Source organism: Pseudomonas sp. FW305-20 (assembly GCF_058788075.1).
The window spans coordinates 1-56,913 of the sequence record NZ_JBYTAJ010000025.1; the positions used below are offsets into that span (position 1 = coordinate 1).

At 60.3% G+C, this 56,913-nt stretch carries 51 protein-coding genes and 2 pseudogenes (1 of these 53 only partly in view); 28 read left to right on the forward strand and 25 right to left on the reverse strand.

The genetic code is table 11. The features are described 5' to 3' along the window. The 3 genes from AC3WP4_RS20170 to vimR all read right to left on the reverse strand — a co-directional run. Positions 1–1,276: MFS transporter (locus tag AC3WP4_RS20170; protein ID WP_102650640.1), on the reverse strand; the 1,276-nt coding region annotated here is incomplete at its 3' end. A 127-nt stretch (positions 1,277–1,403) separates the two neighbouring features. Continuing rightward, entirely contained in the window at positions 1,404–2,138 is a 735-nt protein-coding gene (locus AC3WP4_RS20175) for an ArsR/SmtB family transcription factor (protein WP_074873522.1), read from the reverse strand. A gap of 315 nt (positions 2,139–2,453) precedes the next feature. Next, positions 2,454–3,383, reverse strand: coding sequence for a transcription regulator VimR (vimR, locus tag AC3WP4_RS20180; protein WP_074873520.1), 930 nt, complete (start codon positions 3,381–3,383; stop codon positions 2,454–2,456). A gap of 118 nt (positions 3,384–3,501) precedes the next feature. Between vimR and AC3WP4_RS20185 the strand changes: the two genes are divergently transcribed. The 3 genes from AC3WP4_RS20185 (at position 3,502) to AC3WP4_RS20195 (ending at position 5,162) form a co-directional block, all read left to right on the forward strand. Beyond that, on the forward strand, positions 3,502–3,795 hold the full coding sequence (locus AC3WP4_RS20185; RefSeq protein ID WP_076028755.1) for a putative quinol monooxygenase: 294 nt from the start codon (positions 3,502–3,504) through the stop codon (positions 3,793–3,795). A gap of 32 nt (positions 3,796–3,827) precedes the next feature. Beyond that, a complete protein-coding gene (locus AC3WP4_RS20190) occupies positions 3,828–4,841 on the forward strand; it encodes a zinc-binding alcohol dehydrogenase family protein (RefSeq protein WP_102615716.1) in 1,014 nt (337 codons plus the stop codon). A gap of 150 nt (positions 4,842–4,991) precedes the next feature. After that, positions 4,992–5,162, forward strand: a complete 171-nt coding sequence (locus tag AC3WP4_RS20195) for a hypothetical protein (protein ID WP_173860477.1) — start codon at positions 4,992–4,994, stop codon at positions 5,160–5,162. A gap of 8 nt (positions 5,163–5,170) precedes the next feature. Here AC3WP4_RS20195 and AC3WP4_RS20200 read toward each other — a convergent pair whose 3' ends face one another. Next, complete coding sequence (locus AC3WP4_RS20200; protein ID WP_074873514.1) at positions 5,171–6,367, reverse strand: multidrug effflux MFS transporter; 1,197 nt, start codon at positions 6,365–6,367, stop codon at positions 5,171–5,173. Positions 6,368–6,590: 223 nt separating this feature from the next. Further along, positions 6,591–6,788 (reverse strand): heavy-metal-associated domain-containing protein, encoded by a 198-nt coding sequence (locus tag AC3WP4_RS20205; RefSeq protein ID WP_074873512.1) that lies wholly within the window; start codon positions 6,786–6,788, stop codon positions 6,591–6,593. A gap of 147 nt (positions 6,789–6,935) precedes the next feature. Between AC3WP4_RS20205 and AC3WP4_RS20210 the strand changes: the two genes are divergently transcribed. From AC3WP4_RS20210 to cueR, 3 genes are all read left to right on the forward strand, one after another. Next, the gene (locus AC3WP4_RS20210) at positions 6,936–7,319 is read left to right on the forward strand and encodes a hypothetical protein (RefSeq protein ID WP_102615715.1); all 384 of its coding nucleotides are present in this window, start codon (positions 6,936–6,938) and stop codon (positions 7,317–7,319) included. Between the two features lie 214 nt (positions 7,320–7,533). After that, the gene (locus AC3WP4_RS20215; protein WP_102615714.1) at positions 7,534–9,927 is read left to right on the forward strand and encodes a heavy metal translocating P-type ATPase; all 2,394 of its coding nucleotides are present in this window, start codon (positions 7,534–7,536) and stop codon (positions 9,925–9,927) included. Further along, positions 9,924–10,337: a Cu(I)-responsive transcriptional regulator gene (cueR, locus tag AC3WP4_RS20220; protein WP_102615713.1), complete on the forward strand. Its 414-nt coding sequence runs from the start codon at positions 9,924–9,926 to the stop codon at positions 10,335–10,337. The genes AC3WP4_RS20215 and cueR overlap by 4 nt, the downstream gene beginning before the upstream one ends. Here the strand turns inward: cueR and AC3WP4_RS20225 are convergent. Next, positions 10,291–11,511: an MFS transporter gene (locus AC3WP4_RS20225; protein WP_102615712.1), complete on the reverse strand. Its 1,221-nt coding sequence runs from the start codon at positions 11,509–11,511 to the stop codon at positions 10,291–10,293. The genes cueR and AC3WP4_RS20225 overlap by 47 nt on opposite strands. Before the next feature lie 170 nt (positions 11,512–11,681). Then, positions 11,682–12,575: a PA4780 family RIO1-like protein kinase gene (locus tag AC3WP4_RS20230; protein ID WP_008156543.1), complete on the reverse strand. Its 894-nt coding sequence runs from the start codon at positions 12,573–12,575 to the stop codon at positions 11,682–11,684. A 563-nt stretch (positions 12,576–13,138) separates the two neighbouring features. On the opposite strand from AC3WP4_RS20230, the pseudogene AC3WP4_RS20235 reads away from it, so the two are divergent. Together AC3WP4_RS20235 and AC3WP4_RS20240 are read left to right on the forward strand one after the other, a co-directional pair. Then, positions 13,139–14,071, forward strand: a pseudogene (locus AC3WP4_RS20235) (cache domain-containing protein); the annotation flags it as partial. 129 nt (positions 14,072–14,200) lie between these two features. Beyond that, positions 14,201–14,929: a methyl-accepting chemotaxis protein gene (locus AC3WP4_RS20240; RefSeq protein ID WP_371917828.1), complete on the forward strand. Its 729-nt coding sequence runs from the start codon at positions 14,201–14,203 to the stop codon at positions 14,927–14,929. A 178-nt stretch (positions 14,930–15,107) separates the two neighbouring features. On the opposite strand, the gene AC3WP4_RS20245 is transcribed toward AC3WP4_RS20240, so the two are convergent. After that, positions 15,108–15,899 (reverse strand): AraC family transcriptional regulator, encoded by a 792-nt coding sequence (locus AC3WP4_RS20245; RefSeq protein WP_102615710.1) that lies wholly within the window; start codon positions 15,897–15,899, stop codon positions 15,108–15,110. 9 nt (positions 15,900–15,908) lie between these two features. Here AC3WP4_RS20245 and AC3WP4_RS20250 point away from each other — a divergent pair, with 9 nt between their 5' ends. Next, the gene (locus AC3WP4_RS20250; protein WP_173860478.1) at positions 15,909–17,012 is read left to right on the forward strand and encodes a bile acid:sodium symporter family protein; all 1,104 of its coding nucleotides are present in this window, start codon (positions 15,909–15,911) and stop codon (positions 17,010–17,012) included. Here the strand turns inward: AC3WP4_RS20250 and AC3WP4_RS20255 are convergent. Further along, positions 16,999–18,276, reverse strand: a complete 1,278-nt coding sequence (locus AC3WP4_RS20255) for an acetyl-CoA C-acetyltransferase (RefSeq protein WP_102615709.1) — start codon at positions 18,274–18,276, stop codon at positions 16,999–17,001. The two genes, AC3WP4_RS20250 and AC3WP4_RS20255, sit on opposite strands and share 14 nt — an antisense overlap. Positions 18,277–18,433: 157 nt before the next feature. On the opposite strand from AC3WP4_RS20255, the gene AC3WP4_RS20260 reads away from it, so the two are divergent. Both AC3WP4_RS20260 and AC3WP4_RS20265 read left to right on the forward strand, forming a co-directional pair. Beyond that, on the forward strand, positions 18,434–19,786 hold the full coding sequence (locus AC3WP4_RS20260) for a 3-oxoacyl-ACP reductase (protein ID WP_102615708.1): 1,353 nt from the start codon (positions 18,434–18,436) through the stop codon (positions 19,784–19,786). 2 nt (positions 19,787–19,788) lie between these two features. Beyond that, positions 19,789–20,643, forward strand: a complete 855-nt coding sequence (locus tag AC3WP4_RS20265; protein WP_102615707.1) for a MaoC family dehydratase — start codon at positions 19,789–19,791, stop codon at positions 20,641–20,643. An 87-nt stretch (positions 20,644–20,730) separates the two neighbouring features. Here AC3WP4_RS20265 and AC3WP4_RS20270 read toward each other — a convergent pair whose 3' ends face one another. Together AC3WP4_RS20270 and AC3WP4_RS20275 are read right to left on the reverse strand one after the other, a co-directional pair. Next, entirely contained in the window at positions 20,731–21,144 is a 414-nt protein-coding gene (locus AC3WP4_RS20270) for a response regulator (RefSeq protein ID WP_074873492.1), read from the reverse strand. Between the two features lie 80 nt (positions 21,145–21,224). Beyond that, a complete protein-coding gene (locus tag AC3WP4_RS20275) occupies positions 21,225–21,425 on the reverse strand; it encodes a Flp family type IVb pilin (RefSeq protein ID WP_076028770.1) in 201 nt (66 codons plus the stop codon). Positions 21,426–21,747: 322 nt separating this feature from the next. Here AC3WP4_RS20275 and cpaB point away from each other — a divergent pair, with 322 nt between their 5' ends. The 5 genes from cpaB (at position 21,748) to AC3WP4_RS20300 (ending at position 27,080) form a co-directional block, all read left to right on the forward strand. Further along, complete coding sequence (gene cpaB / locus AC3WP4_RS20280) at positions 21,748–22,695, forward strand: Flp pilus assembly protein CpaB (protein WP_074873488.1); 948 nt, start codon at positions 21,748–21,750, stop codon at positions 22,693–22,695. A 129-nt stretch (positions 22,696–22,824) separates the two neighbouring features. Continuing rightward, positions 22,825–24,021: a CpaE/TadZ family protein gene (locus tag AC3WP4_RS20285; RefSeq protein ID WP_102615706.1), complete on the forward strand. Its 1,197-nt coding sequence runs from the start codon at positions 22,825–22,827 to the stop codon at positions 24,019–24,021. Beyond that, on the forward strand, positions 24,018–25,298 hold the full coding sequence (locus AC3WP4_RS20290) for a TadA family conjugal transfer-associated ATPase (RefSeq protein ID WP_102615705.1): 1,281 nt from the start codon (positions 24,018–24,020) through the stop codon (positions 25,296–25,298). Before AC3WP4_RS20285 ends, AC3WP4_RS20290 begins: the two co-directional genes overlap by 4 nt. A gap of 10 nt (positions 25,299–25,308) precedes the next feature. Continuing rightward, positions 25,309–26,193: a type II secretion system F family protein gene (locus AC3WP4_RS20295; protein WP_074873482.1), complete on the forward strand. Its 885-nt coding sequence runs from the start codon at positions 25,309–25,311 to the stop codon at positions 26,191–26,193. Continuing rightward, positions 26,190–27,080: a type II secretion system F family protein gene (locus AC3WP4_RS20300; protein ID WP_074873480.1), complete on the forward strand. Its 891-nt coding sequence runs from the start codon at positions 26,190–26,192 to the stop codon at positions 27,078–27,080. Before AC3WP4_RS20295 ends, AC3WP4_RS20300 begins: the two co-directional genes overlap by 4 nt. Before the next feature lie 98 nt (positions 27,081–27,178). On the opposite strand, the gene AC3WP4_RS20305 is transcribed toward AC3WP4_RS20300, so the two are convergent. Beyond that, entirely contained in the window at positions 27,179–27,958 is a 780-nt protein-coding gene (locus AC3WP4_RS20305; protein ID WP_102615704.1) for a response regulator transcription factor, read from the reverse strand. A gap of 113 nt (positions 27,959–28,071) precedes the next feature. After that, positions 28,072–28,542, reverse strand: a complete 471-nt coding sequence (locus AC3WP4_RS20310) for a prepilin peptidase (RefSeq protein WP_074873476.1) — start codon at positions 28,540–28,542, stop codon at positions 28,072–28,074. A gap of 75 nt (positions 28,543–28,617) precedes the next feature. On the opposite strand from AC3WP4_RS20310, the gene AC3WP4_RS20315 reads away from it, so the two are divergent. Both AC3WP4_RS20315 and AC3WP4_RS20320 read left to right on the forward strand, forming a co-directional pair. Then, positions 28,618–29,058, forward strand: coding sequence for a TadE/TadG family type IV pilus assembly protein (locus tag AC3WP4_RS20315; protein WP_076028777.1), 441 nt, complete (start codon positions 28,618–28,620; stop codon positions 29,056–29,058). Next, a complete protein-coding gene (locus AC3WP4_RS20320) occupies positions 29,055–31,808 on the forward strand; it encodes a PAS domain-containing sensor histidine kinase (protein ID WP_102615703.1) in 2,754 nt (917 codons plus the stop codon). The genes AC3WP4_RS20315 and AC3WP4_RS20320 overlap by 4 nt, the downstream gene beginning before the upstream one ends. Here AC3WP4_RS20320 and AC3WP4_RS20325 read toward each other — a convergent pair. From AC3WP4_RS20325 to AC3WP4_RS20345, 5 genes are all read right to left on the reverse strand, one after another. Next, positions 31,778–33,760, reverse strand: coding sequence for a pilus assembly protein TadG-related protein (locus AC3WP4_RS20325; protein ID WP_102615702.1), 1,983 nt, complete (start codon positions 33,758–33,760; stop codon positions 31,778–31,780). The two genes, AC3WP4_RS20320 and AC3WP4_RS20325, sit on opposite strands and share 31 nt — an antisense overlap. Before the next feature lie 116 nt (positions 33,761–33,876). Continuing rightward, positions 33,877–34,434 carry a DUF4136 domain-containing protein gene (locus tag AC3WP4_RS20330; RefSeq protein WP_102615701.1) on the reverse strand — a complete coding sequence of 186 codons (558 nt, stop codon included), beginning with the start codon at positions 34,432–34,434 and terminating at the stop codon, positions 33,877–33,879. A 51-nt stretch (positions 34,435–34,485) separates the two neighbouring features. After that, complete coding sequence (locus AC3WP4_RS20335; RefSeq protein ID WP_102615700.1) at positions 34,486–35,100, reverse strand: DUF4136 domain-containing protein; 615 nt, start codon at positions 35,098–35,100, stop codon at positions 34,486–34,488. A 12-nt stretch (positions 35,101–35,112) separates the two neighbouring features. Then, complete coding sequence (locus AC3WP4_RS20340) at positions 35,113–35,862, reverse strand: methyltransferase (protein ID WP_102615699.1); 750 nt, start codon at positions 35,860–35,862, stop codon at positions 35,113–35,115. Then, on the reverse strand, positions 35,862–36,164 hold the full coding sequence (locus AC3WP4_RS20345) for a MazG-like family protein (protein ID WP_008011269.1): 303 nt from the start codon (positions 36,162–36,164) through the stop codon (positions 35,862–35,864). Before AC3WP4_RS20345 ends, AC3WP4_RS20340 begins: the two co-directional genes overlap by 1 nt. A gap of 162 nt (positions 36,165–36,326) precedes the next feature. On the opposite strand from AC3WP4_RS20345, the gene AC3WP4_RS20350 reads away from it, so the two are divergent. Both AC3WP4_RS20350 and AC3WP4_RS20355 read left to right on the forward strand, forming a co-directional pair. Then, positions 36,327–36,620, forward strand: coding sequence for a hypothetical protein (locus tag AC3WP4_RS20350; protein ID WP_074880469.1), 294 nt, complete (start codon positions 36,327–36,329; stop codon positions 36,618–36,620). Positions 36,621–36,780: 160 nt separating this feature from the next. After that, a complete protein-coding gene (locus AC3WP4_RS20355) occupies positions 36,781–38,130 on the forward strand; it encodes an MATE family efflux transporter (RefSeq protein ID WP_102615698.1) in 1,350 nt (449 codons plus the stop codon). 63 nt (positions 38,131–38,193) lie between these two features. Here the strand turns inward: AC3WP4_RS20355 and AC3WP4_RS20360 are convergent, their stop codons facing one another. From AC3WP4_RS20360 to AC3WP4_RS20385, 6 genes are all read right to left on the reverse strand, one after another. Beyond that, positions 38,194–38,976, reverse strand: a complete 783-nt coding sequence (locus AC3WP4_RS20360) for a DUF4123 domain-containing protein (RefSeq protein WP_102615697.1) — start codon at positions 38,974–38,976, stop codon at positions 38,194–38,196. Beyond that, positions 38,973–40,301 carry a type VI secretion system Vgr family protein gene (locus AC3WP4_RS20365; protein WP_102615696.1) on the reverse strand — a complete coding sequence of 443 codons (1,329 nt, stop codon included), beginning with the start codon at positions 40,299–40,301 and terminating at the stop codon, positions 38,973–38,975. The genes AC3WP4_RS20360 and AC3WP4_RS20365 overlap by 4 nt, the downstream gene beginning before the upstream one ends. A gap of 233 nt (positions 40,302–40,534) precedes the next feature. Continuing rightward, a complete protein-coding gene (gene speA, locus AC3WP4_RS20370; RefSeq protein ID WP_076028786.1) occupies positions 40,535–42,448 on the reverse strand; it encodes an arginine decarboxylase in 1,914 nt (637 codons plus the stop codon). A gap of 218 nt (positions 42,449–42,666) precedes the next feature. Continuing rightward, positions 42,667–43,038, reverse strand: coding sequence for a translation initiation factor Sui1 (locus AC3WP4_RS20375; protein WP_074873454.1), 372 nt, complete (start codon positions 43,036–43,038; stop codon positions 42,667–42,669). Positions 43,039–43,216: 178 nt separating this feature from the next. After that, on the reverse strand, positions 43,217–43,774 hold the full coding sequence (locus AC3WP4_RS20380) for an NUDIX hydrolase (RefSeq protein WP_074873452.1): 558 nt from the start codon (positions 43,772–43,774) through the stop codon (positions 43,217–43,219). 3 nt (positions 43,775–43,777) lie between these two features. Beyond that, complete coding sequence (locus AC3WP4_RS20385; protein WP_074873450.1) at positions 43,778–44,845, reverse strand: DUF2333 family protein; 1,068 nt, start codon at positions 44,843–44,845, stop codon at positions 43,778–43,780. 286 nt (positions 44,846–45,131) lie between these two features. On the opposite strand from AC3WP4_RS20385, the gene gcbA reads away from it, so the two are divergent. From gcbA to accC, 8 genes and pseudogenes are all read left to right on the forward strand, one after another. Next, positions 45,132–46,802 carry a diguanylate cyclase GcbA gene (gene gcbA / locus AC3WP4_RS20390; protein ID WP_102615695.1) on the forward strand — a complete coding sequence of 557 codons (1,671 nt, stop codon included), beginning with the start codon at positions 45,132–45,134 and terminating at the stop codon, positions 46,800–46,802. 1,492 nt (positions 46,803–48,294) lie between these two features. Beyond that, positions 48,295–48,801, forward strand: a pseudogene (locus tag AC3WP4_RS20395) (methyl-accepting chemotaxis protein); the annotation flags it as partial. Positions 48,802–48,999: 198 nt separating this feature from the next. After that, the gene (locus AC3WP4_RS20400; RefSeq protein WP_102615693.1) at positions 49,000–49,338 is read left to right on the forward strand and encodes a polymorphic toxin type 44 domain-containing protein; all 339 of its coding nucleotides are present in this window, start codon (positions 49,000–49,002) and stop codon (positions 49,336–49,338) included. 73 nt (positions 49,339–49,411) lie between these two features. Continuing rightward, the gene (locus AC3WP4_RS20405; protein WP_232252215.1) at positions 49,412–49,774 is read left to right on the forward strand and encodes a hypothetical protein; all 363 of its coding nucleotides are present in this window, start codon (positions 49,412–49,414) and stop codon (positions 49,772–49,774) included. Between the two features lie 62 nt (positions 49,775–49,836). After that, positions 49,837–51,576: a protein-disulfide reductase DsbD gene (locus AC3WP4_RS20410; protein ID WP_102615692.1), complete on the forward strand. Its 1,740-nt coding sequence runs from the start codon at positions 49,837–49,839 to the stop codon at positions 51,574–51,576. A 131-nt stretch (positions 51,577–51,707) separates the two neighbouring features. Continuing rightward, positions 51,708–52,160, forward strand: a complete 453-nt coding sequence (gene aroQ / locus AC3WP4_RS20415) for a type II 3-dehydroquinate dehydratase (RefSeq protein ID WP_074873434.1) — start codon at positions 51,708–51,710, stop codon at positions 52,158–52,160. A 48-nt stretch (positions 52,161–52,208) separates the two neighbouring features. Continuing rightward, positions 52,209–52,670: an acetyl-CoA carboxylase biotin carboxyl carrier protein gene (accB, locus tag AC3WP4_RS20420; RefSeq protein WP_008153753.1), complete on the forward strand. Its 462-nt coding sequence runs from the start codon at positions 52,209–52,211 to the stop codon at positions 52,668–52,670. A gap of 17 nt (positions 52,671–52,687) precedes the next feature. Then, the gene (gene accC / locus AC3WP4_RS20425) at positions 52,688–54,043 is read left to right on the forward strand and encodes an acetyl-CoA carboxylase biotin carboxylase subunit (protein ID WP_074873432.1); all 1,356 of its coding nucleotides are present in this window, start codon (positions 52,688–52,690) and stop codon (positions 54,041–54,043) included. A gap of 81 nt (positions 54,044–54,124) precedes the next feature. On the opposite strand, the gene AC3WP4_RS20430 is transcribed toward accC, so the two are convergent. After that, a protein-coding gene (locus tag AC3WP4_RS20430) for a dermonecrotic toxin domain-containing protein (RefSeq protein ID WP_074873431.1) crosses the window boundary here: on the reverse strand, positions 54,125–56,913 show its 3' portion. The gene runs 1,186 nt beyond the window's last position; only the last 2,789 of its 3,975 coding nucleotides appear in the window; the start codon falls outside the window, past its right edge — the gene reads right to left on this strand; the stop codon is at positions 54,125–54,127.

Consider the following 56,913-nt stretch of genomic DNA (forward strand, 5'->3'; position numbering starts at 1 on the left):
GCGCAAACACCCCGCCCTGCCCGGTCATCGGGAACACCAGCCCGGTCACCATTGGTCCGAGCAACGAGCCCACGCGACCAATTGCCGACGCAAACCCCGAGCCTGTGGCCCGCGCCGATGTCGGGTACAACTCCGGTGTGTAGGTGTAAAGCACCGCCCACATGCCGAACAGGAAAAACTGCATCAGTAGCCCGGAGGTGATCAACAGGCTGACGTTGCCGCCAAACACCGCGCTCTGACCATACAGAAACGCCATCACCCCGCCGCCGAGTAACGTCACCACGCACACCGGTTTACGTCCCCAACGTTCCACCAGCCAGGCGGCCATCAGGAAACCGGGAATCCCGCCAAGGGAAATCAGCACCGTGTAATACACCGACTGGGTCACGGCAAAACCTGACTGCTGCAGCAAGGCACTGAGCCAGGACGTCAGGCCATAGAACCCCAGCAAAGCGAAGAACCAGACGCTCCAGATCATCATCGTGCGCTGGCGGTACAGCGGCGACCAGATCTGCCGCAACGCGGAAAAGAAATGGCCCGGCGTACTCGCTGCTCTCGGCAGGCGGATCGGCTCAGGCAGCTGCGAACACCCCAGCGAGGCCCGGACCCGATCTTCGATGCGCAGCAAAACCTTGTCCGCCACGTCATGATGCCCGGCCTGTTCCAGCCAGCGCGGTGATTCGGGAATGAAAAAGCGAATCGCCAGGACAAACACCGCCGGCACCGCCAACACCAGGAAGATGTCCCGCCAGCCAATTATCGGCAGCAGGAAGTACGACAGTACGCCGGCGGCGACGAAGCCCAGCGGCCAGAAACCGTCCATCAACGCGATGTAGCGCCCACGTCGTTTGGCAGGAATCAGCTCCGAGAGCATCGACTGAGCGATGGGAAACTCCATGCCCATGCCGATCCCCAGCAGGATTCGGAACAACGTCAGCGTCTCGACGTTCTGCGCCGTGGAGCACAGGTAGCTGGCGATCCCCCACAGCACGATGCTCCACTGAAACACCGGTTTGCGCCCGAAACGGTCGGCCAGCATGCCGGACAGTGACGCCCCCACGACCATGCCGAAAAAGCTCGAACTGGCCAGCAACCCGGCCTGTGCCGTGCTCAGGCCAAACTCGGTTTTGATCGAGCCGAGCAGGAAGGTCATCATCGCCAGGTCCATGGAGTCGAAGAAAAACGCCAAGGCAATGATGATGAAAATGATCCGGTGATAACCGCTGATGGGCAGCCGTTCCAGTCGTTCTGCTGCGCTGAAGCCTTGTGTTTCCATGCCACACCCCCTCAATCCGAAAGTCCCCGGACGAGTGTGCGCGATAGCTGCTGGGGGTTACTGCTGGATGCGACCTGTTCGCAGCTCTGAGCGACGCCCGCAGCTTCGGGCGTCGATCTCGATGCGTCTACAAGGCCATTTCCAGCTCGGTTTCCTTGGCGAACCGATGGATTTCACGCTGCCCCGCGGCGGTGATCTGCAAGGCTCGCGAATCGTTGGGCAGGCTCAGCCAGCCTGACTGCATGAACAATTGCAGCAACGCAGCCCCCAGTGATCCGCCCATGTGCGGGCGTCTTTCGCTCCAGTCCGGACAAGCGCAGGCGACCCGGCTGTTGCGATGAGCCAGCGCCTGGATGAACACACCGCGCGTCGCCAATTGCGTGGCGCCTTTGTGAGTGATCATGACCCGCTGATCGAACTGTTCGATCCAGCCTGCATCCAGCAGACGCTGGTAAAGATCGGCGGCAAGGGTGCCGCCCAAATGGTCGTCGCAAAGCCTGGCGCGCAAGAGTGACGAAGGCGCTGCCTGAGGTTTGGCGATCGGTGAGGTGCGTTTGAAAACATCCGGGATTTCCCGAGGCTTGCTGGCCAGGGTGGCGCTGGCCAGAGCTTCTATTGCAGCCCCCACTTCAGGCGCGGCAAGGCGGAAGAACCGCTTGCGGCCGCGGAATTCGACTTTCAACAGACCTCCAGCGGACAAGCGCCCCAGATGCGCACTGGCCGAAGACGGTGACAGGCCAGCCAACAAGGCCAGCTCCTCGGTTTGCCGCGCCGAGCCGTCCATCAAGGCCCACATCATTGCGCTGCGCTTTGGGTCAGCCAGCAATGTGGCGATCTGGCTGATGCAAGGTGCATGTTCCATGTATTCACTCCCTGTTGAATCGTTTCGTCTACTGCTCAGAGACATCTTGACCAGTAATGTGTCGTCGGCCAAGCCGAGGAAACCGCCATAAACCGGGCAAAGCCGATCAATCGCAGAGGCCATTGCTCGCAGGTTTCGCAAAGCCGCGGCGATTGACCACGGGGCCTGGCTGACTCGGACGTGACTCGCCATTGCGAGATCGACGGTGCGTACATGAGGCGAGCGCTAGTATATGCGGGTTGACCGCCGGTTCCTGCCCTTGAGAAACCATTGGTGGTGATAGTTCCTGAGTGAAATTTCGCTATTTGCCTGCGACTAATGATCGATGCCCGATAACGTGGGAAATCGGCTACTCAAGCTGGCGCAACGACTGGCAAGCATTTCCCGTAAAAGGTTCACCGGCTTACTCAATTGTGCGCGATGGGCGCACAACAAATTCAGCGGTGCGCGCTCACACAGCAGTTCCGGCATGAGCACTTGCAACCGACCGGCCAGCACATCAGCGGCGACATCGAGCCAGGATTTGTAGGCGATCCCGGCACCTGCCACGGCCCACAGACGCACGACATCGGCATCATCGCTGAAACGATCGCCGCTGACGGTCAGGCTGATCTCGCGTTTGCCGTCGTGGAAACTCCAATGATCGTGGACCCGGCTGCCGAGCATGAACAGCAGGCAGTTGTGCTGAGCCAGTTGCTCCAGTTGCCGTGGCTCGCCGTGCCGGGCCAGGTAACTCGGGGCGGCACAAAGGACGCGGCGGTTCTGCGGGGCGATGGGCAGCGCCACCAGGCTTGAGTCTTCCGGCTCGCCGTAACGCAGGGCAATATCCACCGGTTGGCGGAACAGGTCGGCGATGCGATCGCCCAGCAGCAAACGCACCGTAAGCTTGGGATGCTCTCGCTGGAACTCGTCCAGCCAGGGCAGCAGCAGGTTGCGGCCAAAGTCCGAAGGCGCCGACAGCTGCAAAATCCCACTGACCTGGTCCTGACCGCTGGCCAATAAGCGACGCCCCTCATCCAGATTGCTCAAGGCTGCCCGAGCGTATTCGAGAAATCCCTCGCCTTCGGCGGTCAGCCGCAGGCTGCGGGTAGAACGGGCGAGCAACCGGGCGCCGAGTTGCTGTTCGATGCGTTTCAAAGCCGCACTGGCTACCGCCGCCGACATGTCCATCCCGCGCGCCGCCGCTGACAGACTGCCCAGGTCCGCCGCCCGGACAAATAACTGCAGGTCATCGAAACGCAGCATTGTTTAGCCTCGATTATCAAAAAATTATTGAAAGAGACTGCTCTTTTAGCGGGTTTTATCTTGCAGAGAAATAGCTAATCATCCCACCCATCCATTCATCCCGTTCCCGGAGTCGAACATGTCCCAACCTTTTACCGCCATCGCCACCCTCATCGCCAAACCCGGCCAGCAGGACGCCCTCGAACAGCACCTGCGGGCGCTGCTGGAACCGACCCGCGCCGAGGCCGGTTGCGGTCAATACGACTTGCACCAGGACCTCGCCAATCCTCTTGCCTTCTACATGATCGAAAAATGGAGCAGTGACGAAGCCCTGCAAGCCCATGACGACAGCGCGCACATCCAGAACTTCCGCGCCAAGGCTGGCGACTTTCTCGAACACTTCGACCTCAAGCGCCTGCGCTCCATCGTCTGACCCGACTTCTTTATGACTTCTCAGGAGCCAGTATGAAAGCCATTGCCTACTACGCCTCGTTGCCCATCAGCGACTCAAACTCTCTGCAAGACATCGACCTGCCAGAACCGGTTGCCGGCCCGCGTGACCTGTTGGTGGAAGTCAAAGCCATCTCGGTGAACCCGGTGGACACCAAGGTCCGCCAGAACGTACAGCCCGAAGCGGGCACGGCGAAAGTGCTGGGCTGGGACGTGGCCGGTGTGGTCAAGGCCGTCGGCAGTGAAGTGACGCTGTTCAAGGCCGGCGACAAAGTTTTCTACGCCGGCTCCATCGCCCGCGCGGGCGGCAACAGCGAACTGCACGTGGTCGATGAGCGGATCGTCGGCCGTATGCCGAAAACCCTCGGTTTCGCCGAAGCTGCCGCGCTGCCGCTGACGGCTATCACCGCGTGGGAATTGCTCTTCGAACGCCTGCAGGTGCGTGAAGGCAAAACCGATGAAGGCCAGAGCCTTTTGATCGTCGGTGCCGCTGGCGGTGTGGGGTCGATTCTTACGCAACTGGCCAGCCAGCTGACCGGGCTGAAAGTCATCGGCACCGCTTCCCGCCCACAAACCCAGAGCTGGGTTCGTGAGCTGGGTGCCGACCTGGTGATCGATCACAGCCAGCCGTTGAGCGAAGAGCTCAAACGCGCGGATGTCGATCAGGTGACCCACGTCGCCAGCCTGACCCAGACCGATCACCACCTGGACCAGTTGGTCGAGGCGCTGGCGCCGCAAGGCAAACTGGCCTTGATCGATGATCCGAAGGCGCTGGATGTGACCAAACTCAAGCGCAAGAGCCTGTCCCTGCACTGGGAGTTCATGTACACCCGCTCGCTGTTTGAAACCGCGGACATGATCGAGCAGCACAAATTACTCAACCGCGTGGCAGAGCTGATCGACGCCGGGACGCTGAAAACCACGGTCGGCGAGCATTTCGGAACCATCAACGCGGCGAACCTGCGTCGCGCCCACGAGCTGCTGGAAAGCGGCAAATCCAAGGGCAAGATTGTGCTCGAAGGGTTCTGAAACAAACTGACACAGTTGTCGCCCAGATGGGCGACACCGTCAGTCAGAGAGTTGACCGTTGTCACAATTGCGATCGTATTCGGGTCTACAATCGAAGCCTCTGCGGCACAATCTTTTACGTAACGTGTTTTACGAGAGGAGAGATCAGCAATGAAGATCCTGATAAAAGAATTGGCAAAATCCCAGTGGCAAGTCCGTCTTGACCAACACTCCGTGACGTTCCGCAGCGAAGCCGAAGCCCGCGCCTTCACTCGTACCCTCGAAGCGCGACTACAAGCGCCTCATCAAATTATTGACCACCAGCAGCGTGCCGCTGGCTGAGTCCGCCCTCAGGCCTGGGCTTGCGCCAGCGCCCGGGTATTTTGCAAACGCCGGGTGAGCATTGCCACGCTCACCACCAGAACTCCGCACAGGCTGATGACCATGGCCATCGGCACGGCACTGCCATCGTGTAAAACGCCCACCAATGCTGCCGCCCCGGCGGCGACACTGAATTGCAGGCAACCGAGCATCGCCGACGCACTGCCGGCCCTTGCGCCCTGCCCGTTCATGGCGCAGGCCGAGGCGTTGGGGAGGATGCAACCCAGGCTGGCAATGCAGACAAACAGCGGAATCAGCAACGGCCATAGCTGCGCGGTGTGCAACGAACTGACGGCCAGCAGCGCCAGCCCGGCGCCGACGTAGATCCACACGGTGCGCGCCAGCAGAAACGCCGGACCACGCTTGGCCAGCAATCGCGCGTTGAGCTGCGCCACCAGAATGAAGCCCGCCGCGTTGGTACCGAACAGCCAGCCGAAATGCTCGGGTGGCACGCCATACAGTTTGATGAAGACGAACGGCGAACCGGCGATGTAGGCAAACATCCCGGCGATGGCGATGCCACCGGTCAGGGCGTGGCCGAGGAACACCCGGTCCGACAACAGTCGACCGTACTGACGCAACGCCCCGGACAACGGTTGACGCGGCACATGGGCCGGTAGGCTTTCCGGCAGCCCGAGGGCAACGGCCAACCCTGCCAGCGCACTGAAACCGCTCAGCACCAGAAAGATCGACTGCCAGCCCGTGGTGTTGACCAACAGCCCGCCCAGCATCGGCGCAAGAATCGGCGCCAGGCCCATCACCAGCATCAACTGCGAAAAGACCTTGGCCGAACCCACCGCATCGCATTTATCGCTGACAACCGCCCGCGCAATCACCATCCCCGCGCAGCCGCCCAACGCCTGGATGAAACGTGCGCCCATCAACCATTCGAGGCTCGGCGCATAAGCGCAGGCCAGGGAGGCGGCGGTGAACAAGCCGACGCCGGTCAGCAAGGGAATACGTCGCCCAAATCGATCCGCTACCGGGCCATATGCCAGTTGACCGATGGACAGGCCAAGGAAATAGGCGGCCAAGGTCAGCTGAACGTGTTTTTCATCGGTGCCGAAGGCGAGCGCCATCGCCGGGAAGGCCGGCAGATAGAAATCGATCGCCAGCGGACCGAAGGCGCTCAAGGCGCCAAGAATCAAAATGGTACGGAGGTTCATCAGGCATCCAGTCGGGCATGGGTCGGCAGGCCGACAGTCTAGCCCCGCAGGGACGCCTTGAACATTCCGTTAGGTCGCTAACTATTAAAAACCACTGAATGAATGCAATCCCCTGTGGGAGCGAGCCTGCTCGCGAAAACGGAGTGTCAGTCGACATCACTGCTGAATGACACACCGCTTTCGCGAGCAGGCTCGCTCACACAGGGAGGATTGCGCTTTGTTCTCAGGCAACCTTGGCGGCGTAGCCCTCTTCGGTTATCACCGCGATCACCTGATCCGCCGACAAAGCACTCTCGACGCCGACTTCTTTCGCGGCCAGATCGACACGCACGCTGGCCGCAGGATCCTTGGCTTGCAGCGCCTGGGTGATGGCTTTGACGCAGTGACCACAGGACATGCCTTGAACGTTGAACACTTGCATGGGATGACTCCTTGAGTGAGGTTGCGTGCAGTCTCGAGCTTGCCATCATGGCAAGGTCAAGTTCTGCAGTGAGCTGCCGGGCTGGCAATCAACGCTGCGCTCGGCCAAGCTGCGTCCATCAATGACTCGACATCAGGAGATTCAGCCATGCGCTGGTCAGCTCTCAGCCTGTTTGGCTTTCTCAGCCTTTTTGCCGCGACACCTTCGGTTCAAGCCGCCGGGGAGGACTATGGCGTACTGATCATTTCCCGCGAGCGCCTGGAAGTCGCGACCTCCTGCGAGATCGGCGTGTACATCCAGGATCAGTTGTCGGCGCGGCTGTTCCAGGAGCAAAGCACCTCGTTCAACCTGCCACCGGGCAATGTGTCCTTGCGCCTGAAGCTGCTGCCGGGCCAGGCACCGGGCTGCAATCCGGGCATGCTCGCCCCGGGTTCGCAGAACATCACGCTCAAGGCCGGCGACGTGCTGAAGTTCCGGATTGCGATGACGCAGGAAGGGATGTACCTGAAACCCGCTGCCCTGGACTATTGATCGCCAGACCGATCGTTCCCACGCTCTGGGTGGGAATGCCTCAACGGACGCTCTGCGTTCGGCTTTTAAAGGGGACGCAGAGCGTCCCGGGCTGCATTCCCACGCAGAGCGTGGGAACGATCAGGTGCCAGTCTTTTGATCTGAGACATGGCGCTTGACCTTGCCAGCATGGCAAGGTTGATCCTGTGGGTATCTTCTACAGGGGGCGTGACCGATGTCCGAATCCACCACTTTCAATCTGCCGATTGCCGGCATGACCTGCGCCAGTTGCGCCGGGCGTGTCGAGCGTGCCTTGAGCAAAGTCATCGGCGCCTCTGCCGTCAGCGTCAACCTGGCCACCGAACAGGCCCGCGTCCAGGCGCCCAGCGACAGCCTGCCAGCGTTGATGGAGGCGGTGCAGCAGGCGGGTTACAGCGTGCCGCAACAGAGCCTGGAATTGAGCATCGACGGCATGACCTGCGCCTCCTGCGTCGGTCGGGTCGAGCGAGCGCTGGCCAAAGTGCCCGGAGTCAAAAGCGTCAGCGTCAACTTGGCCAATGAACGCGCCCACCTTGAGCTGCTCGGCCAGATCGATCCGCAAACCCTGATCGCTGCCGTGACCAAGGCGGGCTACAGCGCCAGCGTCTGGGAAGTCGAACACCCGCAAACCGATAATCAGCAACAACGCCTGCACCGCGAGCGTTGGGCCTTGATCATGGCGATCATCCTCGCCGCGCCGTTGGTGCTACCGATGTTGCTGCAACCGTTCGGCGTGCACTGGATGCTCCCGGCCTGGGTGCAATTCGCGTTGGCCACGCCAGTGCAATTCATCTTCGGTGCACGCTTTTACGTCGCGGCCTGGAAAGCCGTGCGCGCCGGTGCCGGCAACATGGATTTACTGGTCGCGTTGGGTACCAGCGCCGGTTATGGCCTGAGCCTTTATGAATGGGCCACCGCCGCCGGGCGCATGCCGCACCTGTATTTCGAAGCCTCGGCGGTGGTGATCGCCCTGGTGCTGCTGGGCAAATACCTGGAAAGCCGCGCCAAGCGCCAGACTGCCAGCGCCATTCGCGCACTCGAAGCCTTGCGCCCGGAGCGGGCGATTCAGGTGATCGACGGCCGCGAGCAGGACGTCGCGATCAGCGCCTTGCGCCTCAATGATCTGGTGATGGTCAAACCCGGCGAACGCTTCCCGGTAGACGGTGAAGTGGTCGAAGGCCAGAGCCACGCCGACGAAGCGCTGATCAGCGGCGAAAGCCTGCCGGTGCCCAAACAACCCGGCGACAAGGTCACCGGCGGCGCGATCAATGGCGAAGGCCGGTTGCTCGTTCGCACCCTGGCCTTGGGTGCGGAAACCGTGCTCGCCCGCATCATCCGCCTGGTCGAAGACGCTCAGGCCGCGAAGGCTCCGATCCAGAAACTGGTGGATAAAGTCAGCCAGGTGTTCGTGCCAACGGTTCTGCTGATTGCATTGGCAACCTTGATCGGTTGGTGGTTGTACGGCGCACCGATGGAAACCGCGCTGATCAATGCCGTGGCGGTATTGGTGATCGCTTGCCCGTGCGCCTTGGGGTTGGCCACACCAACGGCAATCATGGCCGGGACCGGCGTGGCGGCGCGCTACGGGATTCTGATCAAGGACGCCGAGGCGTTGGAGCGTGCCCATGAAGTCAGTGCGGTGGTCTTCGACAAGACCGGCACGCTGACTTCGGGGACTCCGCGCATCGCTCATCTGAGCGCAATCAACCATGACGAAGCGGCCCTGCTGCAAATGGCCGGCGCCCTGCAACGCGGCAGTGAACACCCACTGGCCAAGGCAGTTCTGGACGCTTGCGCCGAACGCGGCTTGACGGTGGCCGATGTCACCGACAGCCAATCCCTGACCGGCCGTGGCATCGCGGGCACTCTGGGCGGTCGTCGATTGGCGCTGGGCAACCGTCGTCTCTTGGAAGAAAGCGGCTTGAACGCCGGTGAATGGGCTGAGTCTGCTGCCGCGTGGGAAACCGAAGGCCGGACCCTGTCCTGGCTGATCGAGCAAAGTCCCGAACTTCGGGTGCTGGGCCTCTTCGCTTTCGGCGACACCCTCAAACCCGGCGCGCTGCAAGCCGTGCAACAACTCAATGCACGCAACATCAGCAGCCACCTGCTGACCGGCGACAATCGCGGCAGCGCCAAAGTGGTTGCCGAAGCGCTGGGCATCACGGATGTCCACGCCGAAGTACTGCCGGCGGACAAAGCGGCCACCGTCGCCACACTCAAGAAAAACGGTGTGGTAGCGATGGTCGGCGACGGCATCAACGACGCACCCGCCCTGGCCGCCGCCGACATCGGTATCGCCATGGGCGGCGGCACCGACGTTGCGATGCACGCGGCCGGGATCACCCTGATGCGCGGCGACCCACGCTTGGTGCCGGCGGCGCTGGAGATCAGCCGCAAGACCTACGCGAAGATCCGTCAGAACCTGTTCTGGGCTTTCGTGTACAACCTGATCGGCATTCCGCTGGCAGCCTTCGGCTTCCTCAACCCGGTGCTGGCCGGTGCGGCCATGGCGTTGTCGAGCGTCAGTGTGGTGAGCAATGCGCTACTGTTGAAAACCTGGAAACCCAAGGATCTGGAGGACAACCGATGAACATCGGCCAAGCGGCCCGCCAAAGCGGCCTGAGTGCGAAGATGATCCGTTATTACGAATCCATCGGTTTGCTCAAGGCCGCCCATCGTACCGACAGCGGCTATCGGGTGTACGGCGACGACGACCTGCATACCCTGGCGTTCATCAAGCGCTCCCGGGACCTGGGGTTCTCACTGGATGAGGTCGGCAAACTGCTGACCCTCTGGCAGGACCGCCAAAGGGCCAGCGCCGACGTGAAGGCCCTGGCCCGTCAGCACATCGACGAGCTGAACCAGAAAATCCGCGAACTCGGCCAACTGCGCGACACCCTGCAGGACCTGGTCGAACACTGCCACGGCGATCACCGTCCCGACTGCCCGATCCTCAAGAGCCTGGAGTCGGGCTGTTGCGCACCACCCGCTCGCCCCTGATCGCCAGCACCTTCATCACCAACAAGGTGGTGAGGGGAATGCCGTGGAACAACAGCACCACGGCACCCGGCGTCCACCATGAATAGAACGGCGCGGCGATCAGCATGCCGACGCCGAACCCGGTCATTTGCAGCAGCGTCAGGAAGCTGAAGATCGGCAGGCGCAGGTTGTCCGGTTCGCGCTGCAGACGCGACATCAGGCCGACTTCCGAGAAACCGTCGCCCAACCCCGCCGGCAACGAGAACAACAGCAAACCGTAGAGCGTTTGCTGCTGAAACATCAGGATGAAGCCGCAGGACATCAGCAACACACCAAAGAAGAATCGCCGCTCCAGGTTCACGTTATCCGAGCGTTTCAGCCGGCTGGCGATGCGTGCACCGATGAGTTTTCCGCTGGCCCAGACCGCCAGCATCAGTCCCAGCGTGGTGCTGGCCGAGTCGGGCGTCAGCAGTCTGGAAATGATCGGAAACCCCACGTTGTGCGCGGCACTGCCAAGGGTGTCAGCCATCGCCACCGCGAGCATCGCCGCCACCACCGGTGCACTGCGCAGCCCCTGGACCAGGGCCGCCCATTCACCACGTTCGTGAATCGGTTGGTCACTGGGCGCTGGGAGTGAAAAACGCAGCGGCCAGATGAACAACGCGGCCAGCAGATAGGTGACCACGTTCAATGCAAACACTGTTTCAAAGCCGAATGCCGCCACCAATAGCCCTGACACCAGACTTCCGCCGACCATGGCGGCCGACGACGCCGAGGTGATCCAGGCGTTGGCCTTGAGCAACTGATCGGCCTCGATCAAGTGCGGCAATTGACTGTTGAGGCCGATGGCGAACATCGAATTGCCAAATCCCAGACCGAAAGCGATTACCGGCAACAGCAGCATTTGCTGGGCGACAGGCAGCACCAGCAGCAAGCCCAGCAGCCCGGCGCGTAACAGGTCGAAGGCAATCAGCGGCAGGCGCCCGGCCCAGCGGCGATAAAACGTCGTGCCGATGAGGCTGGCGAATATTCCACCGGCCACGCGGCTGGCGAGGAAAATGCCGACGCTCATGGCGCTGTTGCTGAGCAGGTAGACGTAGGTGGCCAGGGCGACCATGTTGAGGAAGGCGCCGAAGTCCGAGATCAGACGGGCGGCGATGATCAGTTGGGCATTGCGGGGGGATGCGGTGTTCACATTCAATCCTTGAGTGTGGGGAGCAGCAGGGAGAACATAAAACTCTGTTACACCAAAATTCCAATGTGGGAGCGGGCTTGCTCGCTCCCACATTGGTTCTTCAGCGTTTGGGGATGAGGTGACAGGCATCTACAAAAAACCCGGCCGAAGCCGGGTTTTTCGTTAACCGATCACTGCATCCAGGGCGGAGGCGGTTCTTCGGCTTTGCTCGGTGGCGCGTCATCTGCCGCGCGGATCGCTTGCTTGCGCTCTTCATCAAGGCGTGCGGCCTCGATTTCGCGCATGATCCCGCCAACATCGGCCAACTCTTCCGGCTCATCGAACTCGCCGGTCAAGATGCTGGCCGGGTGCAAGGTGCCGGCTTCGAACAGGGCCCACATTTCCTTGGCGTACTTGGTCTTTTTCAACTCCGGCGCAAACCGCCCGAAATAAGACGCCATGTTGCCCACATCCCGCTCCAGCATGCTGAACGCGTGGTTGTTGCCCGCCGCATCGACCGCTTGCGGCAGGTCGATGATCACCGGGCCGGTCGGGGTCAGCAGTACGTTGAACTCCGACAGGTCACCGTGCACCAGACCGGTACACAACATCAGCACGATCTGCGAAATCAGGAACGCGTGATACTCGCGCGCCTGATCCGGTTCCAGCACCACGTCGTTCAGACGCGGCGCGGCATCACCGTACTCATCGGCCACCAGCTCCATCAACAGCACGCCTTCAAGGAAGTCGTACGGCTGCGGAACCCGCACGCCAGCACCGGCCAGACGGAACAACGCCGCCACTTCGGCATTCTGCCAGGCATCTTCGGTTTCTTTCTTGCCGAACTTGGAGCCCTTGGCCATCGCTCGAGCCTGACGGCTGTTGCGCACCTTGCGGCCTTCCTGATACTCGGCCGCCTGACGGAAACTGCGTTTATTCGCCTCCTTGTAGACCTTCGCGCAACGTAACTCGTTGCCGCAGCGCACCACATAAACAGCTGCTTCTTTACCACTCATGAGTGGGCGCAGCACCTCGTCGACCAGACCGTCCTCGATCAGGGGTTCAATGCGTTTTGGAGTCTTCATCAGCTTTTATTGGGGGTCCTTTATTACCAAACACGCGAAAGTCATTCGTTATACGGCAATCCACTCGTTCGGGGGAGGGGTTGCCGACCTATGAACGCTCCAATAACCGTCAACAAGCACACAACGTGCCGGATTAATCGGTCAACAACCGCCAGTCATCATCGGCCGCCACAGATCATAGCTGACCCTGCGTCACTTGTTGCTGAAGGGCCAAACGGGTATTTACGACAAAAGCTGACATCTGGATTCATACCCTTCGTAGGATTTTTCTAAACAGGCCTCAATTTCCGCCTCGGCCAGCCGAAGTCATCTGAGACAAAGTGATTTGTCCGACAATCGTTTACGGCTGCCAATAATCCGCGAGTCATCTGCACTGCGTGGGCCTACAAGAAAAATCTGGAGCGCGGATGAACATCAAACAGAAGTTGACCTGGGCGTTTGCAATCATCGCCTGCTTGCCGGTGGTGCTGGTCGCTACCCTGGTTGTGCTGAACTTGCGCAGCGATGCCAAGGACAGTTTCGTCGACGGCAGTGGCCGCGAGATTCGTCAGGTCAGCAACGCCATGCAACTGTTCTTCGACGGCATCAGCCAGAACGTGGATTACCTGGCCACCCAACCGCTGATCAAGAACTCCGATGACAGCCTCAAGACCTACATAAGCGCCAACGCCGAGAGCATTCCCCAAGGCGAGATGGACAAGAAGGTCTTCGCTCTCCTTCAGGACCTGGGTAACAGTCACCCGTCCTACGCCTATGCCATTCTCGGCACCGCGGCGGGCGGTTATGTGTCCTGGCCCGACGATGCCAAGCTGAACAATTACGACCCGCGCCAGCGCCCCTGGTACAAGGCGGCCCAGGCCAAACCCGGTAAACCGTTCCGCACTGAGGCCTATTACTGGGCCCAGGACGACGCGACGTACGTCAGTACCGTGCGCACCATCGATAACAAATTGGGCACTAATGGCGGCGTGGTCAGCATCGACGTGACGCTCAAGCAGCTCACCGAAATCGTCAAACAGATCAAGCTCGGTGAAACCGGCTACCTGATGCTGCTGGAAAACACCGGCACCGTGCTGGTCGATCCAAAGAAACCTGAACACAACTTCAAAGCGCTGAGCAGCCTCGGCGACGGCTACGCGCAACTGGCCAAGGCCGGCAAAGGGCTGGTGGAAGTCGAGCTGAACGGCGAACGCTACATGGCCAACGTCTGGCCGTCAGAGCAGCTGGGCTGGACCTTTATCGGCCTGATCAAGCAGACCGACGTGATGAGTTCGGCCACCCAACTGACCTGGTTGATCGCGATCATCGCCGCCGTGCTGGCGGTGCTCTTCGCCATCGTCGGCGCCAGTTTCGCCAGTCTGATCGTGCGGCCGATCCGCAGTGTGGCCAGCGGTCTGGAAGGCATCGCCCAAGGCGAAGGCGACCTGACCAAGAACCTGCAAATCCGTGGCAGCGACGAAACCGCGCAACTGGCCAACTGGTTCAACCAGTTTTTGGCGGCGATTCGCAACTTGATCCAGAGCATTGGCGGTGCCGCGACCAAGATCCTCGCCACCTCCAAGAGTTCGACCCAGGTCTCCAGCGACATGGCCGAAGCCGCCGGACGTCAGCGTGAAGCGGTGGACATGGTGTCCACGGCGTTCCACGAAATGGTCGCCACCGCCAACGAAGTCGCCCGCTCTTGCAGCCAGGCGGCGGAATCGGCCGACAGCGGCCAGCGCCAGGCGCGTGAAGGTCAGCAGCAGATTGATGCGGCCGTGACCAGCGTTGATCGCTTGAGCCAGGAAATCGAACAATCGGCCCAGTCGATGCAGCAACTTGAGCGCGACAGCAACGACATTCAGTCAATCCTGGGGACCATTCGCTCGATTGCCGAACAGACCAACCTGCTGGCACTGAACGCGGCCATTGAAGCGGCACGGGCCGGCGAACAGGGTCGTGGGTTTGCGGTGGTCGCCGATGAAGTTCGGGCGTTGGCCAAACGCACGGCGGATTCCACGGCGGAAATCGACGGTTTACTGGGCAACCTCGCCAAACGTACCAGTCAGGTGACCCAGCAAATGCATGCGAGCCTGGAAGTGTCCCAGCAATCGGTGACGCGAATCGGTGAAGCACGCAGCAGCTTCGGGCTGATCAGGGAGTCGGTCGACGTGATCCGCGACATGAACACCCAGATCGCTACGGCGGCGGAAGAACAGCATCAGGTGGCTGAAGACATCAATCGGCACATCAGCCAGATTCATGGTGATGCGCAATTAGTGGCGGAACTGGCCAACTCGGCGCGGCTGGATTCGCAGAGCCTGGCCGGGTTGTCGAATGAGCTGGATGGGTTGGTGCGCCGCTTCAGAACCTGATCCAGAATCCCGCTGGCCGCTGCGCGGCCAATCGCGAGCAGGCTCGCTCCCACAGGGTTTTGTTGATCGTTCCCACGCTCTGCGTGGGAATGCAGCCCGGGACGCTCCGCGTCCCATTCGAAAGCTGGAACGCGGAGCGTCCCTTGAGGCATTCCCACGCGGAGCATGGGAACGATCATCACTGCCGAAACAACTCTCCGGGGGTAAACCCGAACAGGCTTTTGAACGCCGCAATAAACGCCGACGTCGAGTCATACCCGCAAGACAGCGCGGCATTCGTCACGCTGTCCCCCTCCTCCAGCAAACTCAACGACGACAGCAGCCGCATCCGCTGCCGCCACCCTCGAAAGCTCAAGCCGGTTTCCCGCTGGAATAACCGCATCAAGGTCTTCTCCGAGGTCCCCAACCGCTCGGCCCACGCCTGCAAGGTCACATTGCGCTCAGGGCTTTCGATCAGCTCGTTGCACAGCCCCAGCAACCGTTCATGACGCGGTAACGGTAGCGAGAAGCCAACCTCCGGCAGATGCGCCAACTGGTCCAGCAGCACACTCACCAGCCGCGCGTCCTGACTGTCGCCCTGTGGATATTCAACCGGCAGCAAACAAAAACTCTTGATCAGCTCCCGGGCCAACGGCGTCACTTCCAGCACCCGGCAACGCTCCTCCGCCCAATCACAATCCTCGCGGCGCACATAGAGGCTGCGCATCTCGGCGCGCATTGAAGTCACCACCTGGTGTTCGAGATTCGCCGGAATCCAGATACCCCACTGCGGCGGCGCAAAGAAACTGCCTTCGGCAGTGTGCACGCCGAGAACGCCGCTGATCGCGTAGGAAAACTGTACCCAATCGTGCCGATGGGGCGAGGTCCATGAACCGGCGGTGAGACTTTCCGCTCGGGCATACAGCGCACGCGGCAATGCCGTCAGCGTCGGAATCGTCCGTTCAAGGGAAAGTTGTCCGTTAGTCGGCATTGATTGGCCTTGTGTCGCAAGACGGCTGTTGGAGCCGACGTTAGGCTAAGTCACCAATTCTTACAAATGTATTCGGTGCCTGTTATGCATGCCTTCAAACACCTCAAACGCGTGGTCACTGACTGGTTCTTGTGTGGCATGTTGATTGCCACGCTGCTGGCGTATGTCTTCCCGACCTTCGGGGCCACCGGCGGCGGCATGCACGCTGAATACGTGATCAACATCGGCGTGTTCCTGGTGTTCTTCCTGCACGGAGTCAACCTGTCCAGCGAGCAAATCACTCACGGTCTGAAAAACTGGAAGCTGCACGTGATGGTCCAGGGTTTCACCTTCGCAGTGTTTCCGCTGATCTGGCTGCTGAGCGACAAGCTGTTGGGTTCGCACATTCCGTCGTTATTGATGCTGGGCTTTTTGTACCTCTGTGCCCTGCCCTCGACCATCTCCTCATCTGTGGCCCTGACCGGCAGCGCGGGCGGCAACGTACCGGCGGCGATTCTCAACGCGAGCCTGTCCAGCGTGCTGGGGATTTTCCTGACGCCGTTGCTGGTGAGTTTTGTGGTCGGCAGCGGCGCTGGCGGCATCGATCTGGGCGCAACCCTGCTCGACCTCTGCGCCATGTTGCTGTTGCCACTGGTACTCGGCCAATTGCTGCGACCATGGCTAGGCAAGTTCTTCGCCCGCCACAAGCGCTACACCAACATCGCCGACAAACTGGTGATTCTGTTGCTGGTCTACGCGGCGTTCTGCAATTCGATGGTCTCGGGGATGTGGCAAAAGCAGGGCAACAGCGTGATCCTCACGGCACTGATCGGCAGTGCAATCCTGCTGGCGATCATCCTGTGGATGACCACCCGCACCGCTCGCGCATTGCAATTCAGCCCCGCCGATGAAATCGCCGCGGTGTTCTGCGCCAGCAAGAAATCCCTGGCCGCCGGAGCGCCGATGGCAGCGCTGATCTTCGGCGCCAACCCGGGGCTTGGGCTGATCCTGCTGCCGATCATGATCTACCACCCGCTGCAGCTGATCGTCTGCTCGGTGATGGCCGAGGGTTACGCCAACCGCAATCGGCAGCTGGCGCAACAGCAAAACGCCCCAACCCTCAGCGCTCGATAATCGCCGTCACGCCCTGACCACCGGCGGCGCAAATCGAGATCAACCCTCGGCCCTTGCCCGCCGCATCCAGCAATTTCGCGAGGTTGGCAACGATGCGCGCCCCGGTGGCGGCAAAGGGATGCCCCGCCGCCAGTGAACTGCCTTTGACGTTGAGACGGCTGCGGTCGATGGAGCCCAGTGGCGCATCGAGACCGAGGCGGGTTTTGCAATACTCCGGATCTTCCCAGGCCTTCAATGTGCAGAGCACCTGCGCGGCGAAGGCTTCGTGGATTTCGTAGTAATCGAAGTCCTGCAAGGTCAGGCCGTTGCGCGCCAGCAAACGCGGCACCGCGTACACCGGCGCCATCAACAGCCCTTCCGCACCATTGACGAAATCCACCGCCGCCGTCTCGCCGTCACGCCAATAGGCGAGGATCGGCAAGCCGCGCTCTTTCGCCCATTCCTCACTGCCCAGCAACACCACCGATGCACCATCGGTGAGCGGCGTCGAATTGCCCGCAGTCAGGGTGCCCTTGGCGCTTTTCTCGAAGGCCGGTTTCAGTGAGGCGAGTTTTTCCAGAGTCAGATCCGGGCGCAGGTTGTTGTCCCGGGTCAGGCCGAGGAACGGTGTGATCAAATCGTTGTGCCAGCCTTCGGCGTAGGACGCGGCCAGTTTCTGATGACTTTCCTGGGTCAGCTGATCCTGTTCGTCACGCGGGATGCTCCAGGTCTGGGCCATCATTTCACAGTGCTCGCCCATCGTCCGGCCGGTGCGCGGCTCGCCGATGCTTGGAAAGTAGGGCATCAAATGACGAGGACGCAGTTGCAGGAAGGTTTTAAGTTTGTCGGCGGTGCTGCGGGCGCGATTGGCCCGCAGAAGGATCTTGCGCAGGCTTTCGTTTACACCGATCGGCACGTCCGAAGCTGTGTCGACGCCACCGGCAATGCCGCATTCGATCTGACCCACTGCGATTTTGTTCGCCACCAGCAATGTCGCCTCCAGCCCCGTGCCGCAGGCTTGCTGGATGTCGTAGGCCGGCGTCATCGGCGACAACCGCGAGCCCAGCACGCATTCGCGGGTCAGGCCGGAATCGCGCAAATACTTGACCAGCGCACCCGCAGCCACTTCGCCCATGCGCACACCGTGCAGGTTATAGCGCTCGATCAGGCCTTCCAGCGCTGCGGTGAACATCGCCTGGTTACTGGCAGTGGCGTACGGCCCGTTGGACCGGGCAAAGGGGATACGGTTACCACCAATAATCGCAACGCGGCGCAGTTGAGTCATGAAAAGCTCCTGATGAAATTTCCAAATTGAAAACCAACCCCCTGTAGGAGCCTAGCTAGCTCCTACAATAGCCAAGCGTAGGCCTAATCTCGTGGATCGAACGACTGATTGCCATTCATGGTCCACACTTTGAATCCCAGCCGCTGGAGCGCGTTCCATGTCCGACCGTTATATCGACTTCGCTAATTCGTCCATCGGCCATCGTTTGGTCGGGGCCCTGGGTCTGCCGTCGCCGGTTCGGCTGGAGCGCTGGCAAGCCGGCCGGCTGCGGCCTGTCGAAGGGGCGCTGTTGATCGGCGGTGGCCCGTTGACGGAGAAAATCGGCACCTTTGCCAACCGCCTGACCGACGCGATTTACAGCTACGGCACCGAGCCTTCGCTGGCCACCGCGTGGATTCCCGGCCACGGCCCAAAACTCAAAGCCGTGGTGTTCGACGCCAGTGACCTGGTGCAGACCGATCAACTCAAACAGCTGCGCGAGTTCTTCCAGCCGTTGATCAAAAACCTCGATCACAGCGCGCACCTGGTGATTCTGGGGCGCGATCCGGAGAACTTGAGCGATCCCTTCGCCGCCAGTGCCCAGCGAGCGCTGGAAGGCTTCAGCCGTTCACTGGCCAAGGAATTGCGCAGCGGTGGCACCTTGCAGCTGATTTATGTCGGCGAAGGGGCTGAGGATCAACTGGAAGGCCCACTGAGGTTTTTCCTCTCACCCAAAAGTGCATTCGTTTCCGGGCAAGTGATTCGCTTGAATGCCTGCGACACGCAGGTGACGGACTGGACTCGCCCATTGGCCGGCCGCAAGGCGCTGGTCACTGGCGCGGCACGCGGCATCGGCGCCTCCATCGCCGAAACCCTGGCCCGCGACGGGGCGGACGTGATCCTGCTCGACGTAGCACCGGCCAAGACCGACCTCGAAGCCCTCGCCGCACGCCTCGGCGGGCGCAGCATCACCCTGGACATTTGCGCCGACGATGCCGCCGCGCAGTTGGTCGAGCATCTGCCCGACGGCATCGACATCGTGGTCCACAACGCCGGCATCACCCGGGATAAAACCCTGGCCAACATGACCCCGGAGTTCTGGGATGCGGTGCTGGCGGTCAACCTCAACGCGCCGCAAGTGCTGACCAAGGCACTGCTCGACAGCGGCACCCTGCACGACAACGGGCGGGTGATCCTGCTGGCGTCCATCAGCGGCATCGCCGGCAATCGCGGGCAAACCAATTACGCCACGAGCAAGGCCGGGCTGATTGGCCTGGCCCAAGCCTGGGCGCCCTTGTTGAATGAACGCGGCATCAGCATCAACGCGGTAGCCCCCGGTTTCATCGAAACCCAGATGACCGCGCACCTGCCGTTCGCCGTGCGTGAGGCCGGGCGGCGCATGAGTTCGCTGGGCCAGGGCGGCCTGCCGCAAGACGTCGCCGAAGCGGTGGCTTGGCTGGCTCAACCGGGCACCGGCGCGTTCACCGGGCAGGCGCTGCGGGTGTGCGGGCAAAGTGTATTGGGGGCTTAGGCATGAGCATCGATTGGCACACACTCAACTGCGAACCCAGCCTGTCGGGACTGTACGTGCGGGCCGCGACGCGACGCAGAATCACCGGCACCACCCTGCCCGATTCGGGTTTACGCTGCTGGATCAATGTCGATCCGACGCGCCTGGCGGACTATCGCAAGGTCTGCGGTTTTGCCGAGAACGGTTTGTTGCCGCCAACCTACCCCCACATCCTCGGCTTCGCTTTGCAGATGCAATTGTTGACGGCCAGGGAGTTTCCGTTCCCGTTGCTGGGGTTGATTCACCTGAGCAACCGCATTCGTGTCTTTCGCCCCATGGGCGGCGTGAATCGTGTGCGGGTCAGCGTTCAGGTGCAAAACCTTCAACCCCATGAAAAAGGCGCAACGTTCGACCTGGTGACGACGCTCGACGATCAGTTGGGGGCGTTGTGGGAAGCTGAAAGCCAGATGTTGTGCCGTGGGGTCAAACTGGCAGGCGAGCCCGTCGAAGAAGTGTTGGCCTCGACGCTGGAAATGCCGGAAGTGGCCCGCTGGAAAGCGCCCGCGGACATTGGGCGGCAGTATGCCAAAGTGTCCGGTGACTACAACCCGATTCACCTGAGTGCCGTCAGCGCCAAACTCTTCGGTTTCCCGACGGCCATCGCCCATGGGTTGTGGAACAAGGCCCGAACGCTAGCGGCGCTTGCCGATCATTTGCCGGCGGCGAATGTCGAGATTGCGGTGCAGTTCAGGAAACCGGTGCGGTTGCCCAGTGAGGTGACATTGCTGGCCAGCGCGGCGGGGTCGAGCGGGGATTTGCTGTTGGTGGGTGCGGGGGATTTGGAGCATATGGCGGGGCATTGGCGGCCGGTTGCCTGACCTTGATCGTTCCTGTGCCCGGTGTTCGGCTCTTGGGACGCGGAGCGTCCCTGGCTGCATTCCCACGCAGAGCGTGGGAACGATCAATCACTGACTCACTAAACCCATGCGAGGCTGCGGAAACAGATTGTTCAACGTCTCCAACAATCGCACGTGATAAATCGGCTTGCGAAACAGGTCGAGCACCTGCAACCGCAACATGTCGCTGACATCCTCCATGTCGGCATGCCCCGACGTCACGATCACCGGCAAATGCTGGCGGGACGTATGTTCGCGCAACCGTTTGATCAACGACATGCCGCTCTCCTCCGGCATCCGCAGGTCCGTGATCACCAACGCAATATCAGGGTGACGTGTCAGGTGGTTCAGCGCGAGCTTGACCGAGGTGGCGGTAAAGCAATTGAAGCCCTCGCCCTCCAGCAACTCCGCCAATTCGAGCAACGCATCCTCCTCATCATCGACCAGAAGAAGCTGTTGGCGCGGAAGTGAGGGAGCGTTCATGGGCAACACCTGCAATGGACTAAGCGTTGACGTTAGAAGCCCTTTGGAGCATTAGCAAGTTGCCACTGCGTCTTCTCGCGTCAATCGATGGCGGCCTTGATGGTGCCGAACAGGGTTGTTATCGAGGTTCCCATCCCTGCACTGAGGCCGGCAATCACCACCGCGATCATGGCGGCAACAATTGCGTACTCAATACCCGAAGCCCCCTCGGTATCTTTAGCCAGGCCTTTGTAAAAAGCGATTTCGGATTTGATCTTCTGAGCAATCTTGGAAAAGGACATGGCAGTTCTCCTGAAAGACGCGGGTGTTGCACGATCGCAACATGATTCCCCTTTGCCATCCTCAGCATTGTCGGCATTCCACCTACCTACAACTGTAAGAACGAATTATCACTAAAGTATTAGTTGCTTCGTTGACGCCAGAAAAGTCTTGTTTTCGCCCTAGCTGCTTACTTTCGTTAGTTATTTTCAGGTCCGTAATGGCTTTTTGCTCTAGCTGAGCTACCGTCAAATAGCGAAATAGTTCATGTTCATAGCTGCCTGATTGCGAAGTTGTCTCGTTGGGCGCGACGAGGTCTCAAGCAGCAGGAAAGGGAGAGCCGTCATGAACAGTCGAATCACTCTGGGGCTGGCCGGCTTGTTTTTGGTGGGCGCCATTATTGCCGGTTACTGGGGTCTCACGCTGAGCAGCCAAACCGTTCCCGACCCTGTCGTGCAACCCGGAATTGTCACGCCTGCACCCACCGCCCAGACATCTGCTCCTATGGACGACCCCACCCGCCAACCGGTGGTGGTGCTGCTGCATGATGTGCCCCCGTTCGTACCGATCAGCGCCGCCGACGTGACCCTGGAAAAACTCCGTACCGCCCCGGCCGGCAGCCTGAGCCGCCTCGATCAAGCCATTGGCCGAACGCCCTGGCGTGCCCTCAGTGCCGGCACCTGGCTCAGTGATGAAAGCTTCGAAGCCGGCGGCAGACTCGCGCGGATGATTCGTCCCGATGAACGCGCCCTCGCCGTCGCCGTGGATGAAGTAATCAGTGCCGGGGGGCAACTGACACCGGGGGACTATGTCGATGTGCTGCTGTTTCTGCGCATGGACAACAACAACCCTCAACCGTCGGCGCAACTGGTGGTGCCGGCCTTGCGGGTGCTCGGCGTAGGCGAACAGATGGGGTTGACCAACGACGGTCAACCCGCAAGCCCGGCCCGCAGTAACGAAGAAAAACTCAAGCAGGAACAATTGCGTGCCAACGCCCGCAGCGTCTTGCTTGCCGTCCCCGAACAATTACTGAGTCGGTTGATGCTCGCGGCCCAGGCCGGCGTGTTGCGCCTGGCCGTACGCAGCGCCGATGAAAAACGCCTGGCTCGTTACTGGGCCGGCGAAAGAGTTTCATCGGCCAGTCTTGCCAGCACCAACCGCGAGTTGATGCAGTTCAGCCAACTGGCCATGACGCCCCCACCCAAACCTGCCGCTATCCCCAGCGGCACAGCACCGCGCAAGCCAAGCGTGGAAGTTATTCGCGGCAACGAAATTACCCAACAAACTCCCTGAATCGAGCAAGGACGCATCTAAATGCCCAGTCGTTCCATGCCGCTGTTTCAAGCACAACAAAGATCCGAACGGGTATCGCTTGTACTTCTTCGAAAACTGCAACTTCGATAAACGCAGCGGATTATCGCAATGAGCCAGAGCCAGAACCTGAGCCAGACCTTCCTCGCGATCACGCGCAACAGCACCGACCTTGAGTGGCTGCAAGGCGCCCTCGCCCCGTTGGGCCAAGTGGTCAGCGCCGGTGGTGGCAGCCTCGACGAATTGCTGGCGCTGGTGGATGTGACCTTCGCCAGCCTGGTGTTCATCGGCCTGGACCGTGAACACGTGGTGGCCCAAAGCGCACTGATCGAAGGTGCCCTGGAAGCTAAACCGATGCTGGCGATCGTCGCGCTGGGCGATGGCATGGACAACCAACTCGTGCTCAATGCCATGCGCGCCGGTGCGCGGGATTTCGTGGCTTATGGCTCGCGTTCCAGTGAAGTCGCGGGGTTGGTGCGACGGCTGGGCAAACGCCTGCCGCCCGTGGCCCCGAACACCCAACTGGGCAGCCTGACGGTGCTCTACGGTGTGCAGATCAACGCCGACGGCGCGCTGCTCGCCACGCACCTGGCGCAAGTGGTGCAAAAGAGCGGGCAGCAAACGCTGTTGCTGGACCTGGGCCTGCCACGCGGTGACAGCCTGGCCTTGCTCGGGCTGGAGAGTTCGTTCCACTTCGGCGATGCACTCCGGCACTTGCGGCGCCTCGACGCGACGCTGATCGACAGCGCGTTCACCACCTGCGCCGCCGGGTTGCGGATCCTCGCCTACGCCAGCCACGATATGCCGCTGGAACACACCAGCACCGCCGAGTTGTACATGCTGCTCAGCGCCCTGCGCCAACACTTCCAGCACATCGTGGTGAACCTGACTGGCCAGCCGGACAGCGAAGCGCTACGCACCTTCGTCACCCATTGCGACAAGTTGCTGTGGTACACCGATCAGAATGTCCTCGACTGCCGTCGCAACCTGGCAGTACTCGGCTTGTGGCGTGAAAAAGGCATGAAGCTCGATCACGCCAGACTGCTGGTGGACCGCTACCTGCGCAACGTCGCACCGGACGCCGACACCTTGAGCAAAAGCTTCGGCATGGAGATCATCGCGACCCTCGTCTACAGCCCGGAAGTGCGGCTCAACGCCAAGAACCAAGGGGTGACGCTGTTTGAACTGGCCCCCCGCGAAAGCCTGACTCAAAGCCTGCGCGCCCTCGGCGATCAGTTGGCCAAGCGTTCCGAGGGCCTGGCCAAGCCCAGGCCTGGCTGGTTCAACCGGTTGAGGGGTGCGCAATGAGCGATGAAAAACTTTTCGGTGCACCTGTACGCACCACCAGCGGCAACACCGACCACGAAGGTCTGAAACTGGTGCTGCACCGCTACATCATCGACGCCATCGAGGAATCCGGCCAAAACCTGCTGGAGGGTTCGCGGCAGCTGCTCTCACAGTTCGTCATCGACAAGGTTGCCGAGTACATCGCCCGGCTGCACCTGGCGATTTCCCGCTATGAAATGGAGCGTCTGGCCGAAGAAATCGTCGATGAACTCACCGGTTTCGGCCCCTTGGAAGTGTTGCTGCGGGACCCGGCGGTGACGGAGATTCTGGTCAACGGCCCGCACCGGGTGTTCATTGAACGCGACGGCATCCTGCATCTAAGCGACCTGCGCTTCATCGATGCGCATCACGTCGAACGGGTCATGCAACGGATCCTCGCGCCCCTGGGCCGACGGCTCGATGAGTCCTCGCCAATGGTCGACGCACGACTGCCCGACGGTAGTCGGGTCAACGCGATCATTCCGCCGATTGCGCTCGATGGTCCCTGCCTGTCGATCCGCAAATTTCGCAAGGACATGCTCAAAAGCTCAGATCTGGTGGCGATGCAAACCATCGATCAGGCGATCTTCGACTTCATTCAGGAGGCCGTGGGCCAACGCTGCAACATCCTGATCAGCGGCGGCACCGGCACCGGCAAGACAACCCTGCTGAACATTCTCAGCCAGTTGATCAACCCTCACGAGCGAATCGTCACCATCGAAGACGTCGCCGAACTGCAACTGGGCCACCCTCACGTGGTACGCCTGGAAACCCGACCGCCGAATGCCGAAGGCCACGGCGAAGTGAAGGCCAGCGACCTGATTCGCAACGCCCTGCGGATGCGCCCGGACCGAATCATCCTCGGCGAAATTCGTGGCGTCGAAGTGCTGGATGTACTCACCGCAATGAACACCGGCCACGACGGTTCCATGAGTACCGTGCACGCCAACAATGCCCAGGATGCGTTGTTGCGCCTGGAGACCCTGGTGGGCCTGACGGGCCGCACCATCGCCGAACGGACCTTGCGGCAAATGATCTGCGCCGCACTGGATGTCGTGATCCAGCTGACGCGCCTGCCCGACGGCCGCCGCTGCGTCAGCGAAGTGGTGGAGGTGATCGGTTTGCGTGATGACGTGTATGTCACCAACACGTTGTTCCGGTTCGACCGGCGCACCGGCTTCGGATTCATCCGTGAGGCGGTCAACCCCGCCGGCGACAAACTGCGCCGTGAGTCGGCGCTCTCTCCCTCTGTGTACTGAAGGCCACGGCATGCTCAAACCGGTGCTGCTCATCCTCCTTTGCCTGGTTTTGCTCGGACTGTCGATCCGCCTGTTTTATCGCGGTTTGCGCCAGTCCGGCACCGAGCGGGTGCTGGGTCGCCTGATCCAGGGGCAACCGCAGCCGGTGCCGACGAAAGCCTCTTGGGTGGGCCTGGACCGGGCGTTTCTGCGGGCCGGCCTCAGGCGTCCTTCCGAGCGTCTGGGCGGGTGGCTGCTGCTCTGGGCCTTTGGCATCTTGCTCGGATTTGCTACCGGTGGCTGGGTCGGCTTGCTGGTTCTGTTACTGCTGCCGCCGCTGATGCTGCGTCTGTACGTCAATTGGCGTTATCAGCGCCGACTCCAGCGCATGATCGAACAACTGCCACAAATGCTCGATCACACGGTGCGCAGCCTGAAGTCCGGGCGCACCCTGGCCGATGCGGTGCTGGGCGCCATCGACACCGCTGAAGACCCGCTGAAAAACGCCATGGGGCGGATTCAGCGCAACGTGGTGTTGGGGGTCAGCCTGCCGGATGCCGCGGCGGACTTTGCCGAGCTGTATGAGAAAGACGAACTTCGCCTGTTCGCGCTGGGGTTGAAGGTCAATCACCGCTATGGCGGCAATGCCAGCGAATTGCTGGAAAACCTGATCAAGATGATCCGCGAGCGCGAGCAGGCTGCACGCCAGCTCAGGGCCATGACCGGTGAAACCCGGGTGACCGCGTGGGTCCTGGGATGTTTGCCGATTGGCCTGGCGGGCTATTTCCTCGCGACCAACCCTCAATACTTGCTTGCCATGTGGCACGACGGCTCGGGGCAAATCATGCTCGCGTCCGCGTTCGGCTTGCAGGTGATCGGCAGCCTGGCGCTCTGGCATATGTTGCGCAGCGTATGAAAGTGCCTTTGCTGATCTGCGCGTTGCTGTTGCTGGGGGCCACCCTGTTGCTGCTCAGCGGTTTGCTGGAACACCGTCGACGGGCTCGCCAGGTGGCACAACGACTCGACGGCAAACTGGCGAGCGACAACCGGGTAAATCAGTGGCTTGAGCTGCTGGGCAGCAGCCGGATCGGTCAGCGTTCGGTCAACCTGGATAACGAAACCCAGGCCTTGCTTAACCGTCTGGGCTGGCGCAGCGCCCGGCGACGTTCACTGTTCGCGGCATTCCAGGTAGGCGCTCCGGTGCTGGCGCTGGCCCTGGCCTTGCTGATCCAGGGCGTGTTCTTCCCTCACGCAGACAATCAATGGATGGCCCCGGTACTCGCCACCTGCATCGGCTATCTATTGCCCAAACGGTTGCTGGCCGCTGCCGCGCAGCGTCGGCAAAAACAACTGGCGCTGGAGATTTCCACCTTCATTCCGCTGCTGCGCATCCTGTTCGAATCGGGCATGGCGGTGGAGCAGTCGCTGCGAGTGTTGAGCAATGAAGGCAAACAATTATTACCGGCCCTGACCCATGAATTGCGCTTGGTATTGGCCCGGGTCGATTCCGGCCTGGAACTGGGCGAAGAACTGCACAAAGTCACCCAACTGCTGGCCGTCGACGAGTTCACCGACACCTGCGTCATCCTTGAGCAGTTGATCCATCAGGGGGGCGGTGCGATGAAATCCCTGCTGACCCTCAAGCAATTGCTCGACGACCGGCGCCTGACGCGCCTGCAGGAGTACATCTCCAAGCTGTCCGCCAAAATGTCCATCGTGATGATGCTGTTTCTCTTCCCGGCGTTATTGATCGTACTGGCCGGCCCGGGCTTCACCGCCCTGTCCCGTGCCTTTGGTTCTTAGAGGGATCGTAATGAAAGCAATGACTGGCCGGCTTGTGTCGGCTGTTGTCAGGCGGTTGCGCGAGTAACGGTGTGGGCACTCGTAAAAAAGACAACAACCTAATGCGCTGTCATCCCCTGACGCAATCCATGACCGGGCGCCAAAGCCAGCGCCAACTGCGTCCGGTTATGCATATGCGTCAACCGCAAAACCTGCGACACATACAGCTTCACCGTGTTCTCGGTAATGCCCAGCTCGCAGGCAATCTGATAATTGGTCTGCCCCTTCCCCACCAACCGCGCCACCTCCAACTGCCTTGGCGACAGGTGACTGAAAACCGCCGGAATCTCTACCCGATCCACAGCAATGTCAGCCTCATCGGTGGAAACCGATAACCGCGGCCCACGACGGACCTTATCCAGATCCTGATACAGATCATCGATCGACTCGGCAAGGTATTGAAGCTTCTGATCCAGATGCTTGAGCTGCAGGCTCTTCTGCCGTTCCTGCAACACCACTGCCTGACGGGCAATCCCTTCAAGCAACTCAGCCGGATTGACCGGCTTCTGGTAGTAATCGGCAAACCCGGCCCGCAAAGCCTTGATCACATCCTGCTTGTCCGCACGCCCAGTGAGCATGATTGCTTCAAATACCCGGTGCTTGCCGGATAACCGTTGCAGCTCCTGAACCAGTTGAATCCCGTCCAGACCGGGCATGTGCAAATCGCAAAGCACCAGGCCAATGGCTTCGTCTTCATTGAAACGCTCGACGGCCTGACTGCCCGTCTCGCTGCAAACGCAACGGTAACCGCTGCCTTCAAGAAGCTCACAGAGCTCTGCGGCAATCAACGGCTGGTCATCGACCACAAGGATTTTTACTGCCGAAGGAAGTTTGATCACATGCGACTCCCTGCAAGGTCAAAGTTGACCGTTCCTCTACAAACAGCCACAGACAGTACAACTGCTGAATTGAAAGTAGACGTACATTCCGACTCTGTACATACAACGGGCCCCTAGTGAAACCAGGCGAGTGTAAGCAACAGGCCGACCAGCACGAAGGGTGCGAAGGGCTGTTTCTTTGACATTCCAGGCTCCAGGTATCGAAGATGATTTCTAAGCCCTTGGCCCATATGAAGCCAGACTCTTGGCGCCAGCAGCAGCCACAAGACACTGGCCAATCCGGCACCGATGAACACGCCCAGCAGGTGCATGCCGTCAGTCGCCAGCCCCAGGCCGGTCATCAGTTTCACATCGCCTGCGCCCAGGCGTCTCAGCGCATAACCGGGCAAGGTAAAGGCCAGCGCCAGCAAAAAAGCCCAGCCGCCCTGCACCGCCTCGGCCCCCAGCCAGGTAGTGCCTGTCCACAGCAGATACGCCAGCGCCAACACCGCTGCGCCAAGGGTCAGGCCATTGGCGATGTGCCGTTCTCGAGCATCCTGTGCTGCGCAAAGCGTCAGCCAGATCAGTAATACAAAGCTCTGCATCCGGTAAAAAACGTCCGTTTTGGCTGAATGATTCTATGCTGATATCACGTGATGAATATCAGGGTAGACGCAGTCATGAAAACAGGCCTCCCCCGTAAGCAAAAAGGCGCTGTAGCGATTGAATTCGCGTTGGTATTTCTCATCTTTTTCGCCGTGTTCTATGGAATCGTCACTTACAGCTTGCCGCTGTTGCTGATGCAATCGTTCACCCAGTCGACCGCCGAAGCGGTGCGCCGAAGCGTGGCGCTGGATCCGAGCACCCCCGGCTACGACACCGCGGTAAAAACCGTTGCTACCACTGAACTGAGCCGACAATTGGCCTGGATTCCTGCCGCACTGAATTTCAATGTCGCCACCGACGCCAGCGCCACCTACGTGGGCGGGGTGTTGACAGTCAGCATCAACTACCCCACCAGCAAATTGCAGCAGGTCATCCCGTTTCTGAACGTGCCGGGAATTGGCCAAGTGCCCAATCTGCCGGCAAACCTTTCCGCCCGATCGAGCCTGCAATTTTGAGTTCCGCAGACAAACTCTTCGGGCGCCTGCTCAACCGCCATCCGCCTGCGCCAGTGGACATGCCAGCTCCCCAGAGCATGCAAAGTGTCGGTTTGCAGATGCACCTCGATGCCGAAGGTCGAGTGATTCACCTGACCGGCCCGCTGCGGCATGTGCTGGCCCAACAGACACCCACGGCGCAAGCACCGCACCTGCTCGATTTCCTCATGCCTCACAGCGGCCTCACCGTTGAAGGCTCGCCCGCCGACTGGCTGGGACAGAGTCTGGACCTGGACTTCTACAGCCTTAACGGCCAACCCCTGCACTTGCGTGGCTGGGTCCAGCCATTGGCCGATGCCTGGCTGTTGCAGTTGCTGGACATCGGCGACTTGTTGCTCGATCGCCAGCAATCACGCAGCCGCGAGCAATGCCAATTACTCGCCGCGCAGATCGGCGAACAGTTGCGCCGCTGCAACCTGACGCGCCTGCCCGAGGTGCTGGTGGAACAGCTGCAAGGCCTGGCCCAGCGTTTCCACATGCCCTGCATTGCGGTGGCATTACTCGATGAACAGGAAGAAGGCTGGCAGATACACCAGCATTACACGGCCTTCGATGCGCCCCAGCTGTGGCAAAACGCTCAACGCCTGGGCACCGGGCTCGACAGTTTGAATGGCTCTGTGCCGCAACGCCTGACGCCCGCCGAACATCCCCGTTTGCAAAGCATCTTCGGCAATGCCGAAGGGTTCGCGGTGCCCTATCACGATGCCCAGGGGGTGGTCGCCTGGTTGCTGTGTGGCCTTTATCCGGTGCAGCAACAGGCACCTGACTTGAATGACCGCGACTGGTTACAACTGACCTCCGCGCTGGCAGGCCCGTTGCTTGAGCGCTTGCGCGAGCACCGGCACCAACTGCAACTGGAACGGCTGGAGTCGCTGCAAGCCTTGCTCGGCACCGGATGGTGGGAAATGTTCAGCGACAGTCGCGAGGTGCAACTGGCGCCGTCGCTGGCCAGCAACCTGAACCTTACAGTCGACCGTTTGCCGCTGCACGACTGGCTGGATCGGGTACACCCCGCCGACCGCGAAGAGTTGAGCAGTCGTTTGCAAGCCTTGCAAGACGACGGCACCCCGTTGCTGCTGTGCGTGCGTTTGGCCCAAACGCCGAACTGGTATCGCCTGCAAGGACAAGTCCTGGGCATCGGTAAAAACCGACGGTTAGTGGGTTTCATGCTCGACATCAGCGACATCAAGAACCAGGAGCAAAGCGCCGCGGCGGCCCACGCCCGACTGGACAATCTGATCGCCAGTTCACCGGCGGTGATCTACGTGCAGCGCTATGACGAAGGTGCGCTGCAACCAACGTTTTTCAGTGACAGCCTGCTGCCGTTGCTCGGCTGGACACTGGCTGATTGCGCCACGGGGACCTTGGTTGAAAGGGTCCACCCGGAGGACCGCGATCGGTATTTCGAACGTACCCGACATTTGCTGCGTGAAGGTTCGGTGCGCGCCCGCTATCGGCTGCGCGACAGTCGCGGCGAATACCATTGGCTACTCGATGAAGCCAAGCTCTTGCGCGACGACCTTGGCTTGCCGGTGGAAGCCGTCGGCCTGTGGCTGGACGTCACCGAAGCAACCCTGGCCGCCGAACAGGTGAAACAGAGTGAAGAACGCTACCGGATCCTGGTGGAAGACTCTCCGGCGATGATCTGCCGCTACCGCCCGGACCTGACCCTGAGCTTCGGCAACCGCCCGCTGGCGACTTACCTGGAGTGCCAGCCCGAGCAACTGCCCGGAGTGAACCTGGGCAGCTGGATGTCGCAGGAACAGCGCGAAGCGTTTCTCCTGCGGCTCAGCCGACTCAGCCCGGAATTCCCGGTCAGCACCGCGGAAATCAACCTGCAACTGCCGGGACGGGAACATGCCTGGTGGGTGTGGTCGGATCGCGGGGTGTTCGATGAGCACGGCCATTTGCTGGAGATTCAGGCCGTGGGGCGCGACAACACCGAGGTCCGCCGCGCCCAGCAGCAACTCACCCAAAGCGCAAAAATGGCCACCCTCGGTGAAATGGCCACAGGCTTGGCCCATGAAATCAATCAGCCGTTGAATGTGATGCGCATGGCCATCGTCAACGTGCTCAAGCGTCTGAGCAATGGCGATGCGCAGATCGACTACCTGACCGACAAGCTCAACCGCATCGATGCCCAGGTCCAGCGCGCCGCGCGGGTGGTGGATCACATGCGGGTGTTTGGCCGCCGTTCGGAGATCGAGCAGCAGCCGTTCAATCCGGCGCAAGCCATTGAAGGCACGTTGTCGCTGCTGGCCGAAGGGATGCGCGGCAAAGGGGTCGATCTGCGGGTCAACGAGATCGGGTTTGAAGTGCAAGTGCGCGGTTACGTCGATCAGCTCGAACAGGTGTTGATCAATCTGATGGTCAACGCTCGGGATGCGTTGCTCGGCAAACGCGAGGCCGACCGCGAGTTCAAACCTTGGATTTCGGTGTACGCCGAACGTGATGCGTATTCGGTGCGGCTGTGGGTCGAGGACAACGGCGGCGGTATCGATCCGCGGTTGCTGGAACGGATTTTCGAGCCATTCTTCACCACCAAACCCGTGGGTGTCGGCACCGGGCTCGGGTTGTCGGTGAGTTACGGCATCGTCGAGAACATGGGCGGAAAACTGAGCGTCAGAAACTCGGTCGAGGGCGCCCGGTTTTGTATCGAACTACCGATTATTGCCGACGATCAGATCACCAGCGTCGCTCGTCCTGAGTGACAGCTGAGGTTGGCGCCGACTTCGACCTTGTTCAGATCGATCCCCAGACTGAGCAGCAGTGTGTTGATCAAGGTGTCGAGTAACGGGCTGAGCACGCTGTTGATCACGTTGACCAGCAATGTCGTGACAGTGCTGAGGATCGCCCCCAGACCACCGACCAGACTGCCCGTCGGCCCGTGCATGTTGACCGTTATATTGGTGAGCGTGTCGGTAAGGCTGCTGACGATATTGCTGGTGGAATAGGAATAGTAGAACGGTGGCTGGCTCATCTCCGGCAGGCTGGTGGCCGGCGGTGCGGAATAGACGTGCGGCATGTTGGCGCTCTGTGCCACGGTGGTGTCGGCCATGATGTCGATACCGCCGCCGACGCCTGGAATCCGCGGGTCGCAACTGACAGGAAGGATCAGGAACCGGCGACAGGTTTTCACCCCGATATCGATCACCTTCAACGGTTGCACCACCACGGCGGGCGGCGAGGTGTTGCTGCCGAACACCGTGTTCGGATCGATCTTGCCGATTTTCAAGGTCACCAGTGAAGTGCTGGTATTGGTGGTCAGGGATTTGTTGGTGGCACTGATGCAACTGTAGGCGGTGACGTAACTGTTGGCACTCGCAACGTCCAGGGCGACATCGAGCCTTAAGGTATCGGAAAGCGGCACGATCGAGGGTGTTTCGCAGGCCGCGCCGAGCGCGCAGGTCAGTGAGTCAATGACTTCGACCAGATTGAGATTCAGCAAGGCGTTCAAGATATTGGTCAACGGTCCGGCAAGATCAGCCGCCGCCTCGAGCAAGGGTTGAATCGCACTCAGAATAGGCAAGTCGACCGACAGCAAGGTACGCACCTGAGCGGTTTTCACGTAGATCCGGTTGGGCCCCAACGGCGCAAGCGCGGCGTTTTTCGGATTGCCGATGGCCGAGAGTTGTGGCGGCTCCAGTATCTGCACCCGAGCGGTGATTTGCGCCAGCCCCGCGAGGTTGATCGGCACGGTCGCCACCAAACCGTTTTTCTTGTTGGCCAGTTGCACGACGGCTTCGATCAGGTCAAACACTTTCAGGTTGGTCCCCAGCGCCGTCACAGTGCTGCCCGCCTCGACGTGCAACACATTGCCGAGTACGACGGTGGTTGCACCTGCCGCGGCCTTCAGCGCTTGAAGACTTGCAATGGTTGCGGTCGCGCCGAATGTGCCGCCGGGGTCCAGTACATTGACGGCGGTCTGGATCAGTTGGCTGACGGCAATCGTATTGCCCAATACCTGGTCATACCCCGCAGCGCTGAGGTTAAGGTCGACCTTCAATCGATTGAGGTAGCCGAGCAGGCTGATGTTGGTGTTCACCAGTCCGTTCCAGCCCGCCGCGTCGATGTTCAAATTGCCCCCGAGCAAACCACCGAACAACGCGTTGAGCGTGGCCGATTTGCTGGTGTCGACGCTCAACATCGTGCTGCGCAGGGTCAGCGAAGCCTGCGGTGGCGGTAAGGCAGCAACAGCGCTGGCCGTCAGGTTGATGGTCGCTGCGCGTGGAGCGCCGCCGAACAGCGCGCCGACACCGCCAGCGACACTCTGCGGGACCGAGTGGCTGGCGATCACCCGAATGGCTTCGCTCTTGCTCGGGTCGGCACCAAATACTCGAAGGTTATCGGCATCCAGGGTCAAGGCACCGCAAGCGACCAATAGATTGCGACTGGGGTCAGGAAGGGTAAAGTCGTTACGGTTTGCGCTGGCGGTGGCATAGACAGTGGCGGTGTTGCCAGCGGCGCAATCACCATTTCGGGTGGAGGCTTCAAGTGCGGCCATGTCCGCCACACGCTGCAAGTCACGCTTTTCCAGGTACAAACGACCGCTGTCGACCACGACCAGCAAGAACACCAGGGCCAAGCCCAATGTCAGCGCCGCCATCAAACCGATCGCCCCCCGTTGCCGGGATGGCCTGCGAAACTGCAAACGCGGAGACATCGCGCACTCCTTTGCCGGTGCACAGCCGAGGGCTACCTCCATGGGTGAACAGCAGTGTAGTCAAGACTTGGCTGGACCGCTGGCAACATGCCAGCTCCTACAGGGGTTCGTGGTGTTTATCTGGGTGGGTAGTTGGCGAGAATTCGCCCGACCGTTTCCTGGATGGCAGTGCTGCGATCCGACGGGTTCGGTGTGCGGCTAAGTATCTGCTCGTCACTGCCGCGCCATACCAGTTTGCCGTCCTTGCCGTCGAGCAGGTCGATCTGGATGATCGCCACGTTGTAGCTGACGTTACGGGTTTCGGTGTACATCGGCCCGCCCCAGTAGCCGTTCCATGGATTACCCCAAGCGCCGCCGTAGTTGGTGGTCACTTGTTGCTGGCGCTGTTCGACGATCAGATAGGTCTGCACGTTCAAATCGCCCTTTTGGCCACCGGCAGCCGGACGCAGGCCACGTTGATCCAACTGATCGGCTACCGACTGGCGAATGCGTTGTTCAGTCAGGTCGCTCTTGATCCGTGGGTCGTCAGGGCGATATTGCAGGGCGGGTTCTTTCCAGTTCCAGCTGCGATAGGCGGCAAAGTCGCGGCTGGCATCGAAGTCATGATTGACCTGGCTGCCGGCGCAGGCACTGAGCAGCACGACCATAGCCAGTAAAGCGAGACGGCGGAACATGATGATTCTCCGGTTGAAGACATGAACCTGCGGAATGTTTCCTTACGGAAGCTAATTGGGAGGATACGCCGACATCGCCTTTTCTACAGCCTTGCGTATCGCATCGGCACGCTCGCTCTCGCTGCCGCGATTGCTGGTTTCGGCGCTGGCACTCCATACCGGCTGACCGCTCTGAGCGTCAAACAGATCAACCCGCACCACCACGACCTGTTCCTGATAAGTCCGCACGATCGGCACGGTGTTGTATAGGCCGTAACCGCTGCCGTAGCGGTTGTAACCGCCATAGCCGCCACCGTAATAACCATAGTCGTCGCGAACCTGACGCAGGCGGGTTTCCAGGTGCAGCTCGGCGCTGACAAACAGGTCGGCCGGGCGGTTATCCTGCAGCGGGCGCAAGCCACGTTGATCGAGCGCATTGCTGACGGCTTCGGCGACCTGCGCCGAATCCGCCCAGGCGGTGCCCGGCGGCAACTGTCCGTTGAGCCAGGCCCAGCTGCGGTAACGCCCGTAGTCACGCGGCGGTGCCGGGTAGGCGCTGCGGTCGAAGGTGTTGGCCGCCTGAGGCGGCGCGGGTGGCAAGGGGTTGGATGACGCCACATAAGGGTTGCTGCCCTGACAGGCCGCCAAGCCGAGACAGACCAACAATAACCCCGAACGACTGTTCATTTCGCGCTCCGATCAGACCGGCCGACAGATCCAGTGCAAGTAGCGCCCAAGCCCGGCAAAGCTTGGGTGACGACGGTGGGCCAGTTCCATTTCCAGCAAGTCCGCCAGTTCGACCCGAGCCTGGAATTCCACCGGCATGTAATCGTGAAAAACCCGCACCCCGCTCTGGCTTTCGACCTGCCACAGGCCTTCAAGTTGCGCCGCCAGTTCACGCGGATCAAGCGGCTGCTGCGGGGTCAGGCTTTGCTTTTCGCCGGCCATGTCGTTCTTGCGCATCTTGCGGAAGTGGCCTTTGAGCAGGTTGCGATAGATCAACGCATCGCGGTTGTAGAAGGCCAGGGATAACCAGCCATCTGGTTTGGTCAATTGATGCAGCACCGGCAGGATCGCATGGGGTTCGGCCAGCCATTCCAGCACGGCGTGGCACAGCACCAGGTCGTAGGGTTCGGTGAGTTGGCCGAGCAGATCCTGCCACGGCGCCTGGATGAACGTCGCTGTTTGCCCTGCATCGGCAAAGCGTTGGCGGGCGCCTTCGAGCATCGGCTCGGCGGGTTCGGCCAGCGTGACTTCATGACCGCGCTGGGCCAGCCACAATGACATGTGGCCCAGGCCGGCACCGATATCCAGTACGCGCAAAGGTCGGTCCGGCAAGGCTTCGGCCAGGTCGGCCTGAAGCACCGCCAGACGGATCGCGCCTTTGGCACCGCCGTAGATCTTTTCGGCGAAACGGGTCGCCAGTTGATCGAAATGACGGTCGCTCATCAGCTGAACCTCCGTTCGCTGTCCGCGAGTTTGCTGCGCACCACTTCATTCATATCCAATCCCAACTCGCTGCACAACAGCAGCAGATAGAGCACGATGTCACCGATTTCCTGCCCGGCATGGGCGAGCTTGTCCGCCGGTAACTGGCGCGACTGGTCTTCGGTCAGCCACTGGAAAATTTCCACCAGCTCGGACATTTCCACGCTCGCGGCCATGGCCAGGTTTTTCGGGCTGTGAAATTGCCGCCAGTCATTGCGGTCACGGATGGCGTGCAGGCGTTCGGTCAGTTCAACAAGGTTCATCGGGCTCTCCTGAAGGCGTATAGCTTCGGGGGGATAAGGAATGAAGGCAAGCGGCAAGCGTTGCAAAAACACTATGCTTGGAGGGAACTCGGCACCCGGCTCGACAGCCCAAGGCTCAAGTCCGGCAACCACGCCACCACTTTCATCAAGGACGCTCACGACATGCAGGTAGAAAGTTTTTTCGAATGGCTCGGCCAGGCTCTCGGTTCGGTTATCCGTTTCATCGTCGATGGCCTCAGTGGCTTGTTCAACCTGTTGAGCAACGCCGGCAGCAACTTTGTCGAAGGGCTGTCCAGTGCACTGGGCATGGATGCGTCGATCATCAGCATCATTGCGCTGATCGTGGGGTTGATGCTGTTGTGGTCGGCCATTCGGGCGTTCATGAATGCGTCGATCATCATGGGGATTATCTGGTTGCTGCTGGGGCTTTGGTTGCTGAGCTGGATAATCCATTGATCCCGATTGATCGTTCCCACGCTCTGCGTGGGAATGCAGCCCGGGACGCTCCGCGTCCCTGACGGCGTGACGCAGAGCGTCACAGGAGTCATTCCCACGCAGAGCATGGGAACGATCACCACAAACTGTCGCTACAATGCCGCTCCCCCAAGGAGCCTGCATGTCCAACCTGATCGCCGACTGGCGCGACCGCCCTACCCATCGTCGAGTCTGGGCGCTCGCCGCGCCGATGATTCTCTCGAATATTTCCGTACCGCTGGTGGCGCTGGTCGACAGCGCTGTCGTCGGTCACTTGCCCCACGCCCATCAGTTGGGCGCGGTCGCGGTCGGGGCCAGCCTGTATACCTTTCTCGCCTGGGCCATGGGTTTTCTGCGCATGGGCACCACCGGGTTCGCCGCACAGGCCGCCGGGCGGGAGGACGGTGCGGCTTTGCGGCAGATCTTGCTGCAGGGTCTGTTGCTGGCAATGGGTCTGGCCATAGTGCTGGGGACACTCGGCGTGCCGTTGAGCGGGGTCGCGCTGCATTTCATGCAGCCGTCGGCGGAGCTGGATCAGTTGACCCGCGAGTTTTTCCACACGCGCCTGTTCGGTCTGCCGGCGGCGCTGGCCAGTTATGCGCTGGTCGGCTGGTTCCTCGGCACGCAGAACGCCCGAGCGCCGCTGGCCATTTTGCTGAGCACCAACCTGGTGAATATCGCGCTGAACCTGTGGTTCGTTCTCGGGCTGGAGTGGGGCGTGGTCGGTGCGGCCCGTGCGTCGGTAATCGCCGAATGGACTGGCGCGCTGATCGGCCTGCTGATGACGCGCAACGCCTTGCGCGCCTATCCCGGCCACATCGTCTGGGCAGCACTGGCGCTGTGGCGGAGCTGGCGGCCGCTATTGGCGGTCAACCGCGACATTTTCATCCGCAGCCTGGCGCTGCAATCGGTGTTTTTCCTGATCACCGTGCAAGGCGCGCGACTGGGTGATGCCACCGTCGCCGCCAACGCTCTGCTGCTCAACGGTTTGCTGCTGACCGCCCATGCGCTGGACGGCCTGGCCCACGCGGTGGAAGCCCTTTGCGGGCATGCCATTGGTGCTCGCGATCGAGAAGCCCTGCGCCGTTCATTGGTGGTGGCCTGCGGTTGGTCATTGGTGGCGAGCCTGGGTTTTGCCGTGCTGTTCCTGTTCGCCGGGCATTTGTTTATCGAGATGCAGACCGACATTCAGAGCGTGCGCGACACGGCATTCATTTACTTGCCCTACCTTGCCGCGCTGCCGCTGATTGCGGTCGGGAGTTACCTGCTCGACGGATTGTTTATCGGCGCCACCCGTGCCCGGGAAATGCGCAACGGCATGTTGCTGACGGTAATTCTGCTGCTGCCGTTTGCCTGGGCGCTGCAAGGTTTGGGCAACCATGGACTGTGGATAACCTTTCTGCTGTTCATGGTGCTGCGCAGCCTGACCCTCGGCGCGTTTGCCTGGTACCTGCACAAAAACGACGGCTGGTTCGCAGGCAAAGCTCACTGACTCGGCATGGCTGGTGTGCGGGAAATGCAGGTCCTGCAACGGCACGCCAGAGCACCGGTGCGTTCAGGATTGATCGTTCTGCCACCGGTTGCGCAGGCTATCGAGACGCTCCTGCTGGGTGAGTCCCGGCAACGCATGCCCAGGCAAAGCGCCGGGGTACTGCAATCGTAGCCATAACCAGTCATCAAGTACCGGGCGCTCGGTAAACCCCAGCGCCAACCCTTCCTGTAGGTGGACCCACAGCGTGCTGTAGTCAGTCCCGGTGGATCGACTCCAGTGCCAGGCATGTTGCTCCAGCAGGCAGGTTTGCAGTTTTTCCTGCTGACGCGGACTGAGGCTTTCTTCAACCGCCAAAGGGCTGACGGCAAGCCCCGGATTGACCAGTTGCTGCCAGCCTTGACTGCCGATCGCGCGGTCGGCCCAGGTCCCGCCGAACCAGCGTAAATGGCTGACAGGACCCAGCCAGCGACTCAGCTCCTGCGCATCGCAGGCATCGAACAAGTAACTGGCCGTTTGCGGGTTGTAGTAACTCAACAAGGCTCGGTGATGCAGACCGACTGTGACCGTGAGCATGCGGCGCAAATGCTCCAGCAATTGCGAGGACGACACCTCGCTGGCCATCAGCAAGCCGCGCCAGAGGGGCACTTCGCTGTGGCACAACCCGGCCAGCGCCGGGCATGTCCGAAGGTCGATCAGGGCCGGGCCGTGTTCATGTAGCGCATGCCACTCAGTGCCTTCGAACAACCAGAACCACCGGGCATGCGCAAATTGCTGTTGCAGCGCCACCCCCGCCTGCGGCGAACCCGGCACATCCAGCAATAGCCATTGCGGGGGCGCGACGATCATGCCGCACCGCTCTGGCCAAACCGCTTCGCGGCCCGGCAGGTGCAGAGGACCTGCGTGCAATGGTTGAAACTGCCGCCACCGGGCAGAAGGCATAGCAACATCAATGGTTCGCTCGATTGCAGTAGCGCCAGCAAGCCCCCGATTTTCTCGACCTCAGATGTGTGCAGCGGGTCGTCGTTATCAATGTCGTCAACGGACGAAGGAACGTGAAGAACCCCGGTAATCAGCGGCTGATCCGGATCCCCCTCGATAAAGCTCACAACCACTTCTGCACCCTCATTCAACTGCTCGACCGCCGCGTCGCCCAGTTCAGCGGCCACCGGCAGCCAACTGTGGCTGGGCACGGCGCCCTCGCCCTGATAAAGCCAGTCAAATTGCACGGCAACCGGTCTGGACGGATCGGGGCATGACTCATCGATGTTGACCACCCAGGCCCGTTGCAGGCTGTGCATCCTGGGTTTCACTGCGCAATGAAGCGCGACAAAAGGCACCTGCCAGTGAATCGCATGGATCTGGTTGCTGTAGGACTGCGTTAAATCCTGGCTGCCCTGATGCTCCACCCGGGTCAGCAGCCAGAGATGATTGCAGTCGGCGATCGGATGCCCGGACAGCGGCATCAACTGACCGCTGCGCAGCGCCGCCAGGTCCGTTCGACCTTCGGCAATCGGCGCGGCTGGCTGCCCAGCGCGCCCCAGAAGCTTGAACTGCCGCACGGCCGATTGTTCGCTCTCGACCTGGAAAACCGCGCTCTCGCTGAAACGAAAGTGCCCCTGACCATCACCGAAAACCACGCAATGCCCGCGCGCGTCGTGTTCGAAATGGTAGTGAAGCCGTTCCTGGACACACAAACGCTGGATAAATTGCAGGTCTGATTCCCGGTACTGCGTACAGAATTCACGGGGCGGGTAATCGCCACTCAGCTCAAAGCGCCGACTCTTGCCGACGATACCGTGCTCCTTGAGCACCTGACTGAGGATTTGCGGCACCGAGCGCGCGCTGAAAATTCGCTGACTGAAGCGCAGGGAAAGGCATGCCAGCTTCGGCCCCAGACGCACGCGACAGAGCCTGACAACCAGGTCATGGTCACACTGGACGAGTTCATGCAATTGTCCGTGGAAGCCATTTCCCGCTGGCCCGACATGCAAAAAGGCCGGACGGTACAGCAGGCTTGCAAGGTCGAGTGTGGGGTCATCGATCAGCAGATCCACGTCGAACACAAAAGGCTCGCTGATGGCTTCTCTACCGGTAAAGGCCAAGACCTCAAAGGGGTCGGGCAGACCCTCTACATCCAGACGAAATGACGGCTCGTTGACTGGATCGAACATCGGCGATTCTCTACAGGAGGGGCGGCCGGGGATTCTCTCCGAGAGAGTTGGCCGAGTAGAGTGCCGAAGTACAACTTAGGAAATGACCTACGCGAAAAGAAGACCACATCACTTGGATGGCCAGGAATGTAAGTCATTTCGCGTGAAATCCGAGAAGCATCTCACCAGGTCATCTGAAATTTCCGATACGTGCGGAACATTTTCAGACAACCTGGTGAGCGCAGTGCCTTACCTCAAGAAGACAGGTAAGAAGAACGGGTCAGCCCCAGACGCAATGCGTCGAGGAACTGGGTACGCTCGGCGGCGGTGATGCGGGCGCTGGCGCATTTGTCGCGGTAGTGGGTCATCAACTCTTCCGGCGACAAGTGCACGTAACGCAGCATGTCTTCGATAGTGTCGTGGGTTTCGATACCCGCGTGGTACACGCTGCCGTCAGCGTTCTGATAGATGTTCACCGAGTCGGTGTCACCGAACAGGTTGTGCATGTCGCCGAGAATTTCCTGGTAGGCGCCGACCAGGAAGATACCCAGCAGGTAGTCTTCACCTTCGTTCAGGCCATGCACCGGCAAGCTGGTCTCGATGCTCTGCTCGTCGACGTATTGCTTGATCTTGCCGTCGGAGTCGCAGGTCAGGTCTTGCAGCACCGCACGACGCAGCGGCTCTTCGTCGAGACGGTGCAGCGGCAGGATCGGCAGGACCTGGCCGATGGCCCAGGTGTCCGGCAGGCTCTGGAATACCGAGAAGTTGCAGATGTACTTGTCGGCCAGCTTGTCGTTGAGTTCGTCGAGCACCTGACGGTGCGAACGCTGACGCGCCTTCAACGAGTTGTGCAAGCGACGGCACACGGCGAAGTAGCATTGCTCGGCCAGGGCTTTCTCGGCCAGGGTCAACTTGCCATCGGCGTACTGGGTCGCAACATCGCTCATGTAGTGAGTGGCGCGCCAGTAGGTTTCAGTGACCATCTCGATGTCGGTCGGGCCCAGCAGGTCAACCAGCCACTGCACGGTTTCCGGCAGTTCTTCCTTATTGTCGATTTTCGGCACGTCGTCGTTGTGTTTCTCGACGTCGGTGACCTGAACCACCAGCATGGCGTGGTGAGCGGTCAGGGAACGGCCGCTTTCGGAGAAGATGTTCGGGTGCGGCAGGTTCTGCGCGTCGCAGAATTCCTTGAGCATCCCGACCACGACACCGGCGTAATCGTCCATGTCGTAGTTGATCGAACTGGCGTTACGCGAGTGCGTACCGTCGTAGTCCACGCCCAAACCGCCACCGACGTCGATGTGATCCACCGGCAGGCCGAGGTTGCGCAGTTCGCCGTAGTAACGAATCGCTTCCTTGAAGCCGTGCTGGTAGTCCGCCAGGTTGGCGATCTGCGAGCCCATGTGGAAGTGCAACAGGCGAATGCCCTGATCCAGGCCAGCGGCGCGGAAACGCTCGACCACCGACAGCAATTGCGCCGCCGACAGACCGAACTTGGATTTTTCGCCACCGGTGTCAGCCCACTTGCTCGACGCCAGGGACGACAGACGCACGCGCAGGCCAACCTGAGGCTTGACCTTGAGCGAGGCGGCTTCTTCGATCACCAGACCGACTTCGGATTCTTTCTCGATCACGATGAACACGTTGTGGCCGAGCTTCTGGCCCATCAGCGCCAGACGAATGAATTCGCGATCCTTATAGCCGTTGCAGACGATGGTGCCGCCCTTCGGCGCCAGGGCCAGCACGGCCAGCAGCTCAGGCTTGGAGCCGGCTTCAAGACCAATGGACACGTCCTGGGTGGCAATGATGTTCTCGATCACCGCTTCTTGCTGGTTAACCTTGATCGGGTACAGCGCGGTGTACTTGCTCTGGTATTCCAGACGCTCGATGTTCGCGTCGAACGCGCCGGTCAACTGACGCACGCGGTCTTGCAGAATGTCAGGGAAACGCACCAGCAACGGCAAGGACAAACCGCTTTTACGCAGCTGGTCGACTTGCTCGAACAGGTCGATAGGCGAACTGGTCGGACCGTTCGGACGAACTTCGACGCGACCGGCGTCATTGATCGCGAAGTACCCGGCCCCCCAATGGCGAATCCCGTAAACACTGCGGCTGTCCGCAACTGTCCATTGGCTGCCATCGTCTTTGCGTGTGCGTCGTACGGACATTGAAGTCCCCTATAAAGAAGTCATAGAGCGTCGCCTGGGTTCAGGCCGGCGCAGTCTAAAGAATGAAAATGACGGTTCGTCAACGAGGGGATAGACCTCGCTGACCGCAGTGAGTTTAGAAACCGGTCAGAACAGGCTCTGTGAAAACCATGTAGACGACGCCAAACCTGAATCGGATCAGGACTGGATCAAGCCGAGGGTGGTTTTCACAGAGGCTGCTAGCCGCCGGACTTCTTCGCTTTGAAACCGTGTTTGATCAGCTCGGCCAAGAGTAGCTCGACATGATCGCCCTGGATTTCGATGATTCCGTCTTTCAACGCCCCACCGGTTCCGCAACGTTTTTTCAACGTCGTGGCCAGGTCCTTGAGCGCCTCTTCGGCCAACGGCACACCAGTGATGGTGGTCACCGTCTTGCCGCCACGGCCCTTGCTTTCGCGACGCACGCGGGCAATGCCGTCGCCGGCCGGGATAACGGTCTGTTTGCAGATGCAGGCATCCACCGGTTTACTGCAATCCGGGCAATGACGACCTGCGTCGGTGGAAAACACCAGCCCACCAAGGGCGGCGAAGGATGCGGCTTTTTTGGCCACCGGCAATCCTCTTGGGAGGACAAAGACTGGTCGCGGCAACCCGGGAGGGAGCCATCGACCGCGAAGCCCCACTCAGGCAGGGGCAGCGCTACTGAGCCAGCCAATGCCGGTTCAGCTTGAAAAGGTCGCGCAGTGTAACGGCAAAAAGCCGACTTGCTAAGAGCCAATCGGCGCCAATTCATGCCTCTTTTGCGACGTCCGCCCCACGGGCCTGAAGATAGCGCTTCAAGGCGGCCAGAGAGTCCGGGCAATAAGGCTTTTGCTGGATTTCCAGCAGGACTTGATCAACAGGGATGAAGCGCGCTTCAAGGACTTCTTCCGGTTGCAGGATCAACGGACCATCCCACACCGCTGAAAACGCCGAACACCAGAGCCGATTACCGGTGTCTTCGAAGTAAAAGTGATCATGGGCGGTCAGTTCCACGCCGCTCACGCCCAGCTCTTCTTCCAGCTCGCGGGCAGCTGATTCGGCGTAGGTTTCGGTCGCCAGCACCATGCCCCCCGCCGCCACGTCCCAGAAACCTGGATAAATGGCTTTGCTCAGCGTGCGTCGATGCACGCAGAGTTCACCGGCGGAATTGAACAGCATGATGTAAGTGCCGCGTCCGATCAGCCCGCGTTCACGCAGGTCGGAGCGGACCAGGGCGCCGAGCAGGTTGTCCTGCTCGTCCACCCAGGCGATCTGTTCGGCATCCGAGGCCGCGCGGTGCGCGACCTCTCTGGCGCTATCGACCATGACTCAGCCCTGATTGAGCAATTGACGCAAATCGATCACTGCGGCGTTGGCCCGGGAAATGTAGTTGGCCATCACCAGCGAGTGGTTGGCCAGCACCCCGAAGCCGCTGCCATTGAGGATCATAGGACTCCAGACCGGTTCCTGCGAGGCTTCAAGTTCACGAATGATCTGGCGCACGCTGACCGTGGCGTTCTTCTTGGCCAACACATCGGCGAAGTCGACTTCGATGGCTCGCAGCAGATGGGACAAGGCCCAGGCCTGACCGCGTGCTTCATAGAACACGTTGTCGATCTGCATCCACGGGGTTTCGACGATTTCTTCGTCAACCTGCGGCACCTGACCCGGCGCGACGACTTCGGTTTTCAGCGCGGTGTTGAGCTTGACCCGGCCAACGCTGGCCGACAGCCGTTGCGACAGCGAACCCAGGCGGGTGCCGACATCGCCCAGCCAGTTGTTCAGGTTGTCGGCGCGGGCATAGAACAGCGCGTTTTTCTGCGACGGATCGGACAGGCGTGCCTGATAACGGCTCAGGGAATTCATGCCTTCCTGGTACTCGGACTCACTGGATGGCAGTACCCAGCTTTTGTTGTCGAAGTTGAAACGCGGCTCGGCCTTGGCCAGATCGGAGTCTTCGGCAGATTGCGATTGCGAGCGGGCGAAGTCTTTACGCAAGGCTCGCGTCAGGTCGCGGACCTGGACCAGCACGCCATACTCCCAGCTCGGCGTGTTATCCATCCACAGGCCCGGCGGGAAACGGTCGTTGGAAATATAGCCACCCGGTTTGGTCAGCAAAGTACCGGCGACGGTCTTGAGGGTTTCGACCGTGGTGTAGCCGATGACCATTTGCTTGCCTTCTTTCTCGGCGGCCATCTGGGCATTCTGCTGAACCGGAAACAGCGCAGGTTCCTGGCTCCAGTACCAGCCCAGCGCAATAGCCACCAGCAAGTACAGGCCAATCAGAGTGGCCAGCGCCCGACTGAACAACAGGCCACCCAGGTAACTACGGGTGGCCGACTTCGGTTCAGCGGCACGTTCAGGCGCGCTGCCCGCGCGGTTCTTCCAGTCCAGCATGGCGATATCCTTTCAATCACTTGAGTTCATCGGTTCGACCACAACCCTATCTCATCGTGCCTCGTTTGCCGCGCATTAAATCCTGCGTCAACACTACCCGCACAATTGCCACGATCGACGGCCACTATAAATGAAGCACAGCTTCGATCCTATGCGACCAGTCGGTCATTAACTGAATCAGGTCGCTTTACAGTTAATTGACGTACGACACTCATGCGATGGAAAAGAGGTGCTAGCATAGAGCCACCAGTCAACCTCAGCATGCCCCCTAACTAGTTGTCAGGATATGACCGAGCCAGAAGACCCCAGCCGTGAGCGCCTCAAGCACCACTTTGCCCAGCGGGTAATTCATCAGGCACGTCAAATTCTTGAGATATGGCAGCGCCTGCAACGCAGCGAGTGGTCCACCACCGACCTATCGGAACTGAGCGAGGCCAACCTGCGCCTGCTGCGTTTCGCCGAGCGCTTCGAACAACCTGAACACACCCAGCTGGCGCGCCACATCGGTCAGTCGCTGGAGGCTGTCGATGCCAATCGCGGACGCCTGAGCAGCGGATTGATCACTGACCTCAATCGCTTGATGCAACGCTTGTCACGCACTGGCCTGCGCCATGGCGATCAGCTGGACCAGACCTTTCTGCCACCCCTGCGCAAGCCGGTTTACGTGATGCTGCAGGATCATGACCGTGGCGAGCGCCTGGCCAAACAACTGGAATTCTTCGGACTCAGCGCGCAAGCCCTCGACAGCGTTGCGGCGTTCCGCTCTTCGATGATCGAGCGCTTGCCCGCGGCGATCGTCATGGACGTGGACTTCAGTGGCACCGGCATCGGTCTGAAACTGGCTGCCGAAGCCCAGGAAGGCCTCGATCATCAATTGCCGCTGTTATTCTTCAGCCTGCACGAAACCGATACCCCTACTCGTCTCGCCGCCGTGCGGGCCGGAGGCCAGGAATTCCTGACCGGCACCCTCGAAGCCTCGAGCCTGCTGGAGAAAATCGAAGTCCTGACCTGCGTCGCCCAGTACGAACCTTATAAAGTGCTGATCATCGATGACTCCCGCGCCCAGGCCTTGCACACCGAGCGCCTGCTCAACAGCGCCGGGATCGTCACGCGAACCTTGATCGAACCGATCCAGGCCATGGCCGAGCTCGCAGACTTCCAGCCAGACCTGATCATCCTCGACATGTACATGCCAGCCTGCACCGGTACTGAACTGGCCAAAGTGATCCGGCATAACGACCGTTACGTCAGCGTGCCGATCATTTACCTGTCGGCCGAAGACGATCTGGACAAACAGCTCGACGCCATGAGCGAGGGCGGCGACGACTTCCTGACCAAACCAATCAAGCCCCGGCACCTGATCACCACCGTGCGCAACCGCGCGGCACGGGCGCGCAATCTAAAAGCGCGAATGGTCCGCGACAGCCTCACCGGGCTGTACAACCACACGCACATTCTGCAATTGCTCGAAGACTGCAGCTTCCGCGCCCGCCGCGAAAACAAGCCGCTGAGCTTTGCGATGCTCGACATCGATCACTTCAAACGAGTCAACGACAGCCACGGCCACCCCATGGGCGACCGGGTGATCAAGAGCCTGGCGCTGTTTCTCAAGCAACGCTTGCGCAAGACCGATTTCATCGGCCGTTACGGCGGTGAAGAGTTCGCGATTGTCATGCCGGACACCGATCTCGAATCGGCCCACAAAGTGCTCGACGAAATCCGTCGGCGCTTTGCCGAGATTCACTACCCGGCTCAACCGCAAGACCTCTGGTGCACGTTCAGCGCCGGCGTGGTGGAACTGTGTGAACACTCCGACAGCCTGATGATGGCCAGCCAGGCCGACGAAGCGCTGTATCGCGCAAAAGACGCCGGACGCAATCGCGTGCAGGCTGCGCGAACATCAAAGCAAAGTGCCACCTTTTCATCGGAATCGACCCATTCGGTCATAACCCTGTAATACAAACGCAATAAATTCAGGCGCTTAACATTCTGCCGTTGGTAGACCCGCGATGCGCCTGAAGCTGCTGACCAATCTCAATACCCTCCTTTTAGTCGCCGTGTGCGTGGCCCTCGGCGCCACACTGTGGTGGTCGCAAAAGGCCCTGGAGCGCCCCTATCTTTTGATGGAGCGTTACCTGGGCTTGTCCCAGCAATTTCAAAATGAAGTCGCGCGCAATATCGGCGACTACCTCGCCAGCGGCGATGCCCTGCGCCTGAGCGGTGCCAGTCAGGCCATCGACGCCGTGCAAAAGGAGCTCGGCGAGTTGCCGCCGGCCTTGGCCGACACCTTGCGCCCGAGCCTGTCGAACCTCGAAGAATTCAGCAAAACCGACCTGCTGGCCGCTGGCAAACTCGCCGGCGATCCGCAAGCGCTGCTGCTGCAGGCCGAACGCGAACTCGGTGCCAGCCTCGATCAGCTCAGCCGGTACGCCAGCGCTGACGCGGCGTATCTGACGCCGTTGCTCGCCGCCGCCCAGCACTTGGGCAAGTTGTCTCTGGCCCGGGACAAACTGGTCAGCAGCGGCCGCAGCGAATTGGCCGCCGATGTCGAGCGTGAACTCGCCAACATCCGCACTCAGGCTGAATTGTTGAGTGCTTTGCCGCTGCTGGGTGTAGCCAGCAGCAGCGAATCCGGCACCGATGATTTCGCCGCGATGATGGGCCTGGAGAACACCGAAAAAACTGTTGCCGAGGATGCTGGCGTTGGCCTCAAACGCGAACTCAACAGCCTGCTGACGCGCTATCCCGCCGAACTCTCGCGCACGCGTGATCAGATCCAGAAACGCACCGATCTCAGCGCCGCCACTCACCTGAAAATCGCCGCCGTGCAGCAGGCCATTGCCGGGCTGGAGCCGGTGGTTCGCGCCCAGCACGGACAGATCCAGGGCGAAGTGCGGCTGATGCAAGGTGTGATGATCGGCTTGATCCTGCTGATTGCTTTGTTGATCGACACCTTGCAACGGAAACTGGCCCGGACCCTGACCAACCTCGCCCCGGCGCTTTCGACCTGGGCCGAGGGCGACTTCAGCCGAGACATTCAATTGGGTAAAACCAACCGTGAATTGCACGACATCGAAGCATCGCTCAATCGCTTGCGCGCATACCTCGTGGACCTGGTCGGGACCATTCGCCTCAACGCCGAACAGGTTGCCGGCAGTAGCCGAACCCTGGCCGAACTGAGCAACGACCTGCACAGCGGCGCCGAACATCAGGCCGGTGACACGGCACTGATACGTGATTCTCTCGGCGAACTGGAAGCGACCATTCAACAGGTTGCCGGCGATGCCAGCCAGGCGGCCGACGCGAGCCGCCATGCCGGGCTGGCGGTGGAGCAAGGCCAGAAAGTCATCGGCTTGAGCCTCACCGGGCTCCACGCGCTGGTCGGCGAAGTGCAAGGCAACGCGCAAATGATAGAACACCTGGCCGAGGAGTCGGCCACCATTGGCGGCGTGCTGACGGTCATCCGTTCGATTGCCGACCAGACCAACCTGCTGGCCCTGAACGCCGCCATCGAAGCCGCCCGGGCCGGGGAAATGGGCCGAGGGTTTGCGGTGGTGGCCGAAGAAGTTCGTTCACTGGCACAACGCACCGCCGGCGCCACGGCAGAGATCCAGACATTGATCGCCGGTTTGCAAACCGCGGCGCGTCAATCGGTGGAAGGCATGCGCGCTCAGGTCGAACACGCCGAAGCTACCGCCAATCAGGCCCAGGCCGCCGACGGTGCACTGGATAAAATCGTCGGCGCGATCCAGACCATTTCCGACACCGCCGTACGCATCGCCGATGTCACCGCCCAGCAGAGCGGCGCCGTCAGCGAAATCCGCGATCACAGTGAGCGGATTCACCAATTGGGTGGGGATAACTTGCTGCGCATCGGCGAGGGACGCGTGCAGGGGGAAAATTTGTTGGTGCTGGGTGGACGCTTGCATACCGCCGTCCAGGCCTTCCGGGTCTAAAGGCTGCGGGCCCGGATCCAACTGATGATCTGCACCGTCGCCGTCTAAGCGCTCGTATGAAAATTCCTATTTCGCCATGCAGTGGTTTTTAGTCGTCGTGTTGATGCTAGGGTTTAGCGCTTCTATTAATCGTGCGCGCAACAGGAGTGCCCCGTGATAGTTCCACCTTCGCCCCCAGGCGTATCTGTGGAGGAAAACATGGCAGTTGCCTTCCATAAGAAAAAAATTTTGAAAGAGGGATCCGCATTCATTTACTCCTGGTTCTATACCCAAGTCAGAAATCGCGGCCCTTGGGATTACAAAAAACTGTCTTCTGACTATGAGGCTTTTGGTAATTTCAACTACGGCGCGGCCGGGATTGCTGCGGGGTTTTCCGAAAGTGTCCTGTTACGCGCAGCCGGTCTTGCCCAGACACAGGCAAAAACGACAAAAGTAGAATTTGGAAGCTGGTGGAGCGAGGCTCCTTTTGGCGATGATCCAGCGGATCAGGAATGGATCAAAAAAGGAGTCAGGTATGCCCGGTTCAGGAACTACTAAAAAAACCGCATACACAATCGTCACCTCTTGTTTGCTAGCGGCATGCCTGGTTTACATCGGCTGGACTTGGCTTATGTCTTCCAGCCCCCCGGTGCTGACCGATGTCGTACTCAAACTCCCCCTGGGCGAAAATGGCTTCATCTACGGTGTCAAGGATGATCGAGGCGGAGCAACCGTGCCGTTCAGCTATCGATACTATGCCTATCGCGAACTGACATCCGACGAACAAATAGTGTCTGAACTCAAGACTGCTGGTCCGTTTCTCGTCACCCGAGACCCAGCCATAAAGGTCGATGTCCAAGGCTCGGTCATCAATGTGTCGACCAACCATGAAGTCTACGAGTATCACAGCAGCACGCTGTTTCGGCATACCGACAACACCCACTACACCCCTGTAACTATCAACCTGTGCAACCACTCCAGCGCATTGCCGTAGGAGCGAGGCAACACGCGTCGCCGTCCGCTATCATGCCCTCACTTTCGATACGCGAGATTGTCATGCGCCGTTTGCTCTGCCTGTTGTTTTTAGTGCTCGCCCTGCCGGCCTCCGCCGCCGGTTTGCTGGACAGTCGGCCCGGTTCGACGTTGGGCTCGATCAACAACAGCGCCGACTTTCTGCCGGTGCGTGAAGCGTTTCAACTGAGCCTGATAGAAAGCACACCGCAATCGATCAAACTGCGTTTCGTCGCCACCGAGGGCTACTACCTCTACCGGCACCGCTTTCAGTTTCGCGCCGACCCGCCCGATGCCGGCCTGGGCGCCGCACAACTGCCCAAGGGCGAACAGAAGCACGATGAGTATTTCGGCGATGTCGAGGTCTACCGCGGCATTCTCGACATCGAACTGCCGCGCAGCGATCAACGCGCCTTTACCCTGGCGGTTACGTACCAGGGGTGCGCCGACAAAGGCTTGTGCTATCCACCCGAGACCGAGCGCCTGAGTATTGATGGTAATACAGGCGGGGCTGCGGCCTGGAGCTGGCGCGAACTGGCGCTGTTCTTCCTCGCGGGCGTAGGCCTGACGTTCACACCGTGTGTGCTGCCGATGCTGCCGATTCTGTCCGGCGTGGTGTTACGCGGTCAGGTGGGTGGTTTGCGCGGTTTCACTCTGTCCCTCGCTTATGTGCTGCCAATGGCCATCTGCTTTGCCCTGCTCGGGGCGTTGATGGGGATGTTCGGCGCACAGCTCAATCTTCAGGCGCGGCTGCAATCGGCGTGGGTACTGGTGCCGTTTGCGCTGTTTTTTGCGCTGTTTGCCTTGGCGATGTTTGGCGTCTTCGAACTCAAGCTGCCTCACGCTATCAGCAGTCGGCTGGATCGGATCGCCGGTCGCACCGAAGGTGGTTCGTTGTGGGGCGCTGCCGTACTGGGCGTGGTTTCCAGCCTGTTGGTGTCCCCCTGCGTCTCGGCACCGCTGGCCGGCGCGCTGCTGTACATCAGCGCCAGTGGCGATGCAGTGGGCGGTGGTCTGAAATTGTTCATGCTTGGCCTTGGCATGGGCGCCCCGCTATTGCTGGTCGCCACCGGCGGCGCCGCCTGGCTGCCGAAAAGCGGCCCCTGGCTGATCTATGTGAAAAACGCGATTGGCGTTCTGTTGCTGGGGCTGGCGATCGGTCTGCTCAGTCGTGTACTGCCGGGCCAGATCACGTTGCTGCTGATCGGCTTGCTGGCTGGCGGCGTCGGGTTGTTCATGGGCGCGCTGGAGTTCGTCTACAAACCGCCGAGAAAACGCCTGGGCCAGTTGCTGGGGATGTTCCTGCTGTTTTATGCGCTGGCGTGTTGGTACGGAGCGTTCAGCGGCCAGACCGATCCACTCAATCCGATTGGCCAGCCGCGCACGGTTGCCGGCAATGAGCAGCCGCAAAACACCAGCACCTGGCAAACCGTCAGCACTCCGGCCGACCTGGACCGCGCCCTCGCCGAAGCCAAATCGTCGGGCACCCCGCTGCTGCTCGACTGGTACGCCGACTGGTGCATCAGTTGCAAAGTCATCGAACATAAGGTGCTCAACGACGCCAGGGTCGTCGAACTTCTCAAAGGCTATCGACTGATCCGCTTCGACATCACCGCCAGCAATGCCGAGCAACGCGCCCTGCTCGACCGCTACAAACTGTTCGGCCCGCCAGCACTGATGTTTTTCGGCACGGACGGCATCGAACACACCGATGTGCGAGTGATCGGCGAGATCAACGCCACCGACTTCGCCGAACGTGTTGCGAAAGCAAATGACCGGATTTAATGAGCCGGTCACATATTTCGCGCAAACATCGGCCATCGTGCTGGCTATTGCATAGAACTGGACAGTCACAAAGGCTTTGCGGCATAGTCGCCGGGTTCTGACAATTGCACACAGACAACAAGGAACAGCAGATGGCGACGCTACTGGTTCTGCACGGACCCAACCTGAACATGCTCGGCACCCGTGAACCGGGCACCTATGGCGCTACGACACTGGCGCAGATCAACCAGGACCTGGAACGCCGTGCCCGTGAAGCCGGCCACCATTTGCTGCACCTGCAAAGCAACGCCGAGTACGAATTGATCGACCGCATCCACGCTGCCAGCAGCGAAGGTGTGGACTTCATTCTGATCAACCCAGCAGCTTTTACACACACAAGTGTCGCATTACGTGACGCGCTGCTGGCGGTGAGCATCCCATTCATCGAAGTGCATTTGTCTAACGTGCACAAACGCGAACCTTTCCGCCATCACTCTTACTTCTCCGACGTAGCGGTGGGAGTGATCTGCGGCCTTGGCGCCAGCGGTTATCGACTGGCCCTGGAGGCCGCATTAGAACAGCTTGAAACACAGGCAACGACTTGAACTACAAGCGTTAAACGCCCCTGACCGACCCTTGGGAGTTGATGATTCATGGATATCCGTAAAGTTAAGAAACTGATCGAACTGCTGGAAGAGTCCGGCATCGACGAGCTCGAGATCAAGGAAGGCGAAGAGTCCGTACGCATCAGCCGTCACAGCAAGACCCCGGCTCAGCAGTACTACGCACCGGCTCCAATGCATGCTCCGGCGCCGGCGCCTGTTGCTGCTGCCCCGGTTGCCGCCGCCGCACCTGCTGCTCCGGCCGCGCCAGTTCTGAACGGCAACGTTGCCCGTTCGCCTATGGTCGGTACCTTCTATCGCAAATCTTCGCCATCCTCGCCGTCCTTCGTTGAAGTCGGCCAGACCGTGAAGAAAGGCGACACCCTGTGCATCGTCGAAGCCATGAAGATGATGAACCACATCGAAGCTGAATCCAGCGGTGTGATCGAATCTATCCTCGTCGAAGACGGCCAGCCGGTTGAGTACGACCAACCGCTGTTCACCATCGTTTGAACCGCGGAGAAACTTTGATGACTGCGAAGTTGGAAAAAGTTCTGATCGCCAACCGCGGTGAGATCGCCCTGCGGATTCTGCGTGCCTGCAAAGAGATGGGCATTAAGACTGTCGCCGTTTACTCCAAGGCTGACAAAGAGCTGATGCACCTGGGTCTGGCAGACGAATCCGTCTGCATCGGCCCGGCCTCGGCCGCGCATTCTTATCTGCACATCCCGGCAATCATCGCCGCGGCTGAAGTGACTGGCGCTACCGCCATTCACCCTGGCTACGGCTTCCTTGCGGAAAACGCTGATTTCGCTGAACAGGTCGAGAACTCCGGCTTCGCCTTCATTGGCCCGAAAGCCGACACCATTCGCCTGATGGGCGACAAGGTATCGGCCAAGCACGCCATGATCGCGGCTGGCGTTCCAACCGTTCCGGGTTCCGACGGCCCGTTGCCGGAAGACGAAGAAACGGCTCTGCGCATCGGTCGCGAAGTCGGTTATCCGGTGATCATCAAAGCCGCTGGCGGCGGCGGTGGTCGCGGCATGCGCGTTGTGCATAAAGAAGAAGACCTGATCTCCTCGGCGAAACTGACCCGCTCCGAAGCTGGCGCGGCGTTCGGCAACCCGATGGTCTATCTGGAAAAATTCCTGACCAACCCACGCCACGTGGAAGTCCAGGTACTTTCCGACGGCCAGGGCCACGCCATCCATCTGGGCGACCGCGATTGCTCGCTGCAACGTCGTCACCAGAAGGTTCTCGAAGAAGCGCCGGCACCGGGCATCGACGAGAAGGCACGGGCTGAAGTCCTCGCACGCTGCGTCAAGGCTTGCATCGACATCAACTACCGTGGTGCGGGTACTTTCGAGTTCCTGTACGAGAACGGCGCGTTCTATTTCATCGAAATGAACACCCGCGTTCAGGTTGAGCATCCGGTTTCGGAAATGGTCACCGGCATCGACATCGTCAAGGAGATGCTCAGCATCGCCGCTGGCAACAAGCTGTCGTACACCCAGGAAGACGTGGTTATCCGCGGTCATGCACTGGAATGCCGAATCAACGCCGAAGACCCGAAAACCTTCATGCCGAGCCCAGGCACGGTCAAGCATTTCCACGCACCAGGCGGCAATGGCGTTCGCGTTGATTCGCACCTGTACAGTGGCTATGCCGTTCCGCCGAACTACGACTCGTTGATCGGCAAGCTGATCACCTACGGCGCAACCCGTGACGAAGCCCTGGCGCGCATGCGCAATGCGCTGGACGAAATCGTTGTCGACGGGATCAAGACCAATATCCCGCTGCACCGTGACCTGGTCCGCGATGAAGGCTTCTGCAAAGGTGGAATCAACATCCACTACCTGGAACACAAGCTGGCCAAACAGTCGTAAGGCAGCAAACGATGCAAATAGAAACCCCGGTTCATTTGAACCGGGGTTTTTTTATGGTTTTTCACCACGGAAATGAGCGGATCAGCTCAGCAACACCATAGCGAAGGCCTGCCCTTCGACCCTTTCCGGACTCGCCGGCCGGTTACTCGAATCGACCACAACACCGGATGCATTCTCGTGCAGCGGCTTTTGACGAAAACGCCTCATGAACATATCCGCCCGCCCTGATACCGGGCCGGTACCTTGTCCCGCGCGCCTCAGGATGGGGGTGTAATAACGGTCGACCTGCCTGATGGATGTCTTGAATACGGTGGTGACACCACTGCTCAAATTCAGCGAAACCGCGTAGTTGTTGCCCAGGCAAGAAGAATACGACCAGTAATCCCAGGCCGGCTGCAAGCCTTGCTGCCTCATCACGCTTCTGACCTGACCGCCGATGTCGGTTCCTGTCAGCCAGTCCCCGCCCACCAAGGTGCTGCGAATATCCTTCGCCGTCCCGCCGAGACGCTGCATCACATCCTTGAGACTGCGCTCGATCAACGCGCGAATATTGTGATCGAAATGAATGACAGCACCGATTTTCGTGGTCGGGTTGTACAGCGATGCGATCACGCACGTCTGTGCATTTAGCGAAAACAGATAGTTATCCATCGCCCCTGCCGCGAAGCGCGCCACAACGGCTTCCCCCTGCATCGCCCCCCTGTTGACTACCGGTTCGACGCGCCCGGGAAAAGCATTTCGCAGATTGTCCACGCTGCCGAGGTTGCGGACTCTACCGTTGCCTCCCCTCAGACCGACCTTGTCATGTACCCACTTGCCAGCCGCCGTCAGACGTACGGGTGGATTGTAGATCGCTGCAGGACGACTGGCGTCGACCAGGCACAAGCCATCAAAGTGAGGGCTTTTCTTAACCTGGTAGTACCTGCCCTTACTGCGTATGTAGTAAGCGGGTTGCGGTTGTGTTGCGCTGGCCGGTCTGCGCCATGTGCCGTAAAAAATGCCTTCGTCGGTGACCTTCTCCAGACTCTCTGGCGCCCTGCTGACCGCCTGCTTTGGTTTGAGGCGCAGCGTCCGACTCACAGGCAACGTTTCCCTGACAGCCAGCGGCGCCGTACTTTTGAGGCGCTGAGTCAGCAATGAGACTGGCCGAGTCGCGTGTTTCAGGTTCGTGAGCGCTCGCCCGAGCAACTTGCCGGCACTGCGGGCGCCGACCACGGCGAACAGCGCGCCCCAGGACGCGACCAGCCAATGACCGAGTGCGCCCTGCGTGTCGCCTTCCCGATGTGCCTTGATTGCCTGTTCGGTGCTGATGGCGATAAACGCGATGTCCATCAGCAAGGCAAAAGGAGGAAAAACCATGCAAAAAGGCACAGCCCCCAACATCAGCCCCTTGAACACCTGGTTTTTGATCATCTCGGCACGACTGGTTGTGATGTCTTCCACATCAGTGACGGAACGTTCGATGTAAGCATTGAACTCGGCCCTGGCGTCGCCCACACGCTGATGTTCGTACAGCGTATCAACAGTCATGTTGTTCGCCGCCAGCGCCTGCAGGGATCGCTGGACTGTTTGCCGCGCGGAGTTCGCCACCCGCGCCATCACGTAGTCATGCAATTGTGCTGCGGTCTCACCGCGCAACCCCTGATACTCGCGGAATGTAACGCCGTCGGGGGCGTCCGGCGTGTACAACCAATAGGAACCGTCGGGATCGAAAAGGGCAAACACGTACACGCCCAACACGACATGACCACGGATGGTGAACTTGATCACGCCATCGCTCGTTACTACGCTCGACACAGATCCATCAACGGCGGCCACCGGGGCGCTCAACCGCGTGACTTGCCGAATGAGTGATGAGAACACCTTGTCGCTCAGTTGAGCCTTGCTTCTGGCCACACGCAGGTCACGGTCCATTTTCGACAGCAGCACGTTTAGATAGGCATATCGGCGCTCATAGTATTTAGAGTCACGCGAGTCAAGAAACCGGCCACGAATCTCGCTGGCGTACTTCTCACCCAGATAGGCTGTGCGGATGTACAACGCCAGATCGGCACTGCGAACCAGGCTCAAGTCCTGACCGACCGACGAGCGCACACCTCTTTTGGGATGGTCTATTCCCCAGTTGTCATCGTATCCGCGGATGGCAAGGTCCAGCAGACTGGCCACCTGTGAACTGCCATCGAAGAGTCCCGGGTTGTAATCGACAAGCACCGTTGCCGGGTCCACCGGTTCCAGCACCCCCTTGCTGCGCAGATAAGGTGTGACTCCCTGGGCGACAGTGCGTTTGGCAAAATCAATGAAGACCTCATATTCTGCCAGCAGATCGTTGAAGACCTGCTGATGCACCACAAACTCCTGGTTGAGGCTGCTGATACTGCGCCGGGCATCAAGCGAGAGCGTCGAATACCAGCGAGGCGAATGGTCCTGTTCGACCTGCGCCAGATTATTAGCCAGGCCCGTCAATACGGCATCCCCAACGCAATCGACAAACGCCGCTGCCGGCCTCCTGAGATCGCGACTGATATCCCAAAGGCCCGGCTTGGCCGAGATGCCGACAAAGTACTCGCGTGCTCTGCGACGGTCGTCCGGTGAGAGTTGCTGCAACAGATACTCGCGACCGGCCTCGTCCCGGGTCCACCCCCCAACCTCCCAGCTCAGGGCTTTGGGCGTAGCCAACCGGATCCACTCCTGACCGTCCGGTTTGTTGGGGGCATACAGCAGAAAATCACTAACTTCACCTCCTGCGCCTTCGCGGTAGAACAGCAAAAGGTCGGCACACTTCATGGCGTTTGGCAGGGTCAGGCCGGCTACATGCAGACTTGTCGACGGTTGTGCGGAAGCATTGCTGTGCCATAGCTTTTCGAGCTGGT

Bases quoted from the DNA above. Each gene is read 5' to 3' on its own strand.
- AC3WP4_RS20410 (WP_102615692.1), top strand. From the start codon at position 49,837: ATGCGCCGTTTGCTCTGCCTGTTGTTTTTAGTGCTCGCCCTGCCGGCC.
- AC3WP4_RS20360 (WP_102615697.1), bottom strand. From the start codon at position 38,976: ATGATCGTCGCGCCCCCGCAATGGCTATTGCTGGATGTGCCGGGTTCG.
- AC3WP4_RS20400 (WP_102615693.1), top strand. From the start codon at position 49,000: ATGGCAGTTGCCTTCCATAAGAAAAAAATTTTGAAAGAGGGATCCGCA.
- AC3WP4_RS20325 (WP_102615702.1), bottom strand. From the start codon at position 33,760: ATGTCTCCGCGTTTGCAGTTTCGCAGGCCATCCCGGCAACGGGGGGCG.
- AC3WP4_RS20215 (WP_102615714.1), top strand. From the start codon at position 7,534: ATGTCCGAATCCACCACTTTCAATCTGCCGATTGCCGGCATGACCTGC.
- accC (WP_074873432.1), top strand. From the start codon at position 52,688: ATGACTGCGAAGTTGGAAAAAGTTCTGATCGCCAACCGCGGTGAGATC.
- AC3WP4_RS20345 (WP_008011269.1), bottom strand. From the start codon at position 36,164: ATGAACCTTGTTGAACTGACCGAACGCCTGCACGCCATCCGTGACCGC.
- AC3WP4_RS20200 (WP_074873514.1), bottom strand. From the start codon at position 6,367: ATGAACCTCCGTACCATTTTGATTCTTGGCGCCTTGAGCGCCTTCGGT.
- AC3WP4_RS20285 (WP_102615706.1), top strand. From the start codon at position 22,825: ATGAGCCAGAGCCAGAACCTGAGCCAGACCTTCCTCGCGATCACGCGC.
- AC3WP4_RS20260 (WP_102615708.1), top strand. From the start codon at position 18,434: ATGTCCGACCGTTATATCGACTTCGCTAATTCGTCCATCGGCCATCGT.
- AC3WP4_RS20290 (WP_102615705.1), top strand. From the start codon at position 24,018: ATGAGCGATGAAAAACTTTTCGGTGCACCTGTACGCACCACCAGCGGC.
- AC3WP4_RS20350 (WP_074880469.1), top strand. From the start codon at position 36,327: ATGCAGGTAGAAAGTTTTTTCGAATGGCTCGGCCAGGCTCTCGGTTCG.
- AC3WP4_RS20195 (WP_173860477.1), top strand. From the start codon at position 4,992: ATGAAGATCCTGATAAAAGAATTGGCAAAATCCCAGTGGCAAGTCCGT.
- AC3WP4_RS20185 (WP_076028755.1), top strand. From the start codon at position 3,502: ATGTCCCAACCTTTTACCGCCATCGCCACCCTCATCGCCAAACCCGGC.
- AC3WP4_RS20190 (WP_102615716.1), top strand. From the start codon at position 3,828: ATGAAAGCCATTGCCTACTACGCCTCGTTGCCCATCAGCGACTCAAAC.
- aroQ (WP_074873434.1), top strand. From the start codon at position 51,708: ATGGCGACGCTACTGGTTCTGCACGGACCCAACCTGAACATGCTCGGC.
- AC3WP4_RS20245 (WP_102615710.1), bottom strand. From the start codon at position 15,899: ATGCCGACTAACGGACAACTTTCCCTTGAACGGACGATTCCGACGCTG.
- gcbA (WP_102615695.1), top strand. From the start codon at position 45,132: ATGACCGAGCCAGAAGACCCCAGCCGTGAGCGCCTCAAGCACCACTTT.
- AC3WP4_RS20340 (WP_102615699.1), bottom strand. From the start codon at position 35,862: ATGAGCGACCGTCATTTCGATCAACTGGCGACCCGTTTCGCCGAAAAG.
- AC3WP4_RS20330 (WP_102615701.1), bottom strand. From the start codon at position 34,434: ATGTTCCGCCGTCTCGCTTTACTGGCTATGGTCGTGCTGCTCAGTGCC.
- AC3WP4_RS20365 (WP_102615696.1), bottom strand. From the start codon at position 40,301: ATGTTCGATCCAGTCAACGAGCCGTCATTTCGTCTGGATGTAGAGGGT.
- AC3WP4_RS20310 (WP_074873476.1), bottom strand. From the start codon at position 28,542: ATGCAGAGCTTTGTATTACTGATCTGGCTGACGCTTTGCGCAGCACAG.
- AC3WP4_RS20240 (WP_371917828.1), top strand. From the start codon at position 14,201: ATGGTGTCCACGGCGTTCCACGAAATGGTCGCCACCGCCAACGAAGTC.
- AC3WP4_RS20300 (WP_074873480.1), top strand. From the start codon at position 26,190: ATGAAAGTGCCTTTGCTGATCTGCGCGTTGCTGTTGCTGGGGGCCACC.
- AC3WP4_RS20405 (WP_232252215.1), top strand. From the start codon at position 49,412: ATGTCTTCCAGCCCCCCGGTGCTGACCGATGTCGTACTCAAACTCCCC.
- AC3WP4_RS20270 (WP_074873492.1), bottom strand. From the start codon at position 21,144: ATGAACGCTCCCTCACTTCCGCGCCAACAGCTTCTTCTGGTCGATGAT.
- AC3WP4_RS20275 (WP_076028770.1), bottom strand. From the start codon at position 21,425: ATGTCCTTTTCCAAGATTGCTCAGAAGATCAAATCCGAAATCGCTTTT.
- vimR (WP_074873520.1), bottom strand. From the start codon at position 3,383: ATGCTGCGTTTCGATGACCTGCAGTTATTTGTCCGGGCGGCGGACCTG.
- AC3WP4_RS20315 (WP_076028777.1), top strand. From the start codon at position 28,618: ATGAAAACAGGCCTCCCCCGTAAGCAAAAAGGCGCTGTAGCGATTGAA.
- AC3WP4_RS20205 (WP_074873512.1), bottom strand. From the start codon at position 6,788: ATGCAAGTGTTCAACGTTCAAGGCATGTCCTGTGGTCACTGCGTCAAA.
- AC3WP4_RS20335 (WP_102615700.1), bottom strand. From the start codon at position 35,100: ATGAACAGTCGTTCGGGGTTATTGTTGGTCTGTCTCGGCTTGGCGGCC.
- AC3WP4_RS20210 (WP_102615715.1), top strand. From the start codon at position 6,936: ATGCGCTGGTCAGCTCTCAGCCTGTTTGGCTTTCTCAGCCTTTTTGCC.
- AC3WP4_RS20230 (WP_008156543.1), bottom strand. From the start codon at position 12,575: ATGAAGACTCCAAAACGCATTGAACCCCTGATCGAGGACGGTCTGGTC.
- AC3WP4_RS20175 (WP_074873522.1), bottom strand. From the start codon at position 2,138: ATGGAACATGCACCTTGCATCAGCCAGATCGCCACATTGCTGGCTGAC.
- AC3WP4_RS20255 (WP_102615709.1), bottom strand. From the start codon at position 18,276: ATGACTCAACTGCGCCGCGTTGCGATTATTGGTGGTAACCGTATCCCC.
- AC3WP4_RS20295 (WP_074873482.1), top strand. From the start codon at position 25,309: ATGCTCAAACCGGTGCTGCTCATCCTCCTTTGCCTGGTTTTGCTCGGA.
- AC3WP4_RS20265 (WP_102615707.1), top strand. From the start codon at position 19,789: ATGAGCATCGATTGGCACACACTCAACTGCGAACCCAGCCTGTCGGGA.
- cueR (WP_102615713.1), top strand. From the start codon at position 9,924: ATGAACATCGGCCAAGCGGCCCGCCAAAGCGGCCTGAGTGCGAAGATG.
- AC3WP4_RS20380 (WP_074873452.1), bottom strand. From the start codon at position 43,774: ATGGTCGATAGCGCCAGAGAGGTCGCGCACCGCGCGGCCTCGGATGCC.
- AC3WP4_RS20355 (WP_102615698.1), top strand. From the start codon at position 36,781: ATGTCCAACCTGATCGCCGACTGGCGCGACCGCCCTACCCATCGTCGA.
- AC3WP4_RS20385 (WP_074873450.1), bottom strand. From the start codon at position 44,845: ATGCTGGACTGGAAGAACCGCGCGGGCAGCGCGCCTGAACGTGCCGCT.
- speA (WP_076028786.1), bottom strand. From the start codon at position 42,448: ATGTCCGTACGACGCACACGCAAAGACGATGGCAGCCAATGGACAGTT.
- accB (WP_008153753.1), top strand. From the start codon at position 52,209: ATGGATATCCGTAAAGTTAAGAAACTGATCGAACTGCTGGAAGAGTCC.
- cpaB (WP_074873488.1), top strand. From the start codon at position 21,748: ATGAACAGTCGAATCACTCTGGGGCTGGCCGGCTTGTTTTTGGTGGGC.